Here is a 53,702-nt window from a genome sequence, read left to right as displayed (position 1 = left end):
GTCCGTTCGCAAGGAAACGATGGAGGCCGTGTTGTGGTTTACTCTGCTCACTTCAACGAGCAAATTACAGCAGAAATAAGTAACTTCTATTGCGGATACGTTGTCAAAGGGCGACCGCGCGAACTTAAAGAAAAGGTGTTGGAAATACTGAAGTCCAGTGATCAAACTGCTGCTGTAATTGCGCGAGCTGCCAAAAAGTCAAAGGACCTCGGCAAGCGAAGTGCGGCCAAGAAGGTGGTTAGGCGTGTGAACCCCAATCAAGGCGCGCTGGCAAAGCGCGGCCCAGTTTCGAAGGCCGCGCCAAAAAAATAGGTTGGACGATAAATGGGTGCACGGGCGCGGGGGTTTCCGCGCTGCCCTGCCGTGCCAGGGAACAATCACTCTCGCACTCACCTCGCGGAAATCATTTCATTGGGCTGCTTGCTGCTGCACGGCTTGGCGCAGCAACGCTGCTGCAGTGCTGCTCAGCGACAAACGGGCGCCAGTGCGCTGTTCGATGGAACGCTGATGAAGCTTTAGCGCCTCGGCGGTAGGGCGGTCCAGCATGACGGCCACGCGCTGGCCGCAGCGGTCTTGTGCCAGGGTGTTGTTCATTCTTTCCAATCCCCCTGCCACGTCCAATTGGTGGCCCAGTTCGGAACACGGGCACGCCGTTTCGCCTCTCGGACGTGGGCGCGCACGAACTGACGAAGGTATGCGGTCGCAGTTTCAAGTTGACCCGGATTCAGTTCCGGATATCGAATCGCGATGGCCTTGCGAGTTTCATCAGGACCACTGAACCATGGGTGACTGCCAGGAAGTTGGACCACAACGCGACGTGTCTCTTTCGTATCGCCGTTGCGCAGATGGACGATGGCGCGGTCAAGGTCGGCATACACACGGGGCGGCAAATCCTCGGCGGCTTCGAGTTCGCCGGTCGCCACGCGAGGATGATTGTTCGGCCGCGTGCGAGTGACTGCTCGGCGAAGTGTATTAAGCATCAGGCGGCCATCCAGAAGTCGGAAGTCGGAAGAAGCGGCTCGATGGTCACGAAGACAGTAATTTCCATGTCACCACGGACGGACGTTCGCTTGATGACAATGCGAATCTCATCGTTCACCGCTACAGCCGCACGGCCAAACGCTCCGACGATGCTCGGCGCGATGACATCGGTCAACTCGGCATCGATACCGACCACGCGAAGAACGCCGTCTGCGCCAATGGCGGCGCCCTGGGCGGCCGTTCCACAAATCGCCTTCAAGTCCGCGAAGTGCAGTCCCCGCGCCGCAGCCTTCCCGACAGTGAACGCGGTTGGTGTGCTTGCCACGATGGCAGAGAGTAGAACGCGGTCGCAAACCTGCGCTAGGCCGAGAGCCAATGCGCGCGCCACGATGAATTCCATATCCGCGTCGGAACGCGCCTTCTGCTCAAGTCGCGTAAGCGTGAATGAGACAGCATGGCTCGCTGCTTCACCAAGATTGATTTCAGCGCCGGCCAAGGGTAGGGGGCTGGTCACAACATCATCACCATCGGCCACGATACCGAACGCGGGTGCAGTCACTACTTCGAAGCGCGCGGGGCGCTTTTGCCAGGCGATCACATCGCCATCCACAACCGCGTCGGGCGCAGAGCCAACGGGTATCAAGCGGGCGCCTGCTTGAATCGCGCAGCTGGCGCCCATCAGGGCATTGCCTATCGTGTGAGTGGTGCCGGCAGCGCTTCGCTGGGTGCTTCGTAGGTCGAGGTCGCGTAACTGGTTTCCAGAGGGCGCCGGAAAGACATCCGAAAGTCGAAATGAGCCCGCGACCGCAGGTTCTTTACGATAGCTCCGGGTCGGTTCGTCGAATCCTGGCGTGTGGCGTTCGAAGAAGCCGAGTGCGCGCCTGGCGTCCGCGAAAAGCGCGGGGAGTCCGATCGTTTGCAGGGCGGTTGGTTCAGACCTCGCGCGGCCTTCGAGCCGCGCGAGGATGTTGGAATGCTGATTGGCTGCGAAATTGGTTTGCATGCGGGGAGTACTTGATAGATTGATTGCGGCTAGCTTTGTGCACGTTTGTGCGTTGCTTGCGCAGTGTGTGCCGGAGGTGCAAAAGGCTCCACTTGGGGGATTTCCACCGCGTCAGCGCGTTTAAGGGCTTGTTGATGCAGGTCCGATTCGCCGGCATATGCCAGTGCTGCTGCTGCAAGTCGAAGTGCGTTTAAACGGTGCTGTGCAAGATTTACCGCAGTTCGGCAGCGAGGCCCCATCAGCTGGCAAACTAGGCCCGCCCAATCGCTGGGGTCGTCCTCATTTACTATTGCCGCAGTGCGCTGTTTCGCGGTGCGTGGATGCAAGACGGGTTGCACGGTTCGTCGCTTGTTCACTGACCAGCCTCCATATCCATCAAGATGAAATGAACGCGATGCGCGAGTTCTTCGCGTCCCGCGCTCATCAGTTCGCGAGTGCTGCGCATCAGCAGCTCATCGGCCTTTGCCAAGGCGCGTGCTTTCTCCAGGCCGGTTTCGTGCGGCGAAATGAGGAACTGCTTTGCGCGGTTGACGGCAGCGATGACGCGGGGGTGAACGGGTTCACACATGGGAGAGGTTCTCAACGGTTGTGGAAGTGATTTCGTCGCGTGCGCTTGTCAACGCAACGGTGATTTCTTGGCGCAGCACGTCTTTGAAACGGGCCTCATCGCTTTCGCCCAGCAGCTGGCTGACAACTCGCTGAGGAATGTTCAGCATGCCGGTGCGAATGATCGTGGCGACGTGCGCCTGTGCCCGAGCGAAGGTGTCGATTGGTGCGACTTCACCCCTGGCCTTTGCCAGCTCAAGCTGCGCCATCTCAGCTTCAGCTTGCAGCTTCGACGTGCGGGCGCGGTTGAGTGCTGAACCGCTGCCGCCAGCTTCATCAATCAAAGCGCGAATGGATGCGCCCAAGCGATACCGGCCGCGCTCCAGGCGTTCAAGCGTGCCCAGTTCGGCGAGCTGACGCACGCGCCGTTCGCTGACGCCCAAGATGCTGGCCAGCTCCCCGGTGGTCACAGTGTCTTCAGGTGAAATGCTCATGTGCTGGAACTTTGGAAGTCGATTTCAAGATTCATGCAGAAGTCCGATGGCGTGGAGCCTGTGCCCCCGCACGGCCCTCCCGTCGAGGAAGGACCCAAGGCCAAAACGGGCGCCCCGTTGGGGGCCGGTGCGGTCGCGGCACTACGTGGAACACTTGGAACGGTTTGCACATTTGGGACGTATTGAGTGCGTGCGCGTGTACGTCGCAAATGGTGGAACTGTTCCAACCCTTCCAAACTGCTTAGGCAGTCCAAGGATTGACCCTCCGCATCTCGTCATGCGTGAGCTGTATGCCCGAGTAGCGAATGCCGCCCGAACGGCGCTTCGACACTCCGGCGAGTGTCGTGAGTCGCGAACCCCAAACGGTCTGGCTCGGAGCGTGCTCCCCACGCGCCTTCTTCCAATTGCCAAAGCTGGTGTAGAGGTGGCTTGCCTTGCATTCGCCTTGCATCTCGCAGCACGCGTCAACCCAAAGCTGCATGTCGTCGTGGTCGGCCATGTAGTCGGCAGAAGCATCGCGAACGCTGTTAGGGATGGCCAAGCCGCCGCGATGCCACTTCACGGCGCCTTCGATGATCCAGGCAAGGATTGCCGGCGCTTCTGCCTTCAGCTTGTCCAGCATATGCGGATCGCGATCCAAGCCATGGAAGCGGGCATTGAACGGGACCAACAACATGCGCCGCGCGATGGCCGGATCGCCGCCGCGAAGTCGGGGTTTGAAGTTGCCGACGATGACATGCTTTTGCTGCATCTCGAACTCAAAGAAGTCCGCGCGCATGAAGCGGGCAGTCAGCGTGTTGTCGCCGGTTAGTTCCTTAATCAAGCTCTCATTGAAGAAACTGTTTTCGTCAAGCTCCGATGACACCGCCAGGCGCTTGCCGCGCAGCTGGGCCAGTTCCGTCGGATGCCGTTCGCCCTTGGATTGCATAAGCGCGCTCGCTGGTAGCTTCAGGGTGTACGAACCGCCGAGCCATTGCACGAACTCAGTCAGCACGCTCTTGCCATTGGCGCCTAGGCCATAGAGGAAGTGAATCACTTGCTCGCGCCGGTCGCCGCTCAGCCAATAGCCCATGCTTCGCTGCATGAACTCGATCAGCTCAACGTCATCGACGAAAACCTGTCGCATGAAGCGATGCCAGGTCGGACACGGGCCGTTGAAGTCGGGGGCGACCCTGGCCGCTTGGGTCACGAATTCGACACCCCTGGTTCGCAAAGCGCCGGTCTTCAAATCCACGATGCCGGCTGGCGTGTTCAGCGCCATTTTGTCCGAGTCCCACACCGCTGGCGGGACGACTATTGCCGGGTCTGTCTGCGCGAGTGACAGCGTTGCGTTCACCGTCCTAGCCGATGCAAGGCGCTTTGCCTCGCCTTTGTCGTCGGTGCGTGACGCAGCGACGCGGCAAACTCGTCGCGCCAGGTCATAGCGTTGCATGTTGTCGTCGCGGGTCCATGTGACCCCGTTGTCGATCATCCAGCCCAGGCCGTGGCTCCACCGCACGTCAGCAGCGCGCTGCACGAATTCGAGGGCCAGCGCGTCGTCGCTGTTTTCCGGAGGCGCGATCCTTTCGGGCGCGATCAGCTCCCCCTCTGCGGCAATCTGCGGTAGAGGCGCCGACTTCGTAAGCTGAAGCAATTTTTCTGCATTGCCACCGCTGGCCAGCCAGTCGCATACGTCTCCCTTCAGCGGCAAGCCGGGTAGCTCCAGCACGCGCACATCTGCAGCAACGCCGCGCAGCTTCGTCGCCACTTTCGCCGCATGAGCATGTCCCGGCTCATCGTTGTCGGGCAGGATGCAAACTCTTCGACCCATCAAGCACTTGGTGATGGTGTCGGGCCACTTGCCTGCGCCGCCAGCGTTGCACGTCGCCACAAGGCCGAGTGTGGCCAGCGCGTCGGCATCTTTCTCGCCTTCTACAACGAACACTACGGCGTCCGGAGTAGCGAGTAGATGCGGAAGGCGATATGGCACTTGGCGCACGTCTTTTACACTCCAGGTCCAGCCACCGCGCGCGCCAGCGTTGGGGCGACGCTGTTTAAACGCCTTTGGCTCGAATCGGCAAACCTCAAACAGAACTTGCCCGTATTCGTCGAGGTATGGATATGTCTTCACCAATCGCTCTTGCTGCTTTGCGGCGTCGGGCAGCTTGATGCCTTCACGCTCCATCCAACGCACCGCTTCCGCCTTCGTGCCGGCTTCGCCGCGATACACGATCAGGTCAAGGACACCGCCCCCTGCGCCGCGTTCGTTGTCGAACCATGTGCCCTTGCCCAAGTCCACCGCCATGCTGCCGCGATTTCCAAAACGCAGTTCGGTGGACTTGCTGAGGCTTGCGTTTGGCTGTCCGAGCAATGCCTTGGCAACAGCCTGTGCGTATGGGCTGAATTCGTCGTGAAATGATTTCATTCAGCTACCGCCCTCCATTCCTCGTAGGCTTCGCGAACTGCCTTTTGAGTGATTTGCCTTGATTCCTCTCGCCCGAGCTTCGCGCCACTGGGGGTTCCGAATGTCAAGATGGTTTCATAAATTCCCATTTGGCTAAAGCCGCTGGCAAATCCGTGTTTTGCTAGGGCCTTCACCGCACGGAAATGCCGCAATATCGCTAGGTCGGGGTCGTTGCAGGGTTCCGCTTCAATCATGCGATATTGATGCCAGTAATATTCGGCAGGTAGTCTTTGATGATCTTTAGAAGAGTTCATTCGTGCGTGCGCTCTTATTGCGTCGTCATTTGCTCGGCATCTCTCGTTGCCATGCGCGATCGCATCCATTCCTGCACTTCACTCACTTCCCATGCCACCGCGCGACCGACCAGTGGAATGGGGCGGGGAAATTTCCCATTGGCAATGTGCGCGTAAATCGTTGGCTTGCTATACCCAGTCATTGCGCTAACGGCTGGTAGTCGGATGAATTTCAGTTCTCTTGTTTCCATCTTTCAGTCCTTAAGTGGTCTTGACAGGACTTATTTTGGCCGTAAGCGGTGTAAGGGTGTTTAGAAAATCTTGGCTCGTTTAAACGCAATAAAAAAAGCCGACCACTTGGCCGGCTTTAAGTTTTACGCTGGTAAAGGTTCAGCTATTATTTTTTGCGCGCTCTGCATCTAAATGGTTGGCCCAAGCTTGGAGCATCTTGCGGCGTTCGTCCTGATAGGCGTGGCGGTTGTAGGCGGCGCGAACTCGATTCGCAGGAACGTGCGCAAGGCAATGCTCGATCACATCCGCATTGGCTCCCTCCTTGTTGAAGTGCGTACTGAATGCGGCTCTCATTCCGTGTGGAGTGCTCTCGCCGCCATAACCAAGTCGATCCAGCACCGCGTTAAGCGAACGATTGGCCATCGGCCGTCGCGGGTCAACTCGGTTCGGAAAGAGGTGTTCGCGCTCTGCGGGGACTTGCTTACGCAAGTTGCGTAGCAGCGCGACAGCCTGGCGAGACAGAGGTACCCAATGCTCGCGCTTCGCCTTCATTCGGGACGCCGGGATGGTCCATGCCTTTGCGTTCAAATCGATCTCGTCCCACCGTGCAGAAATGACTTCATCTTTTCTGCTCGCAGTCAGAAGCACTAACAACATGGCCGTTCTTGTCGCTGGTTGAACGCGACTGTCATCCAAGGCGCGAAGGAAATTACCCATCCTTTCGGCGGGCAGCGACAAGTGATGCACCTGGTTGCGCGCTTGGAGCAATCGGCGGGGCGGGGTGGGATTCGCGGATACCAAGCCCGTGTCGATTGCGTGCTCAAAAATCGCGTCCAGGTGAGTGCGCAAGTTGCGCGCGGTTTCTGGTGCGCGCTTCTCGACAGTAGTTAGGAGGCTCGACAGCTCAAGCCGCGAGATGCTTTCGATGGGACGCCCTTTCAGCTTCGGCAGGAGGTCGTTGTTCAGTTCGCGTTCGCGCTGCCGCACCGTTGCTGGTCGCAGCTTGGCTTCCGTCTTCAGGCGCCAAGCGGCAGTCACTGCGCCAAATGTGCCAACTAGGGCGCGCTCTTGGGCCTGTTTCTGCTGCGCCTTCGCATGCTGTCGGTGATGGACGGGATTGATGCCATCGGCTACCAAGGTTCGTGCCTCTTGGTGCAACTCGCGGGCGCGCTTGAGGCTGATGTCGGGGTAGCGCCCCAGCGCCAGCAAACCTTCCTTTTCGTGAAGCCAAAACCGGTATCGCCAGAGCTTCGCTCCCCCGGGCTGAACCAGCAAGAACAGGCCGCCAGAGTCGGGCAGCTTGATCGCCTTGCCTTGCGCCTTCGCGTTCTTGATCTGCGTTTCAGTGAGCAAGCGAGCGGCTTGCTTGGTCGCAGGTAGAGCAGATTTCATCTTCGGGTACGTAGTGGTCGATACCCGAGATCGTACCCGAAAAAGTGTAAGCTTTAGTAAGTCAACTTCAGATCAGATGGGACTTCGAATTGTCGCAAGTCTTTGATCTATAACGATAATATCGTCATGAATCGAGGTCTAGACTGGTCTTGATAGGTCTAGCTAAGAGGTCTGTTGACGTTCCAGGTGGCGATCTTCATGCGGTTCTCAATGTCGTTGACCAGCGATATTAGTTTGAACCTTGGCGCCGCTTTCGGGTACGGTGCATTCCACCTGAAGCGTCAGGTCATGGGCCCGACGAATGCGCAGACGCTGGCGCCGGCATCCGGAGCCATTTTCCTGACCAGCGCCTACTTCGCCAGCTCAGTCATCAGGCGTGTCACCAGATAGATGCGTGGCACGATCGAATCGACCTCGATGAATTCGTCCTTCGCGTGGTAGCCGAAGCCGGAGAGGCCAAAGCTCTCGACCACGCCAGGCTTGCCGGAACGGCCTGCGAAGCCGGCATCGGTGCCGCCGCCTGTCATGGGCACGAGCGCGAGTTCGCGGTCGATTTCCTTGTAGATCTCTTGCGCCTTCTTCGCGACAGCCAAGCCCTTGTCACCGGCCAGGAACGCCGGGCGCTTGACGTCGAGTGTGACGGTGGTCTCGCTGTCGGGGATCAGCTTGCCGCTGGCGACCTTGGCCTGCAAGGCGGCATCGAGCTTCTTCTCGGCCCCCGGCTGTGTGATGCGGACGTCGCCAAGCGCCTGTGCCTTTTCGGTGATCTGGTTGATCGGGCCGGTGGCCGTCGCCACGGTCCAGTTCAACGCCACACCGGGAATGTCCTTGGACAAGTCCCTGGTCTGCAGCAGTTGGTAAGACAACTCGTAAAGTGCGTTGCGGCCCTGTTCCGGCGCGGCACCCGCGTGCGAGGCCTTGCCCTTCACATCCATCGTGGCTTGCGCGGTGCCCGCTGCGCCGAGCAGCAGCGGCTCGCCCTTGGTCACCGACTTGGCGTAGGTGGGCTCAAAGGACATCACGAAGTCATGCTTCTCTGCCGTCGTCGCGATGAGTTCGCCAGAGGCGCCGGAGCCCACTTCCTCGTCGGTGTTGAACAGCACGGTGATGGTGTCGAAGTCTTTCCAGCCCGAGTCGATGAGGATCTTCAGCGAGGCGAGCATCACCGCGATGCCGCCCTTGTCGTCCGCGATGCCGGGGCCGTAGATGCGGTTGCCGTCGACCCTGTATCCCTGCGTGTTGAGGATGCCGGCGGGGTACACCGTGTCCATGTGCGCCTGCAACATCAGCTTGCGCTTGCCGGTGCCCTTCAGCGTGCCGACCACGATCTCGGCCGGCGCGCCGCTCGTGGTCTTGACGCGCTGCGTCTTGAAGCCGAGGGCCTTCAATCGACCGTCGGTGATGTCGGCCATTTTCAGCAGGCCTTCGGAGTTGAGGCTGCCGGATTCGACGAGCACCATTTCCTTGAGGCTGTCGATCAACGCGGGCTGCGCCTTCTCGGCGGCCGCGAGCAACCTTGCGTCGGGCGCAGCGTGTGCCGCAGTGGTGGCAAAGGCCAGCGCGGCGGCAATGGCGAGGGAAGAAAGCAACGGGGTAATGCTGCGCGTCATGCGAAATGCTCCTTGAATGTTTTGATTGGCCCCGAAGTCTAGTTTCGCGGCCGCGGCTTCGGGACAACCCTGAGGCCATCCATGTTCGAAGAGAGACGCGTCCTGCGAACTCGGCGGCGTCCGCCTCGGCCCGGAGGTCGCCGTAGCCAAGTGGCGCGCATCGGGTGTACCGTGCGCACCTGATATCAGGACTCGTCATTCCGATGGGGTTCCCGTGCGATGCAGGGAATGTTTGGTCGTTGGGCGGACGCGTCGCATGCCTGCCGCGCAACGTCGAGGAGACAACATGAGCATTCGAACTGGACGGTGGCTCGGCCGCAACGGAGGCGGGCTCGAGATTCTTGCAGTCGCACCGGGCGGTCACGTCTCGGCGCGTTACCAGACCAAGGTCGGCAAACCCAACCCCAACGCATGGTTCGATGCGCACGGCATGACGGACGGCCGGCTCATCGGCTTTACCGTGCTCTGGCAGAACAGCACCGAGCAGCATGGCTCGCTCGCCACCTTTACCGGCCGCTACCTCGGCGCCGGCGACGCGGACGGGTTCGGCGACTCGGCCAGGGAGCGCATCGAAGCGCAATGGCACCTGGCCCGCCTGTTCGACGATGACGATCCCGGCAAGCCGCACGCGATGTGGGAGACCTTCCTCACCAATGCCACCGTCCTTTACTGGACGCCTTGAAGGTCTGTCGATGGGCGGGTGGCCTGCAGCGGCAGGCCGTCCGCGCGTGCTTGTGGTTTAATCGATGCATACATTCGGCTTGTTGACAATAGTTGCGGCTTGAATGCATGCATTGCCGGGATCACACATGAGCACACTACCCAGGAAAACCGCCACCAGCCGCGCGCAGGCGGAGCCGCCACCGGCGCGCAAGAGCGCCGCCCGCCAGTTGATGACGCTGCCCGAGCAGATTGCCGAGCGCATCTTCAACGCCATCGCCAGCGGCGAATATGCGCCCGGCGACCGCATCCGAGAAGAAGGCCTGGCCGAAGAGTTCGCGGTCAGCCGCGGACCGGTGCGCGAGGCGCTGCGCATCCTGGAGAGCGACTCGGTGGTGCGAATCCTGCCCAACCGCGGCGCGCACGTCACGCAGCTGTCCATCAAGGAAGTCGCCGACATCTTCGAAATCCGCCGCAACCTGTTCGGCGCCATGGTCCGCCGGCTCAGTCCCCAGGAGGCCGCCCAGATTGCCGCGACCATCGATGCCGACGTGCGCGCGCTCGATGCGCTGGCGCAGGAGCCCGACGGCGCGGCGGCGTACTTCGACACCACCTATCGCCTGGCCCGCACCCTGCGCGAAACGTGCAGCAACGAGCGGCTGGCCGAGATCCTCGCCTCGCTCGCGCGGCAGACCTTGCGCTACACCCAGCTTGGCCTGGCCACGCCGGCGCGGCGCAAGGAGTCGGCGCGCAACTGGCGCGTGATGCAAAAGGCCTTGAAGGCGGGCAGCGTGGAGCTTGCTGCCGAGGCCGCTGAAAAACTCATCGAGGATTCCAGGCGCGAGGCCATCGCGCAACTCGAGGCCCGCGAAGCGAGCGGCGCCGCCTGAGGTCCTGCACGCGAGAGCGGCGGACGCGGATCACTCCGGCTTGAAGTCGATGGACTTCAACACTGCGCCGATGCGTTCGAAGTCGGCGCGCAGCGCCTGTGTCATGTCTTCGGGCGTGCGCGGCTGACCGGGTGCCAGGCCGAATTCCATCAGGCGCTCGCGGATGGCGGGTTGCGCCATGACCTTGAGGGCGGCTTCACGCAGGCGGGTTTGTGAAGCAGCCGGCACGTCGGGCGTCACCCACAAGCCCACCCACGCCAGCGCTTCCATCTGCGGGTAGCCCAGTTCGGTGAAGGTCGGCACCTGCGGCAGGTTCGGCGAGCGTTGCGGCAGGCTCACCGCGTAGGGCACGACCTTGCCCGCCTTGATGAGCGGAATCGCGTTCGGAATGCCGGCAAACATCAGCGGCACATGCCCACCCACCACGTCCACCAGCGCCGGGGGCGTGCCCTTGTAGGCGACGTGCGTCATGTCGATGCCGGCCGCCTTGTTCAGCTGCAGGCCCATCACGTGCGACACGGTGCCGGCGCTGTAGCTGGCGTAGCTCACCTTGCCGGGGTTGGCTTTGACATAGGCGACCAGCTCGGCCAGTGTCTTCGCCGGCACGGAGGGGTTGCCCACCATGACGAGGCCCCCGCGCGCCAGTTCGGCGATGGGCTTGACCTCCTTCGCCATGTCGAAGCGCAGCTTGACGATGTGCGGGATCTCGCTGACCAGCGCGTCGAGCGAGACGATCATCGTGCTGCCGTCGTGTGGCGCCTGCATCAGGTCGTTGACGGCGAGCGCCCCTCCCGCGCCGGGCTTGGCTTCGACGACCACCGTCTGGTGCAGCTCCTTTTGCAACCCTTCTGCCAGCAGGCGCGAGACCACGTCGAGCGTGCCGCCGGGCGGCCCCGCGGCGATGATGCGGACGGCCTTGTCGGACGGCGTTTGTGCCCACGCTGTCGTCGTGGAAAGAAGGGCGAACGCGGCGCCCAGTGCGGTGGCGAGGCTGCGGCGGGTGAGGGGATGAATCATGTCTGGCTCCTGCTCATTGAGTTGGGTTGGGCGCAAGCCATGGGCCTCGCCGTCGGGGTGCAATGGATTGGAGAAGTTTATATTACGATTGTCAACAATAATAATGTCGATCATGGCGTGACGGCGAGTCCGGTCGCAAGCCGTCACATGCGGGAAAAGACCGCTGCGCTACAGGCAGGAACAACTGGCCGGCGCAGCGCAGGCCGCCGCCGTGCCATCGGTCGCCGCCGTGGTGCTTCCGCCAACGCACAGCGCCTGCTTGAGCGCCGGGCAGGCCGTCTCGCAACCGGCGCAGGCGCCGTTGACGGGCGCGGTGCAGCGCGCCGGTCCGGTGAGGGTCTTCAGGAGCACGACGTCCGCATTGGAGGTCGTGCATCCACTCGACACGATGGCGGCGGCGAGCGCCGCAAGCAGGAGCATCTTCATTGCAATCCTCTCGTCACTGGGGTCGCGCCATCATGCAGCAATGAAGCGCTCGCGACCGTTTGCATGCTTGCGTCCATCATGGTGATTCGGTGCCCAGCACCATCACCATGTACGCCGACATCACGAGTCCGCCGGCTTGCATGAGGCAGCTGCGAACGCCTTTGACCTGGCGGTCGCCGCAATCGCCGCGCAACTGGCGTACCGACTCGATCATCAATGGCATGCCGAACATGCCGCCATGGTTGAAGGACAGGCCGCCGCCCGAGGTGTTCATCGGAAACGCACCGCCCGGCGCGATGCGACCACCCTGCACGAAGGCGCCGCTCTCGCCGCGCTCGCAAAAGCCAAGCTCCTCCAGGCCGACCAGCACGCCGATGGTGAAGGCGTCGTAGATCTGCACGAGGTCGATGTCGTCCCGGGTCATGCCGGCGCGTTGCAGCGCGAGGCGGCCCATCCTGGCGAGCACGCCGTTGTCGATCCAGTCCTCCGTGCCGAAAGGCGTGGCGTGCTGGATGTATTGCTCGGCAAAGCCTTGCACGAGCACTGGCTTGCGGGGCAGGTCGCGCGCATGGTCGGCGCGCACCAGCACGATGGCGCCGGCGCTGTCGGTTACCTGGCAGATGTCGAGCTTGCGCAGAGGGGCGGCGACCATCGGCGAGGCGAGATAGTCGTCCATCGTGAGCGGCCCTTGCGCGACGGCGTTGGGGTTGAGTCGCGCCCAATGCCGTGCCGCCAGCGCGACTTCGCCCAGATCTTCAGCGCGGGTGCCGTGGCGGTGCATGTGCAAGCGTGCCTGCATGGCGTAGAAGCCGATCGGGCTCAGCATGCCGTAGGGCAGCACGAACTGCCCGCTGGGCATGCGGGCATCTTGCGCCGCGCCGCCGCGTGAGCGGCTGCGGTCCAGTCGCTGCGTGCTGCCGTAGGTGATGAGTGCGACCTTGCACAAGCCGGCTTCCATCGCGGCCATGGCATGGGCGACGTGCGTGAGGTTCGACTGTCCGCCGACCACGGTGCTGTCGACGTAGCTCGGCGTGAGGCCCATGTACTCCGTCACCAGCAGCCCGGCCGCACGGTCATCCCAGTGCGCGAACACGCCGTCGATGTCAGCCGGCTTGAGGCCCGCGTCCAGGATGGCCTGGCGCGCGGCATCGCATTGCAGCGACAAGGCGGTGTCGCCTGGCTGGGCCTTGCCCATGCCCGCCTCGCCGATCCCGGCGATGGCGTAGCGGCCACTCAGTGCTTTGGGGTCCATGCGGTCGTCCTTCAAGCCGTCGCGTTGGTGGCGGCCGTGAGCCGGGCGCGCACGTCCTTCTTCAGCACCTTGCCGACAGGGCTGCGCGGCAGCGTCTCCCAGAACTCGACCTGCTTGGGCGTCTTGAGGCTGCCGAAGCGCTTCTTGCACATCTCGGTGATCTCCTCGGCTGTTGCGGCGCTGCCCGGCTTGAGCTCGATCACGGCGGTGAGGCGCTCGCCCCAGTCCGCATCGGGCACGCCGACCACGGCGCAGTCCTGCACGGCGGGGTGTCCCCAGATCACCTGCTCGATCTCGCTCGGATAGATGTTGAAGCCGCCGGAAATCACCATGTCCTTCTTGCGGTCGACCACGTAAAGGTAGCCGTTGTCGTCGAACACGCCGATGTCGCCGGTGTGGTGCCAGCCGAAAGCGCGGGCGGCCTCGGTGGCTTCGGGGTTGTTGTAGTAGCCCGGGGACACGAGGTCGCCGCGCGCCACGATCTCGCCGCGCTCGCCGGTCGGCACGATGTTGCCGTCGTCGTCCATGAGCGCCACTTCGCAGGCACCGGATGGGCGGCCGGCCGACGCCAGGTGCTTGTCGAGCTCAGGGTCGTTGTGCACGAAATGGTCCTTGCGCGACAGGCAGGTGATGACGCCCGGCACTTCCGACTGGCCATAGCTTTGCATGAACACCTGGCCCCAGCGCGCGATGCCTTCCAGCAGCTTGTCGACCGACATCGGCGCGGCGCCATACAGCACGTATTCGAGCGAGGAGCAATCGCGCGTGGCCACGTCGGGGTGCGCCAGCAGGCGATAGATCATCGTCGGCGGCAGGAAGATGTGCGTCACGCGCTCGCGCTCGATCGCCTCCAGGATCACGCCCGGATCGGCCGAGGCCGCGATCACGTTGCGCGTGCCGAAGCGTGCCAGCGCGACCATGGTGGCGCCCGCGGCGTGCGTCAGGGGCGCGACGACCAGGTGCACCGGGTCTTTCTTCGGCGGTGTGAACTGGTTGGTGATGCGGTAGGCTGTCTCGAGCGAGCGGTGGCTTTGCATGATCGCCTTCGGGCGGCCCGTGGTGCCGCCGGAGGACTTGATGAGGGCGATGTCCTCGGGACCGCGGCGCACGTTCACGCGCTGGCCGGCAAAGTCCTTGAGCCATTGCGTGATGGACGCGCCACCTTCCTCCAGCGCTTCGGTTAAGCCGATGACGCGCTTGAGCGAAGGGATCTCCGCCTTCATCTGCTCAAGATGCGGCGCGTACTGCGAATGGCAGATCAGCACCGCGATCTCGCAGAACTTCGCGAACCAGATGATGTCTTCAATCGGGTCGCGCGCATTGAGCGGCACGTAGACCGCGCCGCTGCGCATCACGCCGAGCATGGCCGGCAACACCATCGGGTGGTTGGGCGAGAGCACGGCGACGTGCGTGCCGGGTTTCACATCTCGAACCAGCGAGGCAGCGACGGCGTGCGATGCGTCGGCTGCCTGGCTGTAGCTCATCTGCATGCCGCCGCCCTGGACGAAGGTGCGCTCGGGGAACGCCGTGGCGCCGGCGTCGAAGGAATCGATGATCATTTTGTCTCCGGAGTCTGTTGTGTCTGGGGGGCCGGCGTATCGCCGCCCGTGAGCCTGAACATCGGCAATGCGATGTCATCGGCGATGTTCTCGAAGCACACCTCGACAGGCGCGCCGACGGCCAGGTGCTCGAAGTCCGAACCGACGATGCCCGCCAGCATGCGAACGCCTTCTTCGAGCTCGATCATCCCGATGGCATAGGGCACGCGTGCCTCGAACGCGGGATGCGCCGCGACGTGGCAGACGGTGTAGGTGTAGACGCGGCCCTTGCCGCTGGCCTGCACCCATTCGATGTCGTTGGACAGGCAGGTCGTGCAGAAGCGTCGCGGATAGAACTGGTGGCGTTTGCAAGCCGGGCAGTACTGCACCTTGAGCCGCCCCTCGAGCGCCGACTGCCAGTAATGAGCGGTCTCGGCGGTGGGAATCGGCTGCGGGCGTTGGAGGGTCGTTGTCACGGTTTGCTCCTTCAGTTCGCGCTCAGCGAGAAGTCGGCGCCGGCCATGTGCACCTGCGACTTGCGCCTTGATCGCGCCAGGCCGGACACGAGGTCGACCACGGGGTGATGCAGGCTGTACGTGTCGTCCGCCGCGGTCGGCTTCAGGGCGTTGATCTTCTCGTCGCCGTACATGTAGCGCAACAGCAGTTCGTCGTCGCCGATGTTCTTGTAGCGCTGGCGCAGGCCCGGCAACACCGGCTCGATCACCGGCGGCTTGACGGAGACGTCCTTCGAGCCGTTGGCGATGACCTTGTCTTTCACGTTGCCGTCCACCGGCAGCGGCAGCTCGCCGAAGTAGCCGCAGACGTATTTCTTGACCTCGTCCGGCACGACCTTGTAGCGCTCGCCGTTGAGCACGTTCATCACCGCCTGCGCGCCGACGATGGCGGGGTAGGGGGTGACCATGATCGGCGAGCCCAGCTCCACGCGCACGCGGCCGATTTCTTCCAGCACGGCGGGCATCTTGTCGGACATGCCGGCGAGCTTGAGCTGCGATTCGAGGTTGCTCATCGCGCCGCCCGCGTACTGAGTGATGTAGTGGCTGGGCTCGTATTCGGCCGGCACGCCGACGGGCTGGTTTTCACGCTCGGCGAGGGCGCTGAAGTAGTCGCCGACCTCGTCGAGCAGGCGGTCATCGACGTTCACGTCGAGGCCGATCTCGCGCAGGTTGCGCGCGATCATCTGGGCGGCGGGCAGCGAGTTGCCGTTGGCCATCGGATCGACGGCGGTGAGGATGCTGTCTGCGCCGTGCACTGCCGCCTCGATGGCCAGCAGCGGACCAAGGCCCGTCAGGCAGTGGGTGTTGAACTCCAGCCTGGCCCGGTCGCCGATGGCCGCTTTCATCGCCGGAACCAGCGTTCGGACGCGCTCCAGCGTCAGGATGCCGGCCGCGTCAGCCAGCGTCACGGTCTGTGCGCCGAAACGCTCGACCGCCTCGCGCGCCTTGCTTGCATAGAGCCCGTCGTCATAGCCGGGGGCAATGTTGTAGCCGAGCAGGTAGCTGATGTTGGCGCCGTGACGCTTCGCCACTGATATGGCGGGCGCGAGGTTGTCCGAGCACATCAGCGCATCGAAGATGCCGATGTCGCGCACGCCGTTGGCAATCTGCCGCTCGACAAACAACTCGGTGACGTCGTCGGCCACCGGGAAGAAACCGCGCATCAGGTTGCTGCGGATGGCGGCGCGCAGCGGCGTGCGCGGCATGCGCTCGCGCAGCAGGCGGATGCGCTCGAACGGGTCCTGGTTCAGGAACAGCACGCTCGCATCGAACTGCACCAGCGCAATCGCCTGGATCGACAGGAAACCGGCGCGGTCCATGCGCTCGGCGATCGGCAGCATGTGCTCGGTGCGCATGCGCGTGGCCCACAGGCATTGCTGGCCGTCGCGCAGCGTGTCGTCGGTCAGGTGGATGGTGCGGCGCTTGCCCGAGCGTGCGGTCTCTGCGGCGACAAGTTGTTTGAGATTTTCGAGCATGCTTCAGCCCTCCGTGCCTTGAAGTTGAACCGCCACGCCGGGGCCTGTGACCTCGAGTTGGGCATAGCGCGCCGCGCGCGCGGTGAGTCCGGCGATGAGTGCGTCCGTGGGCGTCGTCGGGACGTAGCGAAGGGCGTCGGCCGATGCCGGCGCAGGATGGGCCTCCGGCTCGACGCCCGAGACCAGCGCCGTCACCAGCGCAGCGTCGCTTGCGTCAGGATGGGCCGTGCGCGGCAGTTCGATCCAGGGCGATTCCATCTTCGGCACGGCACCGACGCGCCGTGCCAGCTTTGCGTCGACGCGCGCTGGCGCCGCGCCGTAGACCTGTTGCAGCGCGCGCCGCACGCCGGGGCGGAGTTCAGCGTAGCGCGGCATGCCCTGCAGATGCATCAAGGCCTGCTCGGCGATCGGCTGTGCGAAAGGTGCCAGCATCGGTGGTGCGCCGACGTCGCTGCGAACGCGTGCGCATTCGTTGGCGAAGGCGTGGAGCTTGTGCGCGAGGCCCAGCGCGGTGAGCTTTTGCATGCACTGCGCGGCGATGTCGCCTGGCAATTGATGCGCGTAGGGCGCGAGGTCGAAAACCCAGGCGCGACCCGATTCAAAGCCATGGCGGTCGGCGATGCCGGTGAGCAATTGGTCGGCTTCGCGTACCGCGTGCAGGCGTTGTTCGGTGACGGGGCAGCCGGTCTTGAGCAGGCGCAGCGATTTGAGCAGCGTGCCGAGTGCCGGGGCGGAGGCGCCGTTGGCCAGCGGTGCGAAGGCCGTATCGAGGCCGTCGATACCCATGCGCACCGCTTCAAGGGCGATCATCGGGCCGAGTGCCGTCTGGCAGCGCAGGTGCAGGTCGAGCGGCGTGTCGCCCAAGGCGTTGCGCAGTGCGGGGAGCAGGGTCGCGAGTCGCGCCGGGGTGAGCAGGCTGGCTTCGTCGCGCAGCATCACGCGGGTGGCGCCTGCCGCTGCCAGCGCCGCGGCTTGGGCGCTGAAGTCTTCGTCGCTGCGGGTCGCTGGGCTGGTGAAGGGCATTGCCGCAATGGCGGTCAGGCCGAGGGCGGTCGCCGCCTTCAGCACCGGCGCGATGCGCGCCATCTGCATCAGAGGGTCGATCACGAGGACTTCGTTGCCGCCGCGTTGAGCGAGTTCGTGGAGCCACAGCGTGGCCATCTCTGTCGACACCACGTCGGCGCCGCGCTTGCCGTGCGTTGTCAGCAGCGAGAGCGACGCGCGCAATGCGACGCCGGGGCAGCGCTCGCGCAGCAACTCGATGCGTTGCCATGGGCTTTCGCCTCGCGCTACGCATTGCTGCATGGTGGCGCTGGAGGCCACCTCGATGGCGGCGGGCTGGGCAGCGGTCAGGTGGGTGGCGACGGCCAGTGCCATCGGCGTCGTCATTGCGCCGGCCCATCGCGCGCTTTGGCCGTCGGTCAGGCTGACGTCGGTGTAGCGAATCGTGCGTTCGGTCATGGTTGCGCCTCCGCAGAGGCCTGCGCGAGCTTGGCTGCCTGTGCCGCAACCTTCTGCGCCGCCTTGCGCTGGGGCAGGAAGGTCTCTTCGACCCAGCGCGTGGTCACGTTGCCCTGGATGAAATCCTCATGCGCAAGCACCGAGTCATGGAAGGACGCTGTCGTCGTCGGCCCTTCGACCTTCAAGCCCGACAGCGCCTGGCGCATGCGCGCAATGGCTTGCTCGCGCGTGGCCGCATGCACGATCAGCTTGCCAAGCAGCGAGTCGTAGTAGGGCGGCACGGTGTAGCCGGCATAGCAGTGCGAGTCGACGCGGATGCCGTCGCCCGAGGGCACGTCCCACACCGAGATCAGGCCCGGGCGCGGCAGGAAGTTGCGCTCCGGGTCCTCGGCGTTGATGCGGCATTCGATCGCGTGGCCCTGCAGGTTGACGTCCGCCTGCGTGAACGACAGCGGCAGGCCACCCGCCACGCGGATCTGCTCGGCCACGAGATCGAAGCCGGTGATCATTTCCGTCACCGGATGCTCGACCTGGATGCGCGTGTTCATCTCCAGGAAGAAGTACCTGTTGTCGCGCTGGTCGACGACGAATTCGATGGTTCCGGCCCCGCAATAGTTGGCGTTGCGCGTGAGGCTCACGGCGCATTCGCCCATGGCCTGGCGCATGGCGGGGTCGACGGCCGGGGAGGGCGCTTCCTCGATCAGCTTCTGGTGGCGGCGCTGCGTGGAGCATTCGCGCTCGCCGAGGTAGACCACGTTGCCGTGCGAATCGGCCATCACCTGGATTTCGATGTGGCGCGCGTGCTCGATGAACTTCTCCATGTAGAGCGTGTCGTCGCCGAACGCGGACTTGGCTTCGTTGGCGGCCGAGCTCATCAGCGATTCGAGTTCGCTTTCATCGCGCACGATGCGCATGCCGCGCCCGCCGCCGCCGGCTGTCGCCTTGATGAGCACCGGGTAGCCGATCTCGGCGCCGGAGCGCTTGGCATGCGCCACGTCGGTCAGCGCGCCCGTACCCGGCACGCGCGGCACGCCGGCCTTTTGCGCGAGGCCCACGGCGGTGATCTTGTCGCCCATGGCGTCGATCGAATCGGCGGAAGGACCGACGAACACCAGGCCCGCTTCGACGCAGGAGCGCACGAAGGAAGAGCGTTCCGACAGGAAGCCGTAGCCGGGATGCACCGCGTCGCATCCAGTGCTCAGCGCCGCCTCGACGATCTTGTCGGCGCGCAGGTAGCTTTCCGATGCGGGCGGCGGACCGAGCACCACCACCTCGTCGGCCAGTTTCGCGGCGAGGGTGTCGACATCGGCCTCGGAAACACCCGCCACCGCCTCGATGCCGAGGGTGCGGCAGGCGCGGATCACGCGCACGGCGATCTCACCGCGGTTGGCGACGAAAACACGGCGGATGTCGCGCTTGGCGACGGGGATGGTTGCTGCATTCGTGTTCATGCTCAGACTCCCTTCGCCGGCTTGATGAGCATGAGGATCTGGTCGTGCGTCACGGGTTTGCCGTTGCCCACCAGGATGCGCTCGACGGTGCCCGCCACGTCGGCCTTGACCGTGTTGAACATCTTCATGACTTCCACCAGGCAGACCGTGTCGTCGGCCTGCACCGCGGCGCCGACCGTCACGAACTCCGGCTGGTCCGGGCTGGGACGCAGATAGAAGGTGCCGACCATCGGCGCGCGCACGGCGACCAGGCCTTCGGGTACTTCGGTGAGCGCTGGCTGCTCGTCCGACGCGCTGCCTGTTTCCGATGTTGCAACTGCTTGCGATGTTTCGTTGCCGGCAGGGCGGCTTGCCGGCTGCGGTGCCCGCTCGCGGCTGAAAGCCGAGGCGCCCGGCTTGCGGGCATGAAGCTCGAATTCACCCACGGTCACGTCCAGCGATTCGAGGTGTTCGGCGCTGTCGAGGATCTCGAGGATGCGACGTACGTCGGTATGGGAAAGAGGCACGGTTTTATCTCCGGTTGCGGCGGGAGTTTCCGCCTTGTGAGCGCAGCTGTCTTGCTGCAGTGAATGGATTAAAACATGCAAATCTTCCTATTGTCAACAATCCGAATGTCGATTACAGTACATCCATTCCGACGCGAAGTCGGGCATTTCAAAGCAAGGAAATCGACATGACGACACAGACGACGATTCGCTCCGACATCACCGGCACCGTATGGAAGATCGTGGTGGACGAGGGCAGCACCCTGCAGGCCGACGACACGATCATGGTTCTCGAATCCATGAAGATGGAGATTCCGGTCCTCGCTCCCGAAGACGGCCGGGTCATCAAGCTCCTGATCGCCGAGGGCGCGCCGGTGCGCGAAGGCCAGGAAATCGCGGTCTTCGAAGAAGCGTGAGCGCCGTGCCGGGCCGCTCCAAACAAGCTCGCACCCCCTCGGGGGGCAGCGACGACACGCCAGTGCGGAGCTTGGGGCCATCAGTCTCTCTCGTGAAGCTGATGACGCTCCCTGAACAGATCGCCGAGCGAATCTTTGCGGCGGTCGTGGACGGCGAATACGCGCCGGGCGATCGCATCCGCGAAGAAATGCTGGCCGAGCAGTTCGAGGTGAGCCGCGGTCCGGTTCGCGAAGCCTTGCGCATCCTCGAGAAAGACTCGGTCGTGCGCATCCTGCCCAACCGCGGCGCCCACGTCACGCAGCTTTCGATCAAGGAAGTCGGCGACATCTTCGAGATCCGCCGCCAGTTGGTGGGCGCCATGGTGCGCAGCATGGGCCGCCCGAGCGACAAGTTCGTCGCCTGGATCGACGGCAAGGTCAGCGAACTCGAAGTGCTCGCAAAGGAGCCGGGTGCGGGCGACGACTACCTGGCCATCAGCTACCGGCTTGGCCGCGTGATGGCCGAGAACTCGGGCAACGAGCGACTCGCCGAAATCCTGGCCTCTCTGGCGCGGCAGACGCGTCGCTATTCAAAGCTCGGCCTGGCCACCGCTGCACGCCGCAAGGAATCGGCACGCCTGTGGCGCACGACGGCCAATGCCATGAAGGCAGGCGACATCGACGCTGCGGCCACCGCCATCGAAGAAATGATTGACGCGTCCGAGCGCGAGGCCGTGAGGCAACTGACACCCCGGAAAGCCACCACGCCCCGAACCCACAAGAAATCAGGGTCCGTCGCGCCCGCTGCGAACGACCACCACACACAGGACATCCTCCCATGAGTTCGACCCGAATTGCAGGCCACGCCCTTTCCTGGGCTGCCGGCCAGTTCCGCGAGCGCACGGCGGTCGTGTTTCGCGACCGCAGCTTCACCTACACGCAGATCGAACGGCGCAGCAACCAGCTCGCCAACGTGCTCATCGGCCTGGGCCATCGCCCCGGCGAGCGCCTGGCCGTGCTGCTCAACAACTCGGTGGAAAGCATCGAGGCCCAGTTCGCTGCCGAAAAAGCCGCGCAGGGCTACGTCGCCCTCAACGCCCGTCACACGGTGCATGAACAGGCCGCGATCCTCAACGATGCCGAGGCATCGGTGCTCATCGCCGGCCCAGAGTTCCGCGACTCGGTCATGAAGGTCCGCCTGCAGGTGCCCTCGCTGCGCGTGGTGATCGGCGTGGGCTGGCATGACGCGAGCGTGCTCGACTACGACACCCTGTTGGCGCGCGCATCGGACCGTGCCCCGCACCTCACGGTGCCGGCCAATCTGCTGCTGCGCATCGCCTACACCTCGGGCACCACCGGCAAGCCCAAGGGCGTGGCCTACAGCATCGAGCGCTGGGAGGCGCGCCTGGCGAACCACTTCGCCGCGATGGAATACGGCTTGGGCATTGACGACGCCATGCTGCACGTCGGCCCGCTCACGCACGCGGCCGGCGTGCACCTGCTGCCGTGCTATCTGCGCGGTGCACGCAACATCGTGGCCGACAAGTTCGATGCGGAACAGGTGCTGGCGCAGATCGGCAGCGAGCGCATCAGCCAGTTGATGATGGTGCCGACCATGATGGGCCGCCTGCTCGAAGCGGTGGCCGCCAACCCCGGCGCCGACCTTTCGTCGCTCAAGCGCGTGCACTACGGCACCGCGCCGACGCCAACGAGCATGGTCCACGAGGCGCTGGAACGCCTGGGCCCCATCCTGCGCCAGCAATACGGCATGACCGAAGCCGTGCAACCCTTGTGCGTGCTCTACCCGCACGACCACCTGCAGGACGGCAAGCCTTCGGATCGCATCACGTCCTGCGGGCGCCCGACGATGGATGTCGAGATTACCGTGCGCGACGCCGATGGCCGTCCGGTGAAAGACGGCGAAGTCGGCGAGATCGCCATCGCACACCGCGGCATCGGCGAAGTCGCCTTCTGGCGCCGCCCCGACCTCGAAAGCGAATCGATCCGCGACGGCTGGTACTACAGCGGCGACCTCGGCCGCTTCGACGACGAAGGCTTCCTCTACATCGTCGGCCGCAATAAGGACATGATGATCAGCGGCGGCTTCAACGTCTATGCACGCGAAGTCGAAGATGCACTACACGCGCATCCGGGCGTCGCCGAAGTGGCCGTGCTCGGCCTGCCCGACACCGAATGGGGCGAAGTGGTCGCCGCATTCGTGGTGCGCCGGCCCGGCGAAACCATCGATGCCGCGGCGCTCGCCCGGCACAGCGGCGAGCTGATCGCCGGCTACAAGAAACCACGCGTGATCGAGTTCGTCGACGCGCTGCCGCGCAACCACGCCGGCAAGGTGACCAAGAACGACCTGCGCGATGCGTACCTCGCGCGCCATCCCGAAGGAGCCCTTTCCAAATGAACACCGCCATCACATCCCATCCCGCAGCTTCATCGACAGGTGACTGGGCCGAAGACCTGCATGAACTCGTCGAGCGCCGCGCCATTGCGAATGCGCTCGGTGGCGAGGAGCAGATCGCCAAGCACCACGCGCTGGGCAAGCTCACCGCACGCGAACGCATCGACCACCTGCTCGACGCCGGCAGCTTCGGCGAAATCGGTGCGCTGGCAGGCTCCGTCAAGTACGACGCCGACCGCAAGCGCGCAAGCTTCACGCCCAGTAACGCCGTGGTCGGCATCGGCAAGATCGATTCGCGCCGCACCGTGGTCGCGGCCGACGACTTCACCATCCGCGGCGGGTCCTCGGAAGGCTCGGTGTCGGAGAAGTGGATCTACGCCGACCGCTACGCCTGGGAATACAAGCTGCCGCTCGTTCGCATGATCGACAGCGCCGGTGGCAGCGTGAAGCTGCTCGACAAGCTCGGCCACACCAAGATCCCCGGCTATCCGATGCTGCCGATGACGCAACTGTTGGGTGTGGTGCCGGTGGTCGGCATCGCGCTCGGCGCCTGCGCCGGCCTGGGTGCGGTGCGCGTGGGTGCCTCGCACCTGGCCATCATGATCCGCGGCAAGAGCCAGATCTTCGCGGGCGGGCCGCCAGTGGTGAAGCAGGCCCTGGGCATCGACATCGACAAGGAATCGCTCGGTGGCTACGACCTGATGCACCGCTACAGCGGCGCCGTCGGCTTGGCCGTCGACACCGAGGAGGAGGCGATGAAGGTGACGCGCCGCTTCCTGTCGTACCTGCCCGGCAACGTGTGGGAGCGCCCGCCGGTCGTGGCTTGCGACGATCCGGTCGACCGCTGCGATCCGTGGCTCAACAAGGCCATCCCGGCCGACAAGCGCAAGGTCTTCAACCCGCGCAAGATCCTGAAGTCGATCTTCGACGAAGGCTCGATCTTCGAGATGTCGCCCGACTTCGGCGGTTCGACCATCACCTGCTTCGCGCGCCTGAACGGCCACGCCGTCGGCGTGATGACGAACAACCCGATGATCATGGGAGGCGCGCTGACGCGTTCTGCCGCGCTGAAGATGGCGCGCTTCGTCGACCTGTGCGACACCTTCCACCTGCCCATCGTCAACCTGGCCGACCAGCCGGGCGTGATGACCGGCGCGGACGCTGAGCGCGAAGGCACCATCTCGGCCGCGCTGCAGGCCATGCACGCGATCGAGCAATCGGGTGTGCCATGGCTCGCCATCGTGTTGCGGCGCTGCGTGGGCCTGGCCGGCGCGATGCTGAGCCCCTTGCATGGTCCTTCGGGCACCTCGTTGCCGAACCGCTATGCATGGCCGTCCGCGCGTTGGGGTTCGATCCCGGTCGAAGGCGGCGTCGCCGCGGCGTACAAGAAGGACATCGCCGCTGCCGAAGACCCGGTCGCGCACCGCCTGGACCTGGAGGCGCACTACCACGCGATCTCGTCGCCGATGCGCACGGCCGAACGCTTCGGTGTGCTGGACATCATCGAGCCCGCATCGACGCGTCCCTTGCTGTGCGCCTGGGTGGAAGACGCGTACCAGGCCACCGGCCGTCGCCTCGGCCCGGTCGGCCGCACGATGCGCTGAAGCGGAGTCATCCACATGCATGCCACCTTGGCCCATGCGGGCCCGGACACTCGCGCCGCACCCACTGCGGAAACCGGCTCCGACGCCTACGAAGAACAACGCGCCGAACTCGACGCACGCGTGCGCACGGCACTCGCCATGGGCGGCGAAGCCAAGCTCGCCAAGCGCCGCGCCAGCGGACACCTGAACGCCCGGGAGCGCATCGAGCAACTGCTGGATGCCGGCTCGTTCAGCGAAACGGGCATGCTGGCCGTCTCGGTGGTTGCCGCCGACAGACACAGCTCACCGGCCGACGCCAAGATCACCGGCACCGGCCGCGTCGAAGGACGACGCGTGGCGGTCGTGTCGAACGACATGACGGTCATGGGCGCGTCGTCGTCGGCCGTCAACATGCGCAAGATCAGCCGCCTGAAGGAGACGGCGACGCGCAACGGCATGCCGCTGATCTTCCTGGGCGAGTCGAGCGGTTCGCGCGTGCCCGATAGTCTCGGTGCCGAGGCCATGGCCGCAGCCGGACAAGATCCGCAGCAGTATTGCCGACGCCGCGAGACGCCGTGGGTCAGCGCCGTGCTCGGGCCGTGCCTGGGCTCGTCGACCTGGTACACCTGCCTCTCGGACTTCGTGGTGATGCGCAAGGGCGCGTTCCTCGCGGTGTCAAGTGCGCGCGTGACCTCGCTGGCCATCGGCGAAGCCGTGGACCCCGAAGAACTGGGCGGATGGAAGCTGCACGCCGAGCACACCGGCCTGGTCGACGTGGTCGTCAACAGCGACGCGGAGGCGCTGGCCGCCATTCGCCGCTTTCTCAGCTACCTGCCGTCGCACTCAGGCGCACGTCCACCCAGCTTGCCGGCTGCGGAGGCGAAAGCGCCCGACGCGGACAAGCTCGTCGAACTCGTCCCGTCCGCGCGGAGCAAGACCTACGACATGCGCAAGGTCATTGGCGGCATCGTCGACGAAGGCAGCTTCTTCAACCTGAAGGACCGCTTCGGCCGCGCCGCAGTGACCGGCCTCGCGCGCCTGAATGGCGAGAGCGTCGGCATCGTCGCGTCGAATCCGATGTTCAAGGGCGGCGCGATGGACCCGGAGGCCTGCCGCAAGGTGAGTTCGTTCATCGTGATGTGCGATTCGTTCAACATCCCGCTCATCTTCCTGGTCGACACGCCCGGTTTCCTGGTCGGCATCGAGGGCGAACGCAAGGCAGCACCGGCGCACATCATGAACATGATCCACGCCGTGCAGCTGTGCTGCGTGCCCAAGCTCTCGGTGATGCTTCGCAAGAGCTACGGGCAGGCCTACATCAACATGGGCGGCGGCCGCAACAGCGACGAGGTTGCTGCATGGACCAGCGCAGACGCCAGCTTCATGGATCCGCAGATCGGCGTCAGCGTGCTGCACGGCATCCAGCGCGAGGACGACCCCGAACGCTTCGACCAACTCAAGGCCGACATGGCACGCGACACCTCCGCCTACGCACTGGCGGGCGCCTTCGGCGTGCAGGCCGTGATCGCGCCGCAGCAAACCCGCGCCTGGCTCATCGACGCCATGGCCACTCACCGCCGCGAACGCAATGGCGGCATCGGCGAGCACGAGATGCGCTCGTGGCCGACCTGCATCTGAGCGAGCACATCGCCCTTCACTCCAACAAGAGACAACAGCCATGAACCCCACTCTCTCGGCGGACACCGCCAGCCTTGACGCGCTCGAAGAAAAGCGCCGCATGCCACGCCTTTACGCGTGGTCCGTCTTTGCGCTCACCTTCGGACTGATGATGTCCGACTACCTGTCGCGCCAGGTCATCGGCGCGGTCATCCCCGCCCTCAAGCTCGAGTGGTCGCTGCTCGATTCGCAACTCGCGATGCTGGTGAGCGTCGTCTCGCTCGTCGTCGGTGTGCTGACGGTGCCGATCTCGCTGGTCGCCGACCGCTGGGGTCGCGTCAAGAGCATCACGCTGATGGCCTTCGTCTGGTGCCTGGCAACTGTTGCCTGTGGCCTGGCGCAAAGCCATGGGCAGTTGCTGTGGGCGCGTGCCTTCGTAGGTTTGGGTGAAGCAGCCTACGGCGCTGCGGGTGCCGCCTTGCTGGCGCATGTCTTTCCTGCAAAGCAGCGCGCCGCGGTGCTGGGTGCCTTCCTGTCGGCAAGCCTGTTCGGATCTGTGCTCGGCGTGGTGATCGGTGGAGCCGTCGCGGCGCAATCGGGCTGGCGCATGGCCTTCTTCGTCGTGGGCGCACCCGGCTTGCTGCTGGCGCTGATCTACCCCTTCGTCGTGCGCGACTACAAGACCGTCGCACTGGACACAAAGGGTGCCGGTGACCTGGCCTCGAAGCGATTGGGATTCAAGCGCGTGGCCGGCGAGGTCTTCGGCTCGCGCGCCGGCAATTTCGCCTATCTGGCGAGTGGCCTTCAAATGGCAATGCCGGCCATGCTCATCGCCTGGTTGCCCACCTACTTCAGCCGCTATCACGACATCGATCTGAAAAAGGCCGGGCTGATGGCGGGCGTGGCGGTACTGGCCGCCGGGTTAGGCATGCTCTTCGGCGGTGGATTGGCCGACCGCCTGAGCGCCAACAACCCACGGCGCAGGGCGCTGGTTCCTGCCCTCTACTCGGTGCTGACTGCGGTTGTTCTGATGAGCGCGTTCGCGCTTCCACCGGGTCCGTTGGGCATGGGCCTGATCTTCCTGGGTGCCTTGTTCGCCGCGGCACAAGGCGGATGCTCCAGCGCCATCGTGTGCGATGTGACCCACCCCGGCGTGCGTGCGACGGTCGCGGCAACGATGACCCTGGCCAACAACCTGATTGGCCTTGCGCCGGGCCCGCTCATCGTCGGCCTGCTGTCGGACCAGCTCGGACTGAAGCTCGCCATGACCATCGCGCCCGTGCTGGCACTGGCCGCCGCCGTTTTCTTCGTGCTGTCCTCGCGCAGCTACGAAGCAGACGCCGCACGCGTCCGGACGAGGGTTGCGCCATGAATCTCTCGATGAGCCTGCCGGGCTGGCGCGAGCCCGCGCGCACCCACTTCCACGGTGTATTGATGTCGGCGGTGGTGGCAGTGGCCGCCATCTCGCTGGCCGAGCACTACCACGTCTCCGCGATGCTGTTCGCCTTGCTGCTCGGCATGGCGCTGAACTTCCTGTCGACAGAAGGCCGTTGCGTGCCGGGCATCAAGTTTTCAGCGAGCACGCTGCTGCGCATCGGCGTGGCGTCGCTGGGCGTTCGCATCACGCTGGGGCAGATCACGGCACTCGGCGCGATGCCGATCGCGATGGTCGTCGGCTCGGTGGCGCTGACCATCGGCTTCGGCATCGTGCTGGCACGCCTGATGGGCTATCGCAACCGCTTCGGCGTGCTGACCGGTGGCGCGGTGGCGATTTGTGGCGCATCCGCGGCAATGGCCATCGCCGCGGTGATGCCCTCGCACCCGCAGGACAACGTCAAGGAGCGCGCCACCATCTTCACCGTGATAGGCGTGAGCACGCTCTCCACCGTGGCCATGATCGTCTACCCGATGATCGTGAACCTGCTGGGCCTGGGCCAGCAGCCGGCCGGCGTCTTCCTGGGCGGGACGATCCACGACGTGGCGCAGGTGGTGGGCGCGGGCTACGGCATGTCGAAGGAGACCGGCGACGTCGCGACCATCGTGAAACTATTGCGCGTGGTGATGCTGCTGCCAGTGATCCTGGTCATCACCCTGTCTTACCGCAAGGGCCATGCGGCGGGCGGGCCCAAGCCGCCGCTGCTGCCCTGGTTCGTGGTGGCCTTTGCGATGCTGGTCGCGGTCAACAGCGCCGGGTTGATTCCTCCGGTCTTGCAGCAGGCGCTGCAGACGCTGTCGACATGGTTGCTGGTGATTTCCATGGCAGCCATCGGCATGAAGTCGCACCTGAAGGACTTTGCGACGGTGGGCCTGAAGCCCATCGTGCTGATGGTGAGCGAGACGGCGTTCCTGGCGCTGCTGGTGGTCGCCTTCATCCTCCTCGCACGTTGAATTGAAGAAAGAAGGGACGCATCCCATGATCACCGCAGACGCAGCACTGCAACGCCTTCGCGAAGGCAACGGGCACTTTGCATCGGGCATCGGCAGCGAAGAGACTTTCTTGCGGCGCGTGCAGCGTGCGCGCACCGATTTCCAGCAGGAGCCCTTCGCCATCGTCATCGGCTGCTCCGACTCCCGGGTTCCGGTGGAGATCGTGTTCGACCAGGACCTCGGCGACATCTTCGTCATCCGCGTGGCCGGCAACATCGTCTCGCCTTCGCAACTGGGCAGCGTCGAGTTTGCCGCCGCGGCCTTCGGCACGCCGCTGGTGGTGGTGCTCGGACATTCGAACTGCGGCGCGGTCGTTGGCACGCTGGAACGCTTACGCCGGCCCGCCGAGGCCCGCTCGCCCCACATGCGTTTCATTGCCGAGCGCATCGAGCCGGCGGTGGCTGGCTTGCTGTCACCCGAACGGGGGTACGACCGCAAAACCTTGATCTGCAAGAGCGTGCGCGCGAACGTGCGCCAGTCGGTGGAGCAGCTGACAAGCGGGTCGAAGATTCTGGCGGAGCTGATTGAAGCGGGTCAGCTGCGCGTGGTGGGTGCCGAGTATTCGCTCGAAACGGGCAAGGTCGAGTTTCTCGACTGAATCCCGGCATCGACGGCATCGGGCAAGAGGGCGCTGCGCCGGCGATGGTCAGTGATCAGCGCTTGGCCGCAGCCAGTTCTCAATCACGAGGCCAGGCACGCGCGCAAAGTGCCTTGTGTTGTCCGTCACTACGACCGCGCCCGTTGCCAATGCATGCGCGGCGATCATCTCGTCGAAGTCGCCGATGGGCTTTCCGCGCGACTTCAGGTCTGCACGCAGTGCACCGTGCCTGTTTGCAGCCTCGGCGTCCCAAGGAAGGATGGGCACGATACGCAAGAACTCGTTCACGATCTGGTGCAGGCGTACTGCTTCGGGACGCCTGGCCACGCCGAAGCGAATCTCGGAACAAGTGATCGCGGATATGCACCACTGTCCAGGCGCGAGCGCTTGCAAACGCATGTCAAAAGCTGGATGTCCTCGAATGGCCTCGCTCGCGGCATTTGTGTCGAGCATGTAGAGCGTCATTCCTTCCAATCCTTGAAGGGGTCGCGTTGCTCCTGGCCTTGAGCGCGATCTGCAAGGAAATCCTTGGGCACAGGTCCGAGTTGCTGGCGCAGTTGCATGAATGCGTGCCAATCGACGGGCGAGCGAGTGGACAGAATGACGTCGCCAGTGCTTTCGTCGCGTCGTATGTAGACCTCGGTGCTGCCCTCGAAACGGAACTCGGCCGGCAGGCGCACGGCTTGGCTGCCGCCGGTGGCGAAGAGTTTTGCAGTGGGTTGTTGCATGATTGCCTCCTTGATGTACATACAATTGTAGATACATCGACTTGCGACGTCAATGGAGTGCACTGGGTGCACCCGCGCCTCAAGCCCGCAGCAACACGTTCAACTGATCGACGATCTCCGCCCACTCCGCGTCTTCGGTGATTTCCTCGCGCAGGAATTGCGACTGGCCCTTGCTCCAGAAGGGCGCGTCGGCAAGCTGGATCTTGTTGTCCAGCGGGCGATGCTCCGCAACGAAGCGGTCGATGTCGGCCTGCTCGCTCGGCAGCCCGAGCTGGCGGAACAGATCGGGTAGGGTGTGGTGGGTCAGGTCCATCGCAATGCTCCTCTCGCTTCAGAAATTCAGGAAACCGGATCGGCCTCGCGTCCCCGGAGTTTGGCGCTGCCCTCGTAGATCACGCGGCGACCGCGCTGCACGTTGCCGATCGGGCGATGCTCGGCAATGGCGTGCCACGGATTGAAGGAGACCATGCCGAGCCACGCTTCCGTGCGCCGCGTTTCGGCGCTGTCCAGATCGCAGCGCGGGATGATGAGTTCGGCCAGCTTCACCCAAGGTGCGTCCTGCGGCTTCCATGCGAATGTGCCATCGATCGGTGTCTTGCGCTCGTCCACGTAGAACTGCACGAGGAAATCGTAGCGGATCTCACCCTCGGTCAAACGCTGTTTCAGTTCGTCGCGAAGGTGGTTGCGGCGCAAGGAGCGCGGTGTGGTCGTCGCGGGTGACTGCGCATGCCACATGAACTTCACCGCATGCGGGCCGATGGCCATGGGTGTGAGGCCGTGAAAGTGTTCGTCGGCGATGCTGCGCAGCAGGAGCCGCCTCGGCAGCCAGCGCAAGGTCCACAGGAGTGACTGCAGGGCACGCCGCACGCCCAGCCGCCGCGCCATCTTGAACGGCGCGGTCAGCGGGTTGGCCGCTGCCATCGACATGATCATCAACTCCACCGCGTCGGCAGCCGGCACATAGGCATGGTTGAGCGCGAGAAAGTCCTGCGTGTCCGCATGTTCCTGCCCCGCCATCAGCTTCGTGCCTTGGACGCCGCGCAGCTTGACGGCAAAGCCGAGCAGATCGGGATAGCAGTCGTGCCGCGCGCTGCTGAAGCCATTCGTCAATCGCACCCACGCCTTGAAGCTGCGGGCTTCCCTGAAGACGCCGTGCCGCGCAGCCGCAGGCAGGTTGTCGAGCACCCTGAATTCGGCCTCCAGCCCGGCGTGTGACTTGACGTGAAAGCCCCGATGGGGCTGCCCGTCGCCCTTGCGCGCAAAGGATTGCTGGTAGCGCGTCATCTCGCGCACGCACGCCTCGAACTGCGCCGCCTCGCCGGGCGGAATCACTTCATGCCACGCCGCGCTCTTCGCGCTCTCGTCCAGGGCTTGTTCCATCATGGATCGGCAAAGGTGTCGAACAGCAGGTCACGCAACCATTGGTTGCCCGGATCGCGGTGGAAGCGTGCATGCCAGAACGAGTTGATGGTGATCTGCGGCAAGGGCACCGGGTGCGCGCGCCACACGAGCCCGAAAGGCTCCGCAATGCTGGTGGCCAGCCGCTCGGGCACGGTGGCGATCATCGGCGTGGAGCGAAGGATGTGCCCCACCGCCACGAAGTGCGGCACCGTCAGCCGCACGCGGCGCGCAACGCCCTGGGCGGCCATCAACTCGTCGACCTGTCCGTGGCCGGTGCCGGCGGATTTGATCAACACATGGTCGGCCGCGCAGAACTCCTTGAGCGTGAGTTTGGGCTTGGCCGCGAGCGGATGCGTGGCGCTGAAAAGGCAGACGTAGCGCTGCCTGAACAGGCGCCGCTGGTAGATGCTCGCCTTGAGCTGCGGCAGCAGCCCCATCGCAATGTCCACCTGCCCGGCCTCCATCGCATCGCGCAGGTTCACGGCCGTGTTGCGCACCGTGCTGATGGTCACGCCGGGCGCCGCGCGCGACAACACGTCCATGAGCACCGGCGCAAAGTAGATCTCGCCGATGTCGGTCATGGCCAGCGTGAAGCTGCGCTGGCTGGTGGCGGGGTCGAAGGCGGTGGGCTTGTTCAGCGCGCCATGCAGCGCGGCCATGGCATAAGCCACCGGCTCGGCCAGCTGCAGCGCAAAGGGCGTGGGCTCCATGCCGCGCGCGGTGCGCAGGAAGAGCTCGTCGCCCAGCAGGCGACGCAGGCGCGCCAGCGCATTGCTGATGGCCGGCTGGGAAAGCCCGAGGCCTTCCGCCACGGCCGAGACGCGCTTTTCCGCGAGCATCCGGTCGAAGACCAGCAGCAGGTTGAGGTCGATGTCGCGCAGTTCCACCCCTTCGCTCCTTTATTCATGAGGGTGATGCGATGGATTCACCAAATTCTATTGGCAAATGTGCGGCTGCGTCCGATCATCACTGCACAGAGGAGACCACGATGAGCACGCAGAGCATTGTTTTTCCGGAAGCGATCCGGTGGGAATCGGAAAAGACCAACCGCATTCCTTTCATGGCCTACACCGGCGAGGCGCAGCACAAGAAGGAGCTGGAGCGCTTTTTCTACAACAAGCACTGGTGCTACGTCGGCCTCGAGGCGGAGATTCCCAAGCCCGGCGATTTCACCCGCACCGCCATCGGTGAGCGCTCGGTGATCATGGTGCGCGATGCGGAGGGTGGCATCAACGTGGTCGAGAACGTATGCGCGCACCGCGGCATGCGTTTTTGCCGCGAGCGCAACGGCAACCGCAAGGATTTCACCTGCCCCTATCACCAGTGGAACTACTCGCTCAAGGGCGACCTGCAGGGCGTGCCCTTCCGGCGCGGCGTGAAGCAGGACGGCAAGGTCAACGGCGGCATGCCCGCCGACTTCAAGACGGAAGACAACGGCCTGAACAAGCTCAAGGTGGCGACGCGCGGCGGCGTGGTGTTTGCGTCTTTCGACCATGAGGTGGAGTCTTTCGAGGACTTCATGGGCCCGACCATCCTGCGCTACTTCGACCGCCTCTTCAACGGCCGCAAGCTCAAGATCCTCGGCTACAACCGCCAGCGCATTCCGGGCAACTGGAAGCTCATGCAGGAGAACATCAAGGACCCGTACCACCCCGGCCTGCTGCACACTTGGTTCGTCACCTTCGGGCTCTGGCGCGCGGACAACAAGTCCGAACTCAAGATGGATACGCACGGCCGCCATGCCGCGATGATCTCTACCCGCGGACAGGCCGGCGCAGCCTCGCAGGTCACGCAGGTGTCGAGCTTCAAGGAAAGCATGCAGCTCAAGGACCCGCGCTTCCTGGACATCGTGCCGGAAGACTGGTGGGGCGGGCCAACGGCGGTGATGACGACGATTTTCCCGAGCGTCATCCTGCAGCAGCAGGTCAACAGCGTGTCGACGCGGCACATCCAGCCGGTCGGCCACGATGCCTTCGATTTCGTCTGGACGCACTTCGGCTTTGAAGACGACACCGAAGAAATGCAACAGCGCCGCCTGCGGCAGGCCAACCTGTTCGGGCCGGCGGGCTTCGTGTCGGCCGACGATGGCGAGGTCATCGAGTTTTCGCAGCAGGGTTTCGAGCAGAAGCCCTTTCACCGCACGCTGGCCGAGCTCGGCGGGCGCGAAGTGGAAGACACCGACCACATGGTCACCGAGACGCTCATTCGCGGCATGTACCGCTATTGGCGCGAAGTCATGGAAGCTTGACGCCATGCAGTTCGAACGCTATTTCGAGCTGGTCCAGCTCTACGCCGACTACGCCCGCGCGGTGGATTCAGGCAAGTGGTTCGACTGGCCGGGCTTCTTCATCGAGCAGTGCAGCTACCGCCTGCAGCCGCGCGAGAACCACGAGCGCGGCCTGCCGCTGGCTACCCTGTCTTTCGAAAGCCGCGGCATGCTCGAAGACCGGGTCTACGGCATCCAGGAGACGCTGTTCCACGACCCCTACTACCAGCGCCACATCGTCGGCCTGCCGCTGGTGCATCGCATCGACGAGGACGGCACGATCCACAGCGAGGCGAACTACTCCGTCTTTCGCACCAAGCTCAGCGAGCTTTCCACAGTATTCAACGTGGGCCGCTACATCGACACCATCGTGCCAACGCCTGAAGGCCTGAAGTTCGCGTCGCGCCTCGTGGTGTACGACAGCGAAATGATCCCGAACTCCATCATTTACCCGATCTGAAAAAGAAGAACCGCATGAGCCAAGAAACCTGGGTCGACGCCGCTGCCGTCGACGAACTGCCCGCCGACGACGTCAAGGGCATCGAAGTGGGGGGCTTCGACATCGCCTTCTTCAAGGTCGGCGACGACGTCTGGGCCACGAGCAACAGTTGCACGCATGGGGACGGGCGGCTGTGCGACGGCTTCCTGGAAGGCCACGAGATCGAATGCCCCTTGCACCAAGGCAAGTTCGACGTTCGCTCGGGCAAGGCGCTTTGCACGCCGGTGAGCGAGGACTTGCGGGTGTTTCCCGTCAAGATCGAGGGAGGGCGGGTGTTCGTGGCGTTGGGTTGAGAGTGTTCTACGGCCGTGGTCTTAAACTTGTCATGAAACTGGTTTGAAGGGGGGGCTCGTATGCATACTTGGCCGGATCAGGACGCGAAGGCGCGTTTCAGTGAATTTCTTGATGCCTGCATCAGCGAAGGGCCGCAACTCGTCACGCGCCGTGGCGCGGAGACGGCCGTCCTGGTTTCTGTCGACCAGTGGAAGCGACTGCACTCGGCAGCCAAACCTTCCCTGAAGGCGCTTTTGCTGTCCGATGCCGCGCGCACTGACTTCCTCGTGCCGCATCGCGGCTCTGCGCGTTTTCGCCACGTCGAACCACTGCGCTGAATTTGAACGCATTTGCTGTATGCAGCGCGGTGCTTTGCTCGCGTGAATCTGCTCCGATCCAGGTTGCGATCTGGACGTGTCTGTGGTCAGCCTCGGTCAAGCTTCAGGCTGGCAGTTGTAACCGCAAGACACTCACATCCCCCATCGCAGCGCCGGCGTGTGCACCGGCGCATCCCACAGTGCCAGCGTGGCCGCATCGACCGCGCTCACCGTCACCGAAGACCCCGCCATTTCCAGCGAGGTCACGTAAGGCCCGGTGAGGAAGCGCGCCACTTTCAGCCCGTGCCCGTCGAGGATCTTTCGCACTGAATTGACCATCAGGTACAGCTCCATCAGCGGCGTGCCGCCAAAGCCGTTGACCAGCAGGATCACCTCTTGCCCCGCCTTGAGCGACAGGTCTTTCAGGATGGCGCCGGTCAGCTCCGCCGCGATGTCGTCCGCCGAGGCAAGCTTGACGCGGCGCCGGCCTGGTTCGCCGTGGATGCCGACGCCCATTTCCATTTCCTCCGGTCCGATCTGGAAAGTCGGCTTGCCGGCCGCGGGAACGGTGCAGGAGGTGAGGGCAACGCCCATCGACGCCGTGGCCTTATTGACCGCATCGCCCAGCGCCTTGAGTTCGGCCAGCGAGTCGCCTCGCTCGGCGGCGGCGCCGACGATCTTCTCGACGATGAGCGTGCCGGCCACGCCGCGCCGGCCGGTGGTGTAGGTGGAGTTTTCCACCGCCACGTCGTCGTTGACGATGACGGTTTCGTTCTCGCAGTCGACCATCTCCGCGGCCATCTGGAAGTTCATCATGTCGCCCGAATAGTTCTTGACGATGAACAGAACGCCAGCGCCTGTGTTGACCGCGTGGGCCGCGGCCAGCATCTGGTCGGGCGTGGGCGAGGTGAACACTTGCCCCGGGCAGGCCGCATCCAGCATGCCGTGGCCGATGAAGCCGGCGTGCAGTGGCTCGTGGCCCGAGCCGCCACCCGAGATCAGCGCGACCTTGCCCGGCCGGGTGGTCTTGCGGCGCACGAACAGGCCGCCTTCGCCGAGCGTGACGATGTCCGCGTGGGCGGCCGCAAAGCCGTCGAGCGATTCGGTCAGGATGTTGTCGACGTCGTTGATGAGCTTCTTCATGGACGATGCTTTCAGGCGGAAAGGGAAGGCGTTGGCGTGGCGGGCGAGGAAGACGGCAGGCTGTCACAGATCGCGCCGATGATCAATGCCATCGAACGCGAACCCGGGTCCACGTGGCCCAGTGCGCGATCGCCGAGAAAAGAGGCGCGGCCCTTGATGGCGTCCATCTCCGCGGTGGCGTCGGCGCTGGCGAAGGCGCAGTCGCGCACGCGTGCGGCGAGGTTGTCGCCGCCCTCGGCCAGCACCTTCTGCACCGGGTCGAGCACGTCGAGCAATGTCTTCTGGCCCACCTCGGCCTTGCCGAGCCGCGTGAGCGCCTTGATGCCGGCATCGACGGCCCGTGCCATCGCCTCGGCGGTCGGCGGGTCGGGCAACTCCTTGCCGAGCGTGATCATCAAGGTGCCGAACACGGGACCGGACGACCCCCCGATGGTCGACATGCACGTCATGCCCATGGTGCGCAGCGCTTCGTTGAGCGACTGGTCCGCGATGTCCTCGAGCTTGCCCTGGATGGCCAGCGCGCCGCGGCGCATGTTCAGCCCATGATCGCCGTCGCCGATCGCCTGGTCGAGGGCGGTGAGCTCGTCGACGTGGTCGATCAGCGTTTGCGTTGCGCGGCGGATGAGATCGATGTGATCGGTCATGTGGTTCTTCCCTGTGTTGATGTCATGCGGCGATGCGCTGGCCCCGCGCGTCGAACCACAGCGCTTTCATCAGCTCGACCCGCACGGCGTCGTTGGGCTCGAAGCTTTCGTTGCCCGGCGCGCAGACGATGAGTTCGTGCTCGCTGTCGTCCAGTCCCAGATGCACGAGGTGCTGGTCGCTCAGGCGCTCGATGCGCTTGACGCGCGCGCTGCGGTGCGCGTTGCCGGCGCCGGTGTCAGCTTCGCGATGGATGCGCAGGTGTTCGGCGCGCACGCCCACCGTCACGGCCTCCTGCGGCCCCGGCACGCCCGGCACGACGGCGCGCGGCAAGAGGTTGATGCGCGGCGAGCCCAGCCGTGCCGCCACGTGGCTCGTGCGCGGGTCTTCGTAGATCTGCCGTGGCGTGCCGACCTGCACCAGCACGCCCGCGTCGAGCACGCCGATGCGCGTGGCCATCGTCATCGCCTCGATCTGGTCGTGCGTCACGTAGAGCATCGTGGCGCCGAGGTCTTGCTGGATGCGCTTGAGTTCCAGGCGCAGGTCGTTGCGCAGCTTGGCATCGAGCGAGGAGAGCGGCTCGTCCATGAGGTAGATCGACGGGCTGCGCACCAGTGCGCGGCCGATGGCCACGCGCTGCATCTGGCCACCGGAAAGTTTGGTGGCGGCGTTCTTCAGCTTGTCGTGGATGCGCAGCATGTGCGCGACCTCTTCGACCTTGCGGCGTACTTCGGCTTCGGGCTTGGGGCGCAGTGGCGAGCGCAGCGGAAAGGCGAGGTTGTCGAAGACGCTCAGGTGCGGGTAGAGCGAGTACTGCTGGAAGACGAAGGCCACGTCGCGCAGCGCGGGTGCGAGCGCGGTGACGTCGCGTCCACCGATGAAAACGCTGCCGGCATCCGGCTTCTCCAGCCCGGCCACGAGCCGCAAGGTCGTCGTCTTGCCCGCGCCGCTCGGACCCAGCAGCACGAAGAACTCACCGCTTGGAATGTCGAGTTGAAGGCCATCGACCGCTTGCACCGCGCCAAAGCGCTTGCCGACGCCGGCGAGTCGAAGTTCAGCCATGGCGTGCTCCCTGTCGGCGCACCGCGTGCGGTTGATCGTCGCGCGCCGTTCGCAGCGCGCGGCCGCTCGTGGCGTCGAAGAGCGAGACGGCCGCGGCATCGAAGGCGAGGCCGACGTGGTCACCGCGCCGCGCGGGGTTCTCCACGTCGACTTTGGCGCGCACCGTGGCGCCCTGCGCGGTGGCCAGCGTCACGACGGTGCTGGTCCCCAGGTATTCGGTGCCAAGCACCTCGGCGCGCAGCATCGAAGTGTCGGTGAAGCGCACATGCTCGGGCCGCACGCCGCACAGCAGCGAGCGCGCCGACACGTCCTCGCGTGCGGCCGGAACGATGAGCTTCGCCGGGCCGATGTTGATGGCGTTGTCGCCGCTCGCCATGGCCGCTTCGAACGGCAGGAAGTTCATCGACGGGGCGCCGATGAAGTCCGCGACGAAGACGCTCGCCGGCCGCTCGTACACCTCCAGCGGCGCGCCGAGCTGCTCGATCACGCCCTCGTTCATGATGGCGATGACGTCGGCCATCGCCATGGCTTCCATCTGGTCGTGCGTGACGTAGACGGTGGTGGCGTTCAGGCGGTCGTGCAGCGCGCGCAGTTCCTGGCACATCACCTCGCGGAACTCGGCGTCGAGCGCGCCCAGCGGTTCGTCCATCAGGAACGCGAGCGGCTGGCGCACGATGGCGCGTCCCAATGCGACGCGCTGACGGTCGCCGCTGGAGAGGCCCGACACGGGCTTGTCCAATAGATGGGTGATGCGAAGGATGCGCGCAGCCTGTTCCACTGCCGTGTGGATCTGCTCGCGCGGCATGCCCTGCGACACCAGCGGAAAGGCGATGTTGCGTCGCACGTTCATGTGCGGATACAGCGCAAACATCTGGAACACGAAAGCGATGTCGCGTGCCGATGCGCGCTTGAAGCTGACATCTTCGTCGCCGAGGAAAATCTGGCCGGAGGTCGGCAGTTCCAGTCCCGCGATCATGCGCAGCGTGGTGGTCTTGCCGCAGCCTGAGGGGCCGAGCAGGCAGAAGAACTCGCCGTTGTGCACGGTGAAGGTGGAGTCCTTCACCGCGGTGAAGTCGGCGAAGGCCTTGTGCAGGTGGTGGACGCGGATCTCGGCCATGGCTATTCCGGAAACTTCGACACGACCATAAACAGCAAGGTGCCGAACAGCGTGGTCACAAACGACCAGGTGAAGAGCACCATCGCCAGCGGTTGCAGCATCATCACGAGCCCGGCCGTGATCACGATGCAGGCCACGATCTCCATCGGCCCGCGACGCAGCCACCGCGGCCAGCGGCGTTGCGCTTGCGGGGAAGTGGTCGAGCTCATTTGCGCACCGCTCCGAAGGTGATGCCACGCAACAGATGCTTGCGCAGCAGGATCGTGAACACGAGGATCGGAATCAGGAACAGCGTCGTGCCGGCCGCCACCGCGGGCCAGTCTTGCCCGCCTTCACCAATGATGATCGGGATGAACGGAGGCGCCGTCTGCGCCGTGCCGGAAGTCAGCAACACCGCGAACGCATATTCGTTCCACGCGAAGATCAGGCAGAAGATCGACGTGGCCACGATGCCCGTCGTCGCCTGCGGCAAGACCACCTTGCGGAAAGCCTGAAGCCGCGTGTAGCCGTCGACCATGGCGGCCTCTTCGTACTCACGCGGAATCTCGTCGATGAAGCCCTTGAGCAGCCACACCGCGAGCGACACGTTCACCGCGCTGTAGAGCAGGATCATTCCCAGCCGCGTGTCCGACAAGCCCAGTTCGCGGTACATCAGGTAGATCGGAATCGCCACCGCAATCGGCGGCATCATGCGCGTCGACAGGATGAAGAAGAGCAGGTCGTCCTTCAGCGGAACCTTGAAGCGCGAGAACGCATACGCCGCCATCACGCCAAAGCCCACCGACAAGATCGTGGAGCCGAACGCGATGATCAGCGAGTTGATGAAGCGCGGTATGTAGTTAGACTGCCCCGCCACCACCATGTTGTCCGCGCGCGCCACCTTGTCGCAGGTCTCGGTCGGCGCGGGCAGGGCAGCGATGTATTCCGGCGTCTGGCGCGAGCGCGTGGTGAACAGGTTGCAGTAGCCCTGCGGCGAGGGCGTGAACACGATCTTCGGTGGATAGCTGATCGAATCCGGCGGCGTCTTGAAGCCGGTGAGGATGATCCACACCAGCGGAATCATCGTGATCAGTGCATAGAGCACGACCACCGACCCCGCGAACAGTCGCGTGCGCGAACTCGGCTCGACGACGGAATGCGCAGTGCTGATGCCTTGGCTCATGTCGTCCTCAGCGATTCTTCACGTGATTGAGCGCCTTCACGTAGATGTTCGCCAGCCCGAACACCGACACGAAAAGGATGATCGCGAACGCCGACGAATAGCCGGTGCGCCATTTCTCGAATGCTTCGCGCTTCAAAGTGATCGAAGCGAGTTCAGTAGCCGACCCCGGTCCACCCGAAGTCAGCAGGTTCACCATGTCGAACATCTTGAAGTTCTCGATGCCCCGGAACAGCACGGCGAGCATGATGAAAGGCAGCACCATCGGCAGCGTGATCGACCAGAACTGCCGCCACTTCGACGCACGGTCCACCTCGGCCGCCTCGTAGATGTAGTCCGGGATCGAGCGCAGCCCCGCCAGGCAGATCAGCATGACGTAGGGCGTCCACATCCACGTGTCCACGATGATGATGGCCCACGGCGCCAGCTTGACCGAGCCGATCATCTCGAACGAAGAGGGCGGCACGCCCGTCAAGAACGACACCGCGTAGTTGAACAACCCGATCTGCGGCTGGTAGAGAAAGGCCCAGAAGTTGCCGACCACCGCAGGCGACAGCATCATGGGAATCAGGATCATCGTCGTCCAGAACCCGTGCCCGCGGAACTTGCGGTCGATGAGGTAGGCCAGCGCAAACCCGATCACCATCTGCAAGAAGATGGTCCAGAACAAAAAGTGCGCCGTCGCCTGCATTGCCGCCCAGATGTCCGGGTCCGTGAGCACCGACACGTAGTTGTCGATGCCCACGTCCAGCACGTTGGCGTTGGGCCGGTTGGCCCGGTAGTTGGTGAAGGACAGCTTGATCGTCCAGATCAACGGAAAGATGTTGATCGCGAGCAGGAGCACCATCGTCGGCCCGACGAAGAGCCACGCGATCGCCCGGTCCGACAGCCCGCGCATGCGCATCGCCACGGCCGGTGGCGTGGCTTCTGCGGCACGGGCGACGATTCCTTTGGCGGAGGGGCTCGGCATCGGTGGACGAATGGCGCTCACGGTCTTCACGCCTTCTTACTTCGCCTTGCCATCGTCCTTGAACACCTTCGTCCAGTCAACGACCAGCGCGTCCAGTGCTTCCTTGGCGGTGCCCTTGTCGGCCACCACGTAGTCATGCACGCGCTTTTGCATGGCGAGCATCAGTTGCGCGTACGAAGGCTCGGCCCAGAAGTCGACCACCATGCCCATCGAGTCGAGGAAAGCCTGCGCAAACGGTGAGCTCTTCGGGTAGCCCGGATCGTCCAGCACCGCCTTGGCCGCCGAGGAGCCGCCGATGGCCTGCCACTTCTTCTGCACCTCGGGGCTCGCGAACCACTTGATGTATTGCAGCGACTCGTTGCGGTTGGCCGAGTACGACACCACCGAGATGCCCTGGCCGCCCAGCTGCACGCCCTTGGTCTTGTCCGACGGGTTGGTGAAGAAGCCGATCTTGTCGCCGCCCACGTTCGGGTCCTTGTAGAGACCCGGGAAGAAGGCGAACCAGTTCATCATCATCGCGACCTGGCCGGACTTGAAGGCGTCGAGCCCTTCGCCCATGTAGGCATTGGTCAGGCCCGGAGGCGTGCTGCCCTTGTAGAGCGCCTTGTAGAACTCCAGCCCGCGCACCGAGTCCGGCGAGTTCACGAAGCCCTGCATCGCATACGGCTTCTTCGGGTCTTCGTACTTGAAGCCCATCGGGTAGAGCACGTTGGTCACGCCCATCGTGATGCCTTCGGAGCCGCGCTCGGTGAAGATGTAGGCGCCGTAGACCTTCTTGCCGTCGATGGTCTTGCCCTGGAAGAACTCGGACACTTCCTTGAACTCGGTCCAGGTCTTGGGCGGCGCCAGGTCGCGCTTGTACTTGCCCTTGAACTCCGCCTGCAACTCGGGCTTGGCGAACCAGTCCTTGCGATAGGTCCAGCCCACGGCGTCGGCCATGGCGGGCAGGGCCCAATAGTTGGGTGTGTTCTTCGGCCACTCCGCATAGCCCACCACGGTGGCGGGCGCGAAGTCCGTCATCTTGATGCCTTCCTTGGCAAAGAAGTCATTGAGCTTGACGTAGTGACCCTGTTCGGCCGAGCCGCCGATCCACTGGCTGTCGCCGATGATCAGGTCGCACAGCTTGCCCTTGGAGTTGAGCTCGTTGAGCATGCGGTCGGCAAAGTTGGTCCAGGGCACGAACTCGAACTTCATCTTCACGCCCGATTTGGCGGTGAAGTCTTTCGAGAGTTCGACCAGCGCGTTGGCCGGGTCCCAAGCCGCCCAACACAGTGTGATGGTCTTGTCTTGTGCACGCACGTTGGTGCTCGTCAGGCCGAGGACGGTGGCAGCAGCCAGGGCGACGACCCCCGGCAACATCTTCGAGATCGATTTCATGAGCAGTCTCCAAAAAAGCAGGGGTTTCAAGGACACATACCCGGCCGCCGATATCAGTGAAGGTTCTCGGCCGTCAGGATCTCGATGCGCGGCTGCACCACGTTGAGTGCGCCGCGGACGTTCTCGCACAGGGCGCGCAACACGCGCGCCGCCGTCAATACGCAGTAATGGATGTCCTGGTGCAGGACGTAGCTGAGCGCGTTGGCTGACAGCAGCGAACCGTGCTCGTCGGTGAAGTCGTGGGCAATGACACCGGCTTGCGGCAGCAGGCCCGCCTCGCCCAGCGCGCGGGCGACACCCGCGCTGCCCGAGCCGACGTTGTAGATGCCTGCCACGCAGGCCGGGTCGATGTCGCCGCGCAGGGTTTGAAGCAGCGCCTCGCAGGCGCCGTCGTTGTCGGCGGGCAGGTCGGGCGTGCGCATCAGCTTCAGCCCGGGGAAGCGCTCCTCGACGACCTGCGCAAAGCCGATGCGCCGTTCGATCTCGGAGGTGAGCCGGGTGGCCTGCGACGAGAGCAGCAGCGTGTCGCGGCCGGCGGCGTTCGCCATGCGGCCAAGCAGCAGACCGGCCGTGCGGCCCGCCGCGCGGTTGTCGGCGCCGATGCAAGTCTCGCGCATGGAGCCCGCCACGTCGGAAAAGAGGGTGACCACATGCACGCCCGCACGCACCAGTTCATTGATGGCGCGCTTGACGGGCGGCAAGTCGGGCGCCATGAGCGCGATGCCTTCGCAATCGCCCACCTGCGCCAGTTCCTCGGCAAAACGCACCGGGTCTGCCGTGTCGATGCGGTGGGTGATCTCGGTGATGTGGGCGTGGCGGAAATCACCCGCCGCCTGGGCGATCTGGCGCTCGACCAAGTCGACGAAGGGCGACTCGTCGGCCGGCAACACGTAGGCAAAGCGGGAGTTGGCGCCCTTGCGCGGGCGGCCCGGCGTCTGCGGTGCGCCCAACTCTTCCACCACCTGCATCACCCGCTGCACGGTCTCGGCATTGACGCCCGGACGGCGGTTGAGCACCCGGTCGACCGTGGCCGTTCCCACGCCCGCCGTGCGGGCGATATCGGCAATGGTGGGGGTCGAAGGCATTGCTTGATGTCGTGTCGGATGTATTCATCGTATTAACATCAATAATTAAATCAATCAGGGTTTTGGAGCAGTCCGCGGGCTCGATGGCGGGCTCACCGTGGAAGCGAGTAGCCTGAGACTCAAGCGGGAAGGTAGAGGCGCCGCCGTCTCACAAGCGCCGCGGCATCATGCCGAAATACGGGTGAGCGCCGTCAGCCCGGCGTGACCGGCCAAGCGCCGCCGTCGGCATACACGTGCCACAGCACCGGATCGACGCCTTCGAACGCGGCGGCGTAGCGCGGCGATTCGCGCCCCTCCTGTGTGACGTCGCGAATCACGATGCCCTGAAGGCGATGGCCGTGCGCACGGGCAATGTCGCCGTAGATCTCCGGGTCCAGCTCGCCCGAGTCGCCAATCAGCAGGAAGCTTCGCTGCGGAAAGGTGTTGAACAGGTTCAGGATGGCCGAAGACTTATGCTCGCGCGACTCACCTTCCTCCGGCACGATCGTGCGCCAGGTCGTGCTTTCGCGCAGATGCACGCTGCCCGCGGGAAAGCCTGCGTGCCGCAGGAAGGCGTCCAGCGGCGGCCACAACTGGATCGGGCTGGACGACACATAGTGAAAGCGCGTGAACGGATCGCGCGCCATCGCCCGGTAGTGCGCGGCCATGCCCGGCGCGGGCTCGAAGGGGCGCACGAAGGTGTTGAGCATCATCTCGCGCCGCTCGCGCACCTGCGTCCGCTTGATGGTGTCGTCGATGTCCGAAATGACCGAGAGACCGCGTTCGGGCACCAGCAGGGCGCGCCCGTCGATGCGGCGCCGGGGGCCGGGCACGGTGGCACTGAATCGCAGCCATGGGGCGTAACGCGGATCGACGGCCACCGGCACCGTGGCCCGCAGGTTGGTGCGACCGCTCCAGTCGCTGGGTGGCATCGTCACCGGCGCCATGTTGTGGCCAAAGCTGATCTCGACAGCCTTGCCCCCTTCGGACTCCGCATGAAAAAGAAAGGTGCGCTGCGCAAACCGCACGCGCGAGGCGGGGTTCAACTTGCCCAGCTCCACCCCCATGTAGCGTGCGAGGCCCGCGTCGAGGATCCAGTGCCGGTCCTTTTCGTAGACCCAGGCGTGCACGTCGACGTCGATGAGGCCGTCTTCCAGCGGCCGCGCAACGCCGGGGAGAAAGAGGATGTCTTCGTCCGCTTCCAGCGGTTCGGGCCGGGCCTGCGCGTTGGCAGCCGGCAAGAGCGCGGCCAGCGAAGCCAGCGGAAACGCAACGAGTTCGCGCCGCCTCAGGCCCGCAGGGCGTCCGCTCGCCGATTTTTCACGCGACGCGCTCATAGGTGACGAAGCTGAAAGGCATGCCGTCTTTGGCGGCGACGTGCGACTCGCGGGCGACTTCCTTCCATTGCTTCGCATCGACTTCCGGGGCGTGCGTGTCGCCCTCGAAGTCGCGTTCGATTTCCGTCACCAAGGCGCGCTGCGCCAAGGGCATGGCTTGCGCATAGACCTGCCCGCCGCCGATCACCCACAACTCGGGCGCCGCAACGCACATCGACACGGCCTCGTCCAGGCTGGCCGCGCGCTGCGCGCCATCGGCGTGCCAGTCTTCCTGTCGCGTGATGACGATGTTCTGGCGACCCGGCAGCGGCCGAAAGCGCGGCGGCAGCGAATCCCAGGTCTTGCGTCCCATGATCACCGGCGCGTTGCCCGTCTGCCGCTTGAAGTGCGCAAGGTCTTCCGGCAAGTGCCACGGCATCACGCCGTCCTTGCCGATCACGCCGTTTTGCGAGCGCACGAAGATGACGTTGATGCGGGGCCCACTCATGGTCACACCGCCACCGGCGCCTTGATGGCGGGATGCGACACGTAGTCCAGCACTTCGAAGTCTTCGTACTGGTAGTCGAAGATCGACGTCGGCTTGCGCTTGATGTGCAGCGCCGGATACGGATAAGGCGCACGGCTCAGTTGCAGCGCGACCTGCTCCGCATGGTTGCTGTAGATATGGCAATCGCCGCCCGTCCAGATGAAGTCGCCCACATCCAGGTCGCACTGCTGCGCGATCATGTGCGTGAGCAGCGCATAGCTGGCAATGTTGAAGGGCACGCCCAGGAAGATGTCCGCGCTGCGCTGGTAGAGCTGGCAGCTCAGCTTGCCGCGCTCGCCTTCGGCCTGCGGCGGCGCCACGTAGAACTGGAAGAAGGCGTGGCAGGGCATCAGCGCCATCTTCGACAGTTCCGCCACGTTCCACGCGCTCACGATGATGCGGCGCGAATCGGGGTTGCTCCTGAGCGTGTCGATGACCTGCTGGATCTGGTCGATGTGCCCGCCATCGGGCGTTGGCCAACTGCGCCACTGCACGCCGTACACGGGGCCCAGGTCGCCGTCTTCGCGCGCCCATTCGTCCCAGATGGTGACGCCGCGCTCTTTCAGCCAGTTGTTGTTGCTGGAGCCCGTCAGGAACCACAGCAGCTCCTGGATGATGGAGCGCAGGTGCACCTTCTTGGTCGTGACCAGCGGAAAGCCTTCGTTCAGGTCAAAGCGCATCTGGTAGCCGAACACGCTTTTGGTGCCCGTGCCGGTGCGGTCGGCCTTGAACACGCCCGTCGTGTCGACGTGGCGCATGAAGTCTTCGTATTGGGAGCGGATGGGGCGGGTGGTCATGTGGGTGGGGTTTGTGAAGAGTCGCCCTTGGCGTTGCGCGCGTTGCGGACACGGATGACTTCTGCGGCCAGCAAGTCGTTGACCGTCTGCGAAAGGTCCATGCCGAGGTATTCGGCCATCTCGACGACCTGGCTGTTCAGCAAGAGTTCGATGTCTTCCGGCGGTGCGTTCTTGAATTGATCCATGGGGCCTCCCTGCTGCGACAGACGCTATTGTCCTCACGCCCGCAGCACCCGCCCCGGATTCATGATGTTCTGCGGATCCAGCCCGCGCTTGATGGCGCGCATCATGCCCAGCGCCACTGGCGACTTGTGCTTTTCCAGCTTGTGCACCTTGAGCGAGCCGATGCCGTGCTCGGCCGAGAAGGACCCGCCGAAGCGCTCTACCGAGTCGTACACCAGCGTGTTGACGCGCTCTTCCTCGTTGTCGAGAAAGGCCTTCGCATCCCCTTCGGCGGGCGCCTGTACGTTGTAATGCAGGTTGCCGTCGCCCAGATGCCCGAAGTTGACAAGCCGCACGCCGGGAATCGCCTGCTGCAGCAGCGCGTCGGTCTCGGCCACGAAGGCCGGAATGCGCGACACCGCAATCGAGATGTCGTGCTTGATGTTCAGCCCTTCCTCGGCCTGCGCCATGGGAATGCTTTCGCGGATGTGCCAGAGCTGCCGGGCCTGCGTGAGGTTTTCGGCGACGACGGCGTCCGTCGCGCAGCCGTCCTCGAAGGCCTTTTCCAGCATCGCCTCGAAGCGGGCGCGGGCGTGGGATTCCGATTCGTTGTCCGAGTTTTCCAGCAGCACGCAAAACGGTGCCATCGGCGCCGATGCGGGCGCGGCCGGATCGGCGTCGACAAAGGGAACGCGCTGCGCCGGAAAGTGCTTGGCAACGAGGCTGAGCGCAAACCGGCCCATCACCTCGAAGCCCGTCAGCCCCGAACCCAGGTGCTGGTGCGCCAGGCCCAGCAGGCGCACGGCGTGGTCCAGCGAAGGCACTGCCGCCCATGCGGTGAGCTGAGCGGCCGGCAGCGGGTAGAGCTTCATGGTCGCGGCGGTGATGATGCCCAGCGTGCCCTCGCTGCCGATGAGCAGGTCGCGCAGGTCGTAGCCGGTGTTGTCCTTGCGAAGGCCGCTCGTCCCTTCCCAGATCTCGCCCTGCGGCGTGACCACCTCCAGCCCCAGGCACAGCTCGCGCGTGTTGCCGTAGCGCACGACCTGCGTGCCGCCGGCATTGGTCGCGAGGTTGCCACCAATGGTGCAGCTGCCTTCCGCCGCCAGGCTGAGCGGAAACAGGAAGCCGGCGTTTTCCGCGGCCTCTTGCAGTGTCTGCAGGATGCAGCCCGCTTCCACCGTCATGGTGAGGTTGGCGGCGTCCATGCTGCGGATCGCGTTCATGCGTTGCAGGCTCAGCAGCACCTGCGTGCCGCTCTCGTCGGGAATCCCGCCGACGGCCAGCCCGGTGTTGCCGCCTTGCGGCACGATGGCAGTGCCCGCCGCGGCGCACGCCTTGACGACGTCCGCCACCTGCTGCGTGCTGCCCGGCCGCACCACGGCCAGCGCCTTGCCGCGCGAGCGCTTGCGCCAGTCCTGCTCCCAGGCCGTGAGGTCGCCGCCGGCGAGCACGTTGGCATCGCCAACGATGGCACGCAGTTGTTCGATGAGTGTCGGATTCATTGCGCAGCCGCCTCCTGTGCACGCAAGGCATCGGCGCGCCGCAGCCGGATGCGAACGTGCCACGCGCACGCGACGAACAGGGCCAGGCACAGCGCCACTTCGCCCCCGGCCAGCAGTCGGCCGACGACGTTGGTGTCGCTCCACGCGCGCACCACGCCCTCGGTGAAGTAGATCCAGACCATCAGGCTGACCCAGCGGTAGGTGTACATGCGGTTCTTCATGAGCCCTGCCAGCGGCACGACCAGCGGCAGCACCTTGAGCGCCAGCCAGGAGCCGCCCGGGCGCAGCGGAGCAAGCCACATTTCCCACGCCAGCCCGAGCACGATGAGGCCGACCAGGCTGCCGACGGCCAGCCAGCGCGTGGCCGCGACGGCGTTGGCGGGAGGGGGAGCGGTGAGGCCCGTGGAGCGGGCGAGGGGAGGGGTGGGAAGGGGCATGACGGAAGTAACCGGATGGCATGATACCGGCCATGAATCGCCATCAATTGTGGAGGGATCTGTCCCGCTTTCCGTGGCGCAACACCGCCGTCGTGCTCGGCGAGCGTTTTCGGGAAGACCGGCTGGGCCTGACGGCCAGCAGCCTGACCTTCACCACCACCATTGCGCTGGTGCCTTTTTTTACCGTCGCGTTGGCGCTGTTCACCGTTTTTCCCATCTTCTCGACGATGCAGGGCCGCGTGCAGCGCTGGCTCATCGAGAGCCTGATCCCGGAGAACATCGCGCGCCAGGTGCTGGGCTACCTTACCCAGTTCGCCAGCAAGGCCAGCGGGCTGGGGGTGGCGGGCCTGATCGTGCTGCTCGTCACGGCCATTGCGCTGATCCTGACGATGGACAAGACGCTCAACGCCATCTGGCGCGTGCGCAAGCCCCGGCCTTTTGCGCAGCGAGTGCTCATTTACTGGGCAGCCGCGACGCTGGGGCCGCTGGTGCTGGCGGTGAGCCTGAGCACCACGTCCTATGTCTTCATGGCGTCCAAGGGGTACATCGGCGGCGCGGGGCTCAAGTTGCTGTTCGACGTGGTTGAAATCGCGATGCTGGCGGGCGGCATGGCCTCGCTCTACCACTATGTGCCGAACACCGAGGTCAAGTGGGCGCATGCATGGGCGGGCGGTCTCTTCGTGGCCGCGGCCATCGAAATCGCCAAGCGCGTGCTGGCAATCTACTTCAGCTTCGTGCCCACCTACTCGGTGCTGTACGGGGCCTTTGCGACCTTGCCGATCCTGCTGGTGTGGATCTACGTCGCCTGGGTCATCGTGCTGTTCGGCGCCGTGATTGCGGCCTACCTTCCGAGCCTGCTCAGTGGCGTGGCGCGACGTGGCGGCACGCCGGGCTGGCGGGTGCAACTGGCCATCGAGGTGCTGCAGCATCTTTGCCGGGCGCAGGCCACGGATGCCAAGGGCCTGGGCGCGGCCGAACTGGTGGCACGCATGCGCGTCGATGCGCTACAGGTCGCGCCGGTGCTCGAAACCCTGATCGAGCTGGACTGGATCGGCCGCATCGCCGAGGAAACCCCCGACGAAGACCCGCGCCACGTGCTGCTGGCCAACCCCGACACCACGCCGCTGGAGCCCTTGCTGCGCAAGCTGCTGCTGTCGCGCGCCGAGCCGCTGGAGGCCCTCTGGGACAAAGGCCCGCTGAGCACGATGCACCTGCGCGACGTGCTGCCTGGCCCGCAGGCCTTCGTCGCTACAGCGAAACCCGGCCGCGCAGGATATCCCGGTACATCGCCCAGTCGCCCATGAAGCTGTAGAGCGGCCGCTTGAAGGAGGCCGGCTTGTTCTTCTCGAAGCCGAAATGGCCGATCCAGGCGAAGGCGTAGCCCACCAGGATCGTGGGGATCAGCCAGAGCAGGTTGCCGGTGAACAGCAGCGCCGCAAGGCTCAGCAGCGAGAGCGAAGAACCGGCGAAGTGCAGCCGGCGGCAGGTGCGGTTGCTGTGCTCTTTCAGATAGAAAGGGTAGAACTCGGCAAAACTCTTGAAGCTGCGCGGATCGATGTCCGTCGAAGCGGCTGGTGGGGTGATGGAAGCGGAATTCATGGGTGTCCTGTGCGGTGCCGAGGCTTTGCCCATAATAGTGGCGCGACTTTCCAGGCGCCATCCCGTCAACCCCTTTCAAACTTTCGAATCCATTGAGCGCAGTGCCGACCTCCCTTTCCGCCCAGCCCGCCGAAGAAGCCTTGTGGGTCGTGTGCCTGTGCGCGGAGTGGTGCGGCGCCTGCCGCGAATACCGTCCGCTGTTCGAAGGCGTCGCCAGGGCCCACCCCGGTTTCCGTTTCGCGTGGGTCGACATCGAGGACCATGCGGACATTGCGGACGACTTCGACGTCGAGACCTTCCCCACCATCCTGGTGGCCTCGCAGGCGGGCACCCGCTTCATCGGGCCGATGCTGCCGCACGCCGAAACGCTGACGCGCATGCTGTCGTCGCTGCCCTCGGCCCAGGCCAGCGCTGCGGAAGTGAGCACGCTGCTGGCCGCGCTGCGCCGCGCGCCGCAAGATTTCGAGGTTTGACGCGCATGGACGTCTTGCTCTTTGGCGCCAGCGGCATGGTGGGGCAGGGCGTGCTGCGCGAATGCCTGCTCGATGACGACGTGCGGCGCGTGGTGGTCGTGGTGCGCGGCCCGCTCGGCCAGTCGCACGCCAAGCTGTCGGAACTCGTCGTCAAGGATTTCTACGACTACAGCGCGGTCGAGTCGCAGCTTTCAGGCTTTGACGCCTGCTTCTTCTGCCTCGGCGTCTCGTCGGTCGGCATGAAAGAGGCCGACTACCGCCGCGTGACCTACGACCTCACGCTGGCCGCCGCCACCGTGCTCGCGCGACTCAATCCGCAGATGACTTTTGTCTACGTGACCGGCGCCAGCACCGACAGCACCGAGCGCGGTCCGCAGATGTGGGCGCGGGTGAAGGGCGCCACCGAGAACGCCCTGCTCAAGCTGCCCTTCAAGGCGGCGTACATGTTCCGCCCCGGCATCATCCAGCCGCTGAACGGCGTGCGCTCCAAGACGCCGCTTTACCAGGGCATCTACAACGTGGCGGGGCCGTTGTTCTGGCTGCTGTCCAAGACCTCGCCCAACCTGGTGACGACGAGTGAGAAGGTCGGCCGCGCCATGCTGGCGGTTGCCAGGCATGGCGCTGCGTCGCCCCTCGTGGAGATGCCGGACATCAACCGGCTGGGCGCCGCCTGAGCCTCGCCTTCAGGCGCCGAGGAATTCCTTGAGTGCGGTGAGCGTCTCTTCCGGCGCCTCGGTCATCATCGCGTGGCCGGCCGGCACCGTGACCACCTTGGCCTTCAGCGCTTTCGACGTAAGCGTGCGCGCGGCGCGCGGCGGCGTCATCTGGTCGGCCTCGCCCAGCACGAAGAGCACGGGGCATTGCACCGCCGCCATGGCCGCCTCGCCGTTCGCGTAGCTGTCGCAGGCCTTGAAGCCGATGTGGAACACGTTGGCCTCGCGGTTGCTCGCCAGCACGCGGCGCATCAGCGCGCGCGAGCTGCCATAGAGCCAGGTGCCGGGGCCGAGCGCGGAGGGCGGCGGCGCCAGCAGCGAGTGCGAGAAGGTGTTGACCATGTCGATGGCGCGCTGCGGATCGCTGACCGAAGCCTCCAGCAACGCCGCCGACACCGCCATCGGAAAAGCCGTGCCGACCAGCGCCAAGTGTGAGACACGCTGCGGCGCCCGCGCAGCCGCTTCCAGCGCAATGAGCGAACCGAAGCTGTGCCCGACCAGCGCGGCGCGCGCGACACCCGCCGCATCGAGCAGCGCGATGACGCAGTCCGCCGCCGCCTCGACCGTGGCGGGCGGCGCGCCCTCGCTGCGGCAATGGCCGGGCAGGTCGATGGCCAGCACGTTCCAGCCGTGGTTGGCGAACCAGCGGCTTTGCAGGATCCACACGCTGTGGTCGTTCAGCACGCCGTGGATGAACACGACGGTCGGCTTGGAGGCGTCGAAGGCCTTGCCGCCGGTGTAGGCGTAGATGTTGTGTCCGTTGACGGTGATGTTCATCTGGGGGTCTCCGCCGTCACGCTGCTTTTTCCGCGGCCTTGAGCGCGCGCTTCAGGTCGTCGATGAGATCGTTGGGGTCTTCCAGTCCGATCGACAGGCGGATCGTGCCCTGCGTGATGCCCGCGCCTGCCAGCGCCTCGTCGGTCATGCGGAAGTGCGTCGTGCTCGCCGGGTGGATCACCAGGCTGCGGCAGTCGCCCACGTTGGCCAGGTGGCTGAAAAGCTTCAGCGCCTCGATGAACTTCTTGCCTTGCGTTCGATTGCCGCGAAGGTCGAAGCTGAACACCGAGCCCGCGCCCTTGGCGCCGTGGCGCAGCAGCTTGTTCGCGAGCGCGTGGCTCGGATGCGTCTCCAGCAGCGGATGGCCCACGTGCGCGACGAAGGGGTGCGCGGCCAGGAACTCCACCACCTTTTGCGTGTTGTCGATGTGCCGCTCCATGCGCAGCGGCAGCGTCTCGATGCCTTGCAGGATCAGCCACGCCGTGTGCGGGCTCATCGAGGCGCCGAAGTCGCGCAGCCCCTCGCGCCGTGCGCGCAGCAGGAAAGCGCCCACCGTGCTCTCTTCGCTGAACACCATGTTGTGAAAGCCGTCGTAGGCCTGCGTGAGTTCGGCGAACTTGCCCGAATGCTCCCAGTCGAAACTGCCGCCGTCGACCACGATGCCGCCGATCACGGTGCCGTGCCCCGACAGGAACTTGGTGGCGGAGTGATAGACCAGGTCCGCGCCCCAGTCGAAGGGCTTGATGAGGTAGGGCGAGGTGAGCGTCGAATCGACCAGCAGCGGCACGCGCGCCGCGTGCGCGATCTCGCTCACTGCCGGAATGTCGAGCACGTCCAGTCCGGGGTTGCCGACGGTTTCGCCGAACAGCAGCTTCGTCTCGGGCCGGATGGCCGCACGCCAGCCGTCCAGGTCGCCCGGCTTGACGAAGGTGGTGTCGATGCCAAAGCGCCGCATCGTGTAGTGCAAAAGATTCTGCGATCCGCCGTACAGGGCCGTGCTCGCCACGATGTGCGAGCCCGCGCCCATCAGCGTGGCCACCGACAGGTGCAGCGCCGCCTGCCCGCTGGCCGTGGCGATGGCGCCGATGCCGCCTTCCAGCGCCGACACGCGTTGCTCCAGCACGGCATTGGTCGGGTTGCTGATGCGCGAGTACACGTGCCCCGCGCGTTCCAGGTTGAAGAGCGCCGCCGCGTGGTCGCTCGACTCGAACACGAAGGAGGTGGTGAGGTGGATCGGCACCGCGCGTGCGCCGGTGGCGGGGTCGGGGGAAGCGCCCGCGTGCAGCGCGAGCGTGTCGAAGCCGGGGTCGGAGTAGCCGGGCATGAAGGCCTTTCAGTGGGTTTTTCGCAATGACCCGTTACGTGTGCAAGACAGCAACGACGTCGTGGACGTGTCAATGGCGGGCCATTGTGTGTGATTTGTGGGCTATATTTGAATCGGCACAAGTCCGCAAGAGGAGCACCAATGAAAGTAGCCGACATCCTGCGTGTCAAGGGGAACACCCTCTACACGATCACGCCCGATGAGCCCCTGGCCGACGCCGTGACCACGATGGCCGACAAGGACATCGGTTCGCTCGTCGTCATGGAACATGGCGACCTCGTTGGCATGCTGACCTTCCGCGAAGTCATCGTCGCCATCGTGCAGAACGGTGGGCTGGTCGGCACCACGCTCGTGCGCAAGGCCATGGACGACCATCCCGTCACCTGCACCCTCGAAACCGACCTCGACGAAATCCGCCGCATCATGCTGGAGCGCCACGCGCGCTACATGCCGGTGCTGGACAAGAAGATGCTGATGGGCGTCGTGAGCTTCTACGACGTTGCCAAGGCGGTGGTCGATAGCCAGAACTTCGAGAACAAGATGCTGAAGGCGTACATCCGCGACTGGCCTGCCGAGGAAGGCGAGCAGACCTGAGTTACTCCCCTGGTATTGGCTCCTTGGGTATTGGCTCCCTCGCCCTTCGGGGGAGAGGGCTGGGGTGAGGGGGATGGGGCTATCTACCGGCCCACCCGTATCAAAGGCCCGGTGCCCTCACCCCAACCCTCTCCCGCAAGCGGGAGAGGGAGCAGGATCTGAAGAGGGAGCACGAAGAGATCAGAGCAGTTCGACGGCCATGTGCACCGTCTCCCGCACGCGCGGATAAATCTGCTGATTCCACCGCGTGCCGCTGAACACCCCGTAGTGCCCCACGCCCGCCTGCAGGTGATGCACCTTCAGGTAG

At 64.7% G+C, this 53,702-nt stretch carries 62 protein-coding genes (2 of these 62 running past the window's edge); 19 read left to right on the top strand and 43 right to left on the bottom strand.

All coding sequences use genetic code 11. The annotated features are described in order from the left end of the window. Window positions 1-312 carry the 3' portion of a response regulator gene (locus QTI66_RS15270; RefSeq protein ID WP_286560634.1) on the top strand. It extends 276 nt beyond the left edge of the window, so the window shows 312 of its 588 coding nt (coding positions 277-588); its start codon lies beyond the left edge, outside the window; it ends in the stop codon at window positions 310-312. A 96-nt stretch (window positions 313-408) separates the two neighbouring features. Here the strand turns inward: QTI66_RS15270 and QTI66_RS15265 are convergent, their stop codons facing one another. The 10 genes from QTI66_RS15265 to QTI66_RS15225 all read right to left on the bottom strand — a co-directional run bounded on the left by QTI66_RS15265 (window position 409) and on the right by QTI66_RS15225 (window position 8,933). Further along, window positions 409-594 carry a hypothetical protein gene (locus QTI66_RS15265; protein WP_286560633.1) on the bottom strand — a complete coding sequence of 62 codons (186 nt, stop codon included), beginning with the start codon at window positions 592-594 and terminating at the stop codon, window positions 409-411. Next, window positions 591-923 carry a hypothetical protein gene (locus QTI66_RS15260; RefSeq protein ID WP_286560632.1) on the bottom strand — a complete coding sequence of 111 codons (333 nt, stop codon included), beginning with the start codon at window positions 921-923 and terminating at the stop codon, window positions 591-593. The genes QTI66_RS15265 and QTI66_RS15260 overlap by 4 nt, the downstream gene beginning before the upstream one ends. Before the next feature lie 56 nt (window positions 924-979). Further along, a complete protein-coding gene (locus QTI66_RS15255; protein WP_286560631.1) occupies window positions 980-1,984 on the bottom strand; it encodes a hypothetical protein in 1,005 nt (334 codons plus the stop codon). A 352-nt stretch (window positions 1,985-2,336) separates the two neighbouring features. Beyond that, on the bottom strand, window positions 2,337-2,552 hold the full coding sequence (locus QTI66_RS15250; RefSeq protein ID WP_286560630.1) for a hypothetical protein: 216 nt from the start codon (window positions 2,550-2,552) through the stop codon (window positions 2,337-2,339). Beyond that, complete coding sequence (locus QTI66_RS15245) at window positions 2,545-3,024, bottom strand: type IV toxin-antitoxin system AbiEi family antitoxin domain-containing protein (RefSeq protein ID WP_286560629.1); 480 nt, start codon at window positions 3,022-3,024, stop codon at window positions 2,545-2,547. Before QTI66_RS15245 ends, QTI66_RS15250 begins: the two co-directional genes overlap by 8 nt. Window positions 3,025-3,265: 241 nt before the next feature. Then, entirely contained in the window at window positions 3,266-5,428 is a 2,163-nt protein-coding gene (locus QTI66_RS15240) for a phage/plasmid primase, P4 family (protein WP_286560628.1), read from the bottom strand. Beyond that, a complete protein-coding gene (locus QTI66_RS15235) occupies window positions 5,425-5,790 on the bottom strand; it encodes a hypothetical protein (protein WP_286560627.1) in 366 nt (121 codons plus the stop codon). The genes QTI66_RS15240 and QTI66_RS15235 overlap by 4 nt, the downstream gene beginning before the upstream one ends. Continuing rightward, the gene (locus tag QTI66_RS39575; protein ID WP_353506199.1) at window positions 5,736-5,903 is read right to left on the bottom strand and encodes a helix-turn-helix transcriptional regulator; all 168 of its coding nucleotides are present in this window, start codon (window positions 5,901-5,903) and stop codon (window positions 5,736-5,738) included. Before QTI66_RS39575 ends, QTI66_RS15235 begins: the two co-directional genes overlap by 55 nt. Window positions 5,904-6,090: 187 nt before the next feature. Then, window positions 6,091-7,323, bottom strand: a complete 1,233-nt coding sequence (locus QTI66_RS15230) for a tyrosine-type recombinase/integrase (protein ID WP_286560626.1) — start codon at window positions 7,321-7,323, stop codon at window positions 6,091-6,093. Between the two features lie 350 nt (window positions 7,324-7,673). After that, on the bottom strand, window positions 7,674-8,933 hold the full coding sequence (locus QTI66_RS15225; RefSeq protein WP_286560625.1) for a glutamate carboxypeptidase: 1,260 nt from the start codon (window positions 8,931-8,933) through the stop codon (window positions 7,674-7,676). 286 nt (window positions 8,934-9,219) lie between these two features. Between QTI66_RS15225 and QTI66_RS15220 the strand changes: the two genes are divergently transcribed. Then, a complete protein-coding gene (locus QTI66_RS15220) occupies window positions 9,220-9,615 on the top strand; it encodes an avidin/streptavidin family protein (RefSeq protein WP_286560624.1) in 396 nt (131 codons plus the stop codon). A gap of 127 nt (window positions 9,616-9,742) precedes the next feature. Continuing rightward, window positions 9,743-10,483, top strand: coding sequence for a GntR family transcriptional regulator (locus QTI66_RS15215; RefSeq protein ID WP_286560623.1), 741 nt, complete (start codon window positions 9,743-9,745; stop codon window positions 10,481-10,483). A gap of 30 nt (window positions 10,484-10,513) precedes the next feature. Here QTI66_RS15215 and QTI66_RS15210 read toward each other — a convergent pair whose 3' ends face one another. The 9 genes from QTI66_RS15210 to accB form a co-directional block, all read right to left on the bottom strand. Further along, the gene (locus QTI66_RS15210; RefSeq protein WP_286560622.1) at window positions 10,514-11,500 is read right to left on the bottom strand and encodes a Bug family tripartite tricarboxylate transporter substrate binding protein; all 987 of its coding nucleotides are present in this window, start codon (window positions 11,498-11,500) and stop codon (window positions 10,514-10,516) included. Between the two features lie 168 nt (window positions 11,501-11,668). Next, window positions 11,669-11,926, bottom strand: a complete 258-nt coding sequence (locus QTI66_RS15205) for a hypothetical protein (RefSeq protein WP_286560621.1) — start codon at window positions 11,924-11,926, stop codon at window positions 11,669-11,671. A 76-nt stretch (window positions 11,927-12,002) separates the two neighbouring features. Continuing rightward, window positions 12,003-13,178 (bottom strand): thiolase C-terminal domain-containing protein, encoded by a 1,176-nt coding sequence (locus QTI66_RS15200; RefSeq protein ID WP_286560620.1) that lies wholly within the window; start codon window positions 13,176-13,178, stop codon window positions 12,003-12,005. Window positions 13,179-13,189: 11 nt separating this feature from the next. Then, a complete protein-coding gene (locus tag QTI66_RS15195; protein ID WP_286560619.1) occupies window positions 13,190-14,737 on the bottom strand; it encodes an AMP-binding protein in 1,548 nt (515 codons plus the stop codon). After that, the gene (locus tag QTI66_RS15190) at window positions 14,734-15,192 is read right to left on the bottom strand and encodes a Zn-ribbon domain-containing OB-fold protein (protein WP_286560618.1); all 459 of its coding nucleotides are present in this window, start codon (window positions 15,190-15,192) and stop codon (window positions 14,734-14,736) included. The genes QTI66_RS15195 and QTI66_RS15190 overlap by 4 nt, the downstream gene beginning before the upstream one ends. 11 nt (window positions 15,193-15,203) lie before the next feature. After that, window positions 15,204-16,706 carry a carboxylase gene (locus QTI66_RS15185; RefSeq protein WP_286560617.1) on the bottom strand — a complete coding sequence of 501 codons (1,503 nt, stop codon included), beginning with the start codon at window positions 16,704-16,706 and terminating at the stop codon, window positions 15,204-15,206. Window positions 16,707-16,709: 3 nt separating this feature from the next. After that, complete coding sequence (locus QTI66_RS15180) at window positions 16,710-18,167, bottom strand: hydroxymethylglutaryl-CoA lyase-like TIM-barrel protein (RefSeq protein ID WP_286560616.1); 1,458 nt, start codon at window positions 18,165-18,167, stop codon at window positions 16,710-16,712. Further along, window positions 18,164-19,618 (bottom strand): acetyl-CoA carboxylase biotin carboxylase subunit, encoded by a 1,455-nt coding sequence (gene accC, locus QTI66_RS15175; RefSeq protein ID WP_286560615.1) that lies wholly within the window; start codon window positions 19,616-19,618, stop codon window positions 18,164-18,166. Before accC ends, QTI66_RS15180 begins: the two co-directional genes overlap by 4 nt. A 2-nt stretch (window positions 19,619-19,620) precedes the next feature. Further along, a complete protein-coding gene (gene accB / locus QTI66_RS15170) occupies window positions 19,621-20,124 on the bottom strand; it encodes an acetyl-CoA carboxylase biotin carboxyl carrier protein (RefSeq protein ID WP_286560614.1) in 504 nt (167 codons plus the stop codon). Between the two features lie 167 nt (window positions 20,125-20,291). Between accB and QTI66_RS15165 the strand changes: the two genes are divergently transcribed. From QTI66_RS15165 to QTI66_RS15130, 8 genes are all read left to right on the top strand, one after another. Then, window positions 20,292-20,519 (top strand): biotin/lipoyl-binding carrier protein, encoded by a 228-nt coding sequence (locus QTI66_RS15165; RefSeq protein ID WP_286560613.1) that lies wholly within the window; start codon window positions 20,292-20,294, stop codon window positions 20,517-20,519. Between the two features lie 101 nt (window positions 20,520-20,620). Next, window positions 20,621-21,340, top strand: a complete 720-nt coding sequence (locus QTI66_RS15160) for a GntR family transcriptional regulator (protein ID WP_286560612.1) — start codon at window positions 20,621-20,623, stop codon at window positions 21,338-21,340. Continuing rightward, window positions 21,337-22,914, top strand: a complete 1,578-nt coding sequence (locus QTI66_RS15155) for an AMP-binding protein (RefSeq protein WP_286560611.1) — start codon at window positions 21,337-21,339, stop codon at window positions 22,912-22,914. Before QTI66_RS15160 ends, QTI66_RS15155 begins: the two co-directional genes overlap by 4 nt. Next, a complete protein-coding gene (locus QTI66_RS15150; RefSeq protein WP_286560610.1) occupies window positions 22,911-24,515 on the top strand; it encodes an acyl-CoA carboxylase subunit beta in 1,605 nt (534 codons plus the stop codon). Before QTI66_RS15155 ends, QTI66_RS15150 begins: the two co-directional genes overlap by 4 nt. A 15-nt stretch (window positions 24,516-24,530) precedes the next feature. Continuing rightward, window positions 24,531-26,132, top strand: a complete 1,602-nt coding sequence (locus tag QTI66_RS15145; RefSeq protein WP_286560608.1) for an acyl-CoA carboxylase subunit beta — start codon at window positions 24,531-24,533, stop codon at window positions 26,130-26,132. Window positions 26,133-26,172: 40 nt separating this feature from the next. Next, window positions 26,173-27,483: an MFS transporter gene (locus QTI66_RS15140; protein ID WP_286560607.1), complete on the top strand. Its 1,311-nt coding sequence runs from the start codon at window positions 26,173-26,175 to the stop codon at window positions 27,481-27,483. Beyond that, the gene (locus QTI66_RS15135) at window positions 27,480-28,499 is read left to right on the top strand and encodes a YeiH family protein (protein WP_286560606.1); all 1,020 of its coding nucleotides are present in this window, start codon (window positions 27,480-27,482) and stop codon (window positions 28,497-28,499) included. Before QTI66_RS15140 ends, QTI66_RS15135 begins: the two co-directional genes overlap by 4 nt. 25 nt (window positions 28,500-28,524) lie before the next feature. Further along, on the top strand, window positions 28,525-29,136 hold the full coding sequence (locus QTI66_RS15130) for a carbonic anhydrase (protein WP_286560605.1): 612 nt from the start codon (window positions 28,525-28,527) through the stop codon (window positions 29,134-29,136). A gap of 48 nt (window positions 29,137-29,184) precedes the next feature. On the opposite strand, the gene QTI66_RS15125 is transcribed toward QTI66_RS15130, so the two are convergent. The 5 genes from QTI66_RS15125 to QTI66_RS15105 form a co-directional block, all read right to left on the bottom strand. Continuing rightward, window positions 29,185-29,601, bottom strand: a complete 417-nt coding sequence (locus QTI66_RS15125; RefSeq protein ID WP_286560604.1) for a type II toxin-antitoxin system VapC family toxin — start codon at window positions 29,599-29,601, stop codon at window positions 29,185-29,187. Continuing rightward, window positions 29,598-29,864: an antitoxin gene (locus tag QTI66_RS15120; RefSeq protein ID WP_286560603.1), complete on the bottom strand. Its 267-nt coding sequence runs from the start codon at window positions 29,862-29,864 to the stop codon at window positions 29,598-29,600. Before QTI66_RS15120 ends, QTI66_RS15125 begins: the two co-directional genes overlap by 4 nt. 79 nt (window positions 29,865-29,943) lie before the next feature. Further along, a complete protein-coding gene (locus tag QTI66_RS15115; protein ID WP_286560602.1) occupies window positions 29,944-30,177 on the bottom strand; it encodes a DUF2789 domain-containing protein in 234 nt (77 codons plus the stop codon). 26 nt (window positions 30,178-30,203) lie between these two features. After that, the gene (locus QTI66_RS15110) at window positions 30,204-31,247 is read right to left on the bottom strand and encodes a catalase family protein (RefSeq protein WP_286560601.1); all 1,044 of its coding nucleotides are present in this window, start codon (window positions 31,245-31,247) and stop codon (window positions 30,204-30,206) included. Continuing rightward, window positions 31,244-32,152: a LysR family transcriptional regulator gene (locus QTI66_RS15105; protein ID WP_286560600.1), complete on the bottom strand. Its 909-nt coding sequence runs from the start codon at window positions 32,150-32,152 to the stop codon at window positions 31,244-31,246. The genes QTI66_RS15110 and QTI66_RS15105 overlap by 4 nt, the downstream gene beginning before the upstream one ends. A 101-nt stretch (window positions 32,153-32,253) precedes the next feature. On the opposite strand from QTI66_RS15105, the gene QTI66_RS15100 reads away from it, so the two are divergent. From QTI66_RS15100 to QTI66_RS15085, 4 genes are read left to right on the top strand one after another with little or no spacing between them, the layout of a single operon-like run. After that, complete coding sequence (locus tag QTI66_RS15100; RefSeq protein ID WP_286560599.1) at window positions 32,254-33,513, top strand: aromatic ring-hydroxylating dioxygenase subunit alpha; 1,260 nt, start codon at window positions 32,254-32,256, stop codon at window positions 33,511-33,513. A 4-nt stretch (window positions 33,514-33,517) separates the two neighbouring features. Continuing rightward, complete coding sequence (locus tag QTI66_RS15095) at window positions 33,518-33,991, top strand: aromatic-ring-hydroxylating dioxygenase subunit beta (protein WP_286560598.1); 474 nt, start codon at window positions 33,518-33,520, stop codon at window positions 33,989-33,991. 14 nt (window positions 33,992-34,005) lie between these two features. Further along, window positions 34,006-34,323, top strand: coding sequence for a non-heme iron oxygenase ferredoxin subunit (locus tag QTI66_RS15090; protein ID WP_286560597.1), 318 nt, complete (start codon window positions 34,006-34,008; stop codon window positions 34,321-34,323). Between the two features lie 60 nt (window positions 34,324-34,383). After that, on the top strand, window positions 34,384-34,641 hold the full coding sequence (locus QTI66_RS15085; RefSeq protein ID WP_286560596.1) for a type II toxin-antitoxin system Phd/YefM family antitoxin: 258 nt from the start codon (window positions 34,384-34,386) through the stop codon (window positions 34,639-34,641). A gap of 132 nt (window positions 34,642-34,773) precedes the next feature. On the opposite strand, the gene dhaK is transcribed toward QTI66_RS15085, so the two are convergent. From dhaK to QTI66_RS15010, 15 genes are all read right to left on the bottom strand, one after another. Beyond that, window positions 34,774-35,763 (bottom strand): dihydroxyacetone kinase subunit DhaK, encoded by a 990-nt coding sequence (gene dhaK / locus QTI66_RS15080; RefSeq protein ID WP_286560595.1) that lies wholly within the window; start codon window positions 35,761-35,763, stop codon window positions 34,774-34,776. Between the two features lie 11 nt (window positions 35,764-35,774). Then, complete coding sequence (dhaL, locus tag QTI66_RS15075) at window positions 35,775-36,407, bottom strand: dihydroxyacetone kinase subunit DhaL (RefSeq protein ID WP_286560594.1); 633 nt, start codon at window positions 36,405-36,407, stop codon at window positions 35,775-35,777. Between the two features lie 22 nt (window positions 36,408-36,429). Further along, window positions 36,430-37,467, bottom strand: a complete 1,038-nt coding sequence (locus QTI66_RS15070; RefSeq protein ID WP_286560592.1) for an ABC transporter ATP-binding protein — start codon at window positions 37,465-37,467, stop codon at window positions 36,430-36,432. Beyond that, the gene (locus QTI66_RS15065) at window positions 37,460-38,584 is read right to left on the bottom strand and encodes an ABC transporter ATP-binding protein (protein WP_286560591.1); all 1,125 of its coding nucleotides are present in this window, start codon (window positions 38,582-38,584) and stop codon (window positions 37,460-37,462) included. Before QTI66_RS15065 ends, QTI66_RS15070 begins: the two co-directional genes overlap by 8 nt. A gap of 2 nt (window positions 38,585-38,586) precedes the next feature. Beyond that, window positions 38,587-38,793 carry a hypothetical protein gene (locus QTI66_RS15060; RefSeq protein ID WP_286560590.1) on the bottom strand — a complete coding sequence of 69 codons (207 nt, stop codon included), beginning with the start codon at window positions 38,791-38,793 and terminating at the stop codon, window positions 38,587-38,589. Continuing rightward, window positions 38,790-39,746, bottom strand: coding sequence for a carbohydrate ABC transporter permease (locus QTI66_RS15055; protein WP_286560589.1), 957 nt, complete (start codon window positions 39,744-39,746; stop codon window positions 38,790-38,792). Before QTI66_RS15055 ends, QTI66_RS15060 begins: the two co-directional genes overlap by 4 nt. A gap of 7 nt (window positions 39,747-39,753) precedes the next feature. Continuing rightward, complete coding sequence (locus tag QTI66_RS15050; protein WP_353506198.1) at window positions 39,754-40,713, bottom strand: carbohydrate ABC transporter permease; 960 nt, start codon at window positions 40,711-40,713, stop codon at window positions 39,754-39,756. Between the two features lie 36 nt (window positions 40,714-40,749). Continuing rightward, window positions 40,750-42,090: an ABC transporter substrate-binding protein gene (locus tag QTI66_RS15045; protein WP_444815002.1), complete on the bottom strand. Its 1,341-nt coding sequence runs from the start codon at window positions 42,088-42,090 to the stop codon at window positions 40,750-40,752. Window positions 42,091-42,143: 53 nt separating this feature from the next. Continuing rightward, a complete protein-coding gene (locus QTI66_RS15040) occupies window positions 42,144-43,175 on the bottom strand; it encodes a LacI family DNA-binding transcriptional regulator (RefSeq protein ID WP_286560586.1) in 1,032 nt (343 codons plus the stop codon). A 191-nt stretch (window positions 43,176-43,366) separates the two neighbouring features. After that, window positions 43,367-44,491, bottom strand: a complete 1,125-nt coding sequence (locus QTI66_RS15035) for a phosphatidate phosphatase App1 family protein (RefSeq protein ID WP_286560585.1) — start codon at window positions 44,489-44,491, stop codon at window positions 43,367-43,369. Beyond that, on the bottom strand, window positions 44,475-44,978 hold the full coding sequence (locus QTI66_RS15030) for a dihydrofolate reductase (protein ID WP_286560583.1): 504 nt from the start codon (window positions 44,976-44,978) through the stop codon (window positions 44,475-44,477). The genes QTI66_RS15035 and QTI66_RS15030 overlap by 17 nt, the downstream gene beginning before the upstream one ends. Before the next feature lie 2 nt (window positions 44,979-44,980). After that, window positions 44,981-45,814, bottom strand: a complete 834-nt coding sequence (locus QTI66_RS15025) for a thymidylate synthase (protein ID WP_286560582.1) — start codon at window positions 45,812-45,814, stop codon at window positions 44,981-44,983. Further along, window positions 45,811-45,999 (bottom strand): type II toxin-antitoxin system CcdA family antitoxin, encoded by a 189-nt coding sequence (locus tag QTI66_RS15020; protein ID WP_286560581.1) that lies wholly within the window; start codon window positions 45,997-45,999, stop codon window positions 45,811-45,813. Before QTI66_RS15020 ends, QTI66_RS15025 begins: the two co-directional genes overlap by 4 nt. 33 nt (window positions 46,000-46,032) lie before the next feature. Continuing rightward, window positions 46,033-47,478 (bottom strand): FAD-binding oxidoreductase, encoded by a 1,446-nt coding sequence (locus QTI66_RS15015; protein WP_286560580.1) that lies wholly within the window; start codon window positions 47,476-47,478, stop codon window positions 46,033-46,035. Then, the gene (locus QTI66_RS15010; RefSeq protein WP_286560579.1) at window positions 47,475-47,915 is read right to left on the bottom strand and encodes a DUF2069 domain-containing protein; all 441 of its coding nucleotides are present in this window, start codon (window positions 47,913-47,915) and stop codon (window positions 47,475-47,477) included. Before QTI66_RS15010 ends, QTI66_RS15015 begins: the two co-directional genes overlap by 4 nt. Before the next feature lie 20 nt (window positions 47,916-47,935). On the opposite strand from QTI66_RS15010, the gene QTI66_RS15005 reads away from it, so the two are divergent. Continuing rightward, the gene (locus QTI66_RS15005; protein WP_286560578.1) at window positions 47,936-49,219 is read left to right on the top strand and encodes a YihY family inner membrane protein; all 1,284 of its coding nucleotides are present in this window, start codon (window positions 47,936-47,938) and stop codon (window positions 49,217-49,219) included. Here the strand turns inward: QTI66_RS15005 and QTI66_RS15000 are convergent. Next, entirely contained in the window at window positions 49,164-49,514 is a 351-nt protein-coding gene (locus QTI66_RS15000; RefSeq protein ID WP_286560577.1) for an Mpo1-like protein, read from the bottom strand. The genes QTI66_RS15005 and QTI66_RS15000 overlap by 56 nt on opposite strands. 92 nt (window positions 49,515-49,606) lie before the next feature. On the opposite strand from QTI66_RS15000, the gene QTI66_RS14995 reads away from it, so the two are divergent. Together QTI66_RS14995 and QTI66_RS14990 are read left to right on the top strand one after the other, a co-directional pair. Then, window positions 49,607-49,987: a thioredoxin family protein gene (locus QTI66_RS14995; RefSeq protein ID WP_286560576.1), complete on the top strand. Its 381-nt coding sequence runs from the start codon at window positions 49,607-49,609 to the stop codon at window positions 49,985-49,987. Between the two features lie 5 nt (window positions 49,988-49,992). Next, window positions 49,993-50,661, top strand: a complete 669-nt coding sequence (locus QTI66_RS14990) for a Rossmann-fold NAD(P)-binding domain-containing protein (protein ID WP_286560575.1) — start codon at window positions 49,993-49,995, stop codon at window positions 50,659-50,661. Window positions 50,662-50,670: 9 nt separating this feature from the next. Here the strand turns inward: QTI66_RS14990 and QTI66_RS14985 are convergent, their stop codons facing one another. Beyond that, window positions 50,671-51,477: an alpha/beta fold hydrolase gene (locus QTI66_RS14985; protein ID WP_286560574.1), complete on the bottom strand. Its 807-nt coding sequence runs from the start codon at window positions 51,475-51,477 to the stop codon at window positions 50,671-50,673. 16 nt (window positions 51,478-51,493) lie between these two features. Further along, the gene (locus QTI66_RS14980) at window positions 51,494-52,801 is read right to left on the bottom strand and encodes an O-acetylhomoserine aminocarboxypropyltransferase (protein WP_286560572.1); all 1,308 of its coding nucleotides are present in this window, start codon (window positions 52,799-52,801) and stop codon (window positions 51,494-51,496) included. 141 nt (window positions 52,802-52,942) lie between these two features. Here QTI66_RS14980 and QTI66_RS14975 point away from each other — a divergent pair, with 141 nt between their 5' ends. Then, on the top strand, window positions 52,943-53,395 hold the full coding sequence (locus QTI66_RS14975) for a CBS domain-containing protein (protein WP_286560571.1): 453 nt from the start codon (window positions 52,943-52,945) through the stop codon (window positions 53,393-53,395). 180 nt (window positions 53,396-53,575) lie between these two features. Here QTI66_RS14975 and QTI66_RS14970 read toward each other — a convergent pair whose 3' ends face one another. Next, a protein-coding gene (locus QTI66_RS14970; protein WP_286560570.1) for a polyhydroxyalkanoate depolymerase crosses the window boundary here: on the bottom strand, window positions 53,576-53,702 show its end. 1,091 nt of this gene lie beyond the right edge of the window; the window shows 127 of its 1,218 coding nt (coding positions 1,092-1,218); the start codon falls outside the window, past its right edge; its stop codon occupies window positions 53,576-53,578.

The organism is Variovorax brevis (assembly GCF_030317105.1).
Lineage (GTDB): Bacteria > Pseudomonadota > Gammaproteobacteria > Burkholderiales > Burkholderiaceae_C > Variovorax > Variovorax brevis.
Note: the sequence above shows the minus strand (reverse complement) of the source record. Positions and strands in the feature narration are given on the sequence as shown.

Excerpts from the sequence above, each read along its gene's own strand:
- QTI66_RS15265 (WP_286560633.1), bottom strand. The coding sequence starts at position 594 with ATGAACAACACCCTGGCACAAGACCGCTGCGGCCAGCGCGTGGCCGTC.
- QTI66_RS15255 (WP_286560631.1), bottom strand. The coding sequence starts at position 1,984 with ATGCAAACCAATTTCGCAGCCAATCAGCATTCCAACATCCTCGCGCGG.
- QTI66_RS15250 (WP_286560630.1), bottom strand. The coding sequence starts at position 2,552 with ATGTGTGAACCCGTTCACCCCCGCGTCATCGCTGCCGTCAACCGCGCA.
- QTI66_RS15245 (WP_286560629.1), bottom strand. The coding sequence starts at position 3,024 with ATGAGCATTTCACCTGAAGACACTGTGACCACCGGGGAGCTGGCCAGC.
- QTI66_RS15240 (WP_286560628.1), bottom strand. The coding sequence starts at position 5,428 with ATGAAATCATTTCACGACGAATTCAGCCCATACGCACAGGCTGTTGCC.
- QTI66_RS15235 (WP_286560627.1), bottom strand. The coding sequence starts at position 5,790 with ATGGATGCGATCGCGCATGGCAACGAGAGATGCCGAGCAAATGACGAC.
- QTI66_RS39575 (WP_353506199.1), bottom strand. The coding sequence starts at position 5,903 with ATGACTGGGTATAGCAAGCCAACGATTTACGCGCACATTGCCAATGGG.
- QTI66_RS15230 (WP_286560626.1), bottom strand. The coding sequence starts at position 7,323 with ATGAAATCTGCTCTACCTGCGACCAAGCAAGCCGCTCGCTTGCTCACT.
- QTI66_RS15225 (WP_286560625.1), bottom strand. The coding sequence starts at position 8,933 with ATGACGCGCAGCATTACCCCGTTGCTTTCTTCCCTCGCCATTGCCGCC.
- QTI66_RS15220 (WP_286560624.1), top strand. The coding sequence starts at position 9,220 with ATGAGCATTCGAACTGGACGGTGGCTCGGCCGCAACGGAGGCGGGCTC.
- QTI66_RS15215 (WP_286560623.1), top strand. The coding sequence starts at position 9,743 with ATGAGCACACTACCCAGGAAAACCGCCACCAGCCGCGCGCAGGCGGAG.
- QTI66_RS15210 (WP_286560622.1), bottom strand. The coding sequence starts at position 11,500 with ATGATTCATCCCCTCACCCGCCGCAGCCTCGCCACCGCACTGGGCGCC.
- QTI66_RS15205 (WP_286560621.1), bottom strand. The coding sequence starts at position 11,926 with ATGAAGATGCTCCTGCTTGCGGCGCTCGCCGCCGCCATCGTGTCGAGT.
- QTI66_RS15200 (WP_286560620.1), bottom strand. The coding sequence starts at position 13,178 with ATGGACCCCAAAGCACTGAGTGGCCGCTACGCCATCGCCGGGATCGGC.
- QTI66_RS15195 (WP_286560619.1), bottom strand. The coding sequence starts at position 14,737 with ATGATCATCGATTCCTTCGACGCCGGCGCCACGGCGTTCCCCGAGCGC.
- QTI66_RS15185 (WP_286560617.1), bottom strand. The coding sequence starts at position 16,706 with ATGCTCGAAAATCTCAAACAACTTGTCGCCGCAGAGACCGCACGCTCG.
- QTI66_RS15180 (WP_286560616.1), bottom strand. The coding sequence starts at position 18,167 with ATGACCGAACGCACGATTCGCTACACCGACGTCAGCCTGACCGACGGC.
- accC (WP_286560615.1), bottom strand. The coding sequence starts at position 19,618 with ATGAACACGAATGCAGCAACCATCCCCGTCGCCAAGCGCGACATCCGC.
- QTI66_RS15165 (WP_286560613.1), top strand. The coding sequence starts at position 20,292 with ATGACGACACAGACGACGATTCGCTCCGACATCACCGGCACCGTATGG.
- QTI66_RS15160 (WP_286560612.1), top strand. The coding sequence starts at position 20,621 with ATGACGCTCCCTGAACAGATCGCCGAGCGAATCTTTGCGGCGGTCGTG.
- QTI66_RS15155 (WP_286560611.1), top strand. The coding sequence starts at position 21,337 with ATGAGTTCGACCCGAATTGCAGGCCACGCCCTTTCCTGGGCTGCCGGC.
- QTI66_RS15150 (WP_286560610.1), top strand. The coding sequence starts at position 22,911 with ATGAACACCGCCATCACATCCCATCCCGCAGCTTCATCGACAGGTGAC.
- QTI66_RS15145 (WP_286560608.1), top strand. The coding sequence starts at position 24,531 with ATGCATGCCACCTTGGCCCATGCGGGCCCGGACACTCGCGCCGCACCC.
- QTI66_RS15140 (WP_286560607.1), top strand. The coding sequence starts at position 26,173 with ATGAACCCCACTCTCTCGGCGGACACCGCCAGCCTTGACGCGCTCGAA.
- QTI66_RS15135 (WP_286560606.1), top strand. The coding sequence starts at position 27,480 with ATGAATCTCTCGATGAGCCTGCCGGGCTGGCGCGAGCCCGCGCGCACC.
- QTI66_RS15130 (WP_286560605.1), top strand. The coding sequence starts at position 28,525 with ATGATCACCGCAGACGCAGCACTGCAACGCCTTCGCGAAGGCAACGGG.
- QTI66_RS15125 (WP_286560604.1), bottom strand. The coding sequence starts at position 29,601 with ATGACGCTCTACATGCTCGACACAAATGCCGCGAGCGAGGCCATTCGA.
- QTI66_RS15120 (WP_286560603.1), bottom strand. The coding sequence starts at position 29,864 with ATGCAACAACCCACTGCAAAACTCTTCGCCACCGGCGGCAGCCAAGCC.
- QTI66_RS15115 (WP_286560602.1), bottom strand. The coding sequence starts at position 30,177 with ATGGACCTGACCCACCACACCCTACCCGATCTGTTCCGCCAGCTCGGG.
- QTI66_RS15110 (WP_286560601.1), bottom strand. The coding sequence starts at position 31,247 with ATGATGGAACAAGCCCTGGACGAGAGCGCGAAGAGCGCGGCGTGGCAT.
- QTI66_RS15100 (WP_286560599.1), top strand. The coding sequence starts at position 32,254 with ATGAGCACGCAGAGCATTGTTTTTCCGGAAGCGATCCGGTGGGAATCG.
- QTI66_RS15095 (WP_286560598.1), top strand. The coding sequence starts at position 33,518 with ATGCAGTTCGAACGCTATTTCGAGCTGGTCCAGCTCTACGCCGACTAC.
- QTI66_RS15090 (WP_286560597.1), top strand. The coding sequence starts at position 34,006 with ATGAGCCAAGAAACCTGGGTCGACGCCGCTGCCGTCGACGAACTGCCC.
- QTI66_RS15085 (WP_286560596.1), top strand. The coding sequence starts at position 34,384 with ATGCATACTTGGCCGGATCAGGACGCGAAGGCGCGTTTCAGTGAATTT.
- dhaK (WP_286560595.1), bottom strand. The coding sequence starts at position 35,763 with ATGAAGAAGCTCATCAACGACGTCGACAACATCCTGACCGAATCGCTC.
- dhaL (WP_286560594.1), bottom strand. The coding sequence starts at position 36,407 with ATGACCGATCACATCGATCTCATCCGCCGCGCAACGCAAACGCTGATC.
- QTI66_RS15070 (WP_286560592.1), bottom strand. The coding sequence starts at position 37,467 with ATGGCTGAACTTCGACTCGCCGGCGTCGGCAAGCGCTTTGGCGCGGTG.
- QTI66_RS15065 (WP_286560591.1), bottom strand. The coding sequence starts at position 38,584 with ATGGCCGAGATCCGCGTCCACCACCTGCACAAGGCCTTCGCCGACTTC.
- QTI66_RS15060 (WP_286560590.1), bottom strand. The coding sequence starts at position 38,793 with ATGAGCTCGACCACTTCCCCGCAAGCGCAACGCCGCTGGCCGCGGTGG.
- QTI66_RS15055 (WP_286560589.1), bottom strand. The coding sequence starts at position 39,746 with ATGAGCCAAGGCATCAGCACTGCGCATTCCGTCGTCGAGCCGAGTTCG.
- QTI66_RS15050 (WP_353506198.1), bottom strand. The coding sequence starts at position 40,713 with ATGCCGAGCCCCTCCGCCAAAGGAATCGTCGCCCGTGCCGCAGAAGCC.
- QTI66_RS15045 (WP_444815002.1), bottom strand. The coding sequence starts at position 42,090 with ATGAAATCGATCTCGAAGATGTTGCCGGGGGTCGTCGCCCTGGCTGCT.
- QTI66_RS15040 (WP_286560586.1), bottom strand. The coding sequence starts at position 43,175 with ATGCCTTCGACCCCCACCATTGCCGATATCGCCCGCACGGCGGGCGTG.
- QTI66_RS15035 (WP_286560585.1), bottom strand. The coding sequence starts at position 44,491 with ATGAGCGCGTCGCGTGAAAAATCGGCGAGCGGACGCCCTGCGGGCCTG.
- QTI66_RS15030 (WP_286560583.1), bottom strand. The coding sequence starts at position 44,978 with ATGAGTGGGCCCCGCATCAACGTCATCTTCGTGCGCTCGCAAAACGGC.
- QTI66_RS15025 (WP_286560582.1), bottom strand. The coding sequence starts at position 45,814 with ATGACCACCCGCCCCATCCGCTCCCAATACGAAGACTTCATGCGCCAC.
- QTI66_RS15020 (WP_286560581.1), bottom strand. The coding sequence starts at position 45,999 with ATGGATCAATTCAAGAACGCACCGCCGGAAGACATCGAACTCTTGCTG.
- QTI66_RS15015 (WP_286560580.1), bottom strand. The coding sequence starts at position 47,478 with ATGAATCCGACACTCATCGAACAACTGCGTGCCATCGTTGGCGATGCC.
- QTI66_RS15010 (WP_286560579.1), bottom strand. The coding sequence starts at position 47,915 with ATGCCCCTTCCCACCCCTCCCCTCGCCCGCTCCACGGGCCTCACCGCT.
- QTI66_RS15005 (WP_286560578.1), top strand. The coding sequence starts at position 47,936 with ATGATACCGGCCATGAATCGCCATCAATTGTGGAGGGATCTGTCCCGC.
- QTI66_RS15000 (WP_286560577.1), bottom strand. The coding sequence starts at position 49,514 with ATGAATTCCGCTTCCATCACCCCACCAGCCGCTTCGACGGACATCGAT.
- QTI66_RS14990 (WP_286560575.1), top strand. The coding sequence starts at position 49,993 with ATGGACGTCTTGCTCTTTGGCGCCAGCGGCATGGTGGGGCAGGGCGTG.
- QTI66_RS14985 (WP_286560574.1), bottom strand. The coding sequence starts at position 51,477 with ATGAACATCACCGTCAACGGACACAACATCTACGCCTACACCGGCGGC.
- QTI66_RS14980 (WP_286560572.1), bottom strand. The coding sequence starts at position 52,801 with ATGCCCGGCTACTCCGACCCCGGCTTCGACACGCTCGCGCTGCACGCG.
- QTI66_RS14975 (WP_286560571.1), top strand. The coding sequence starts at position 52,943 with ATGAAAGTAGCCGACATCCTGCGTGTCAAGGGGAACACCCTCTACACG.